The organism is Marinobacter alexandrii (genome assembly GCF_005871205.1).
In the GTDB taxonomy this organism is placed as follows: domain Bacteria; phylum Pseudomonadota; class Gammaproteobacteria; order Pseudomonadales; family Oleiphilaceae; genus Marinobacter; species Marinobacter alexandrii.
On record NZ_SWKM01000011.1, the window covers coordinates 1 to 57091 of the forward strand.

At 59.4% G+C, this 57091-nt stretch carries 54 protein-coding genes (1 of these 54 cut by a window edge); 33 read left to right on the top strand and 21 right to left on the bottom strand.

Features of this window, described 5'->3' with window-relative positions; translation table 11 throughout:
* The first annotated feature begins 135 nt into the window (after positions 1–135).
* Together FCS96_RS00230 and FCS96_RS00235 are read left to right on the top strand one after the other, a co-directional pair.
* Complete coding sequence (locus tag FCS96_RS00230; RefSeq protein WP_138438250.1) at positions 136–537, top strand: hypothetical protein; 402 nt, start codon at positions 136–138, stop codon at positions 535–537.
* 104 nt (positions 538–641) lie between these two features.
* A complete protein-coding gene (locus tag FCS96_RS00235) occupies positions 642–872 on the top strand; it encodes a DUF6429 family protein (protein ID WP_138438251.1) in 231 nt (76 codons plus the stop codon).
* A gap of 211 nt (positions 873–1083) precedes the next feature.
* On the opposite strand, the gene FCS96_RS00240 is transcribed toward FCS96_RS00235, so the two are convergent.
* Genes FCS96_RS00240 through FCS96_RS00250 form a run of 3 tightly spaced genes read right to left on the bottom strand, consistent with a single transcriptional unit; the run spans position 1084 to position 3137 of the window.
* The gene (locus tag FCS96_RS00240; RefSeq protein ID WP_138438252.1) at positions 1084–1701 is read right to left on the bottom strand and encodes a TPM domain-containing protein; all 618 of its coding nucleotides are present in this window, start codon (positions 1699–1701) and stop codon (positions 1084–1086) included.
* Between the two features lie 60 nt (positions 1702–1761).
* A complete protein-coding gene (locus FCS96_RS00245) occupies positions 1762–2520 on the bottom strand; it encodes a TPM domain-containing protein (protein ID WP_138438253.1) in 759 nt (252 codons plus the stop codon).
* The gene (locus tag FCS96_RS00250) at positions 2520–3137 is read right to left on the bottom strand and encodes a LemA family protein (RefSeq protein ID WP_138438254.1); all 618 of its coding nucleotides are present in this window, start codon (positions 3135–3137) and stop codon (positions 2520–2522) included. The genes FCS96_RS00245 and FCS96_RS00250 overlap by 1 nt, the downstream gene beginning before the upstream one ends.
* Positions 3138–3745: 608 nt before the next feature.
* Between FCS96_RS00250 and FCS96_RS00255 the strand changes: the two genes are divergently transcribed.
* From FCS96_RS00255 to FCS96_RS00275, 5 genes are all read left to right on the top strand, one after another.
* A complete protein-coding gene (locus FCS96_RS00255) occupies positions 3746–4003 on the top strand; it encodes a type II toxin-antitoxin system Phd/YefM family antitoxin (RefSeq protein WP_138438255.1) in 258 nt (85 codons plus the stop codon).
* On the top strand, positions 3991–4293 hold the full coding sequence (locus tag FCS96_RS00260) for a type II toxin-antitoxin system RelE/ParE family toxin (protein WP_138438256.1): 303 nt from the start codon (positions 3991–3993) through the stop codon (positions 4291–4293). Before FCS96_RS00255 ends, FCS96_RS00260 begins: the two co-directional genes overlap by 13 nt.
* On the top strand, positions 4280–4738 hold the full coding sequence (locus FCS96_RS00265) for a hypothetical protein (protein WP_138438257.1): 459 nt from the start codon (positions 4280–4282) through the stop codon (positions 4736–4738). The genes FCS96_RS00260 and FCS96_RS00265 overlap by 14 nt, the downstream gene beginning before the upstream one ends.
* Positions 4739–4827: 89 nt before the next feature.
* Complete coding sequence (locus tag FCS96_RS00270) at positions 4828–5010, top strand: hypothetical protein (RefSeq protein ID WP_138438258.1); 183 nt, start codon at positions 4828–4830, stop codon at positions 5008–5010.
* Between the two features lie 96 nt (positions 5011–5106).
* The gene (locus tag FCS96_RS00275; protein WP_138438259.1) at positions 5107–5916 is read left to right on the top strand and encodes an alpha/beta fold hydrolase; all 810 of its coding nucleotides are present in this window, start codon (positions 5107–5109) and stop codon (positions 5914–5916) included.
* 254 nt (positions 5917–6170) lie between these two features.
* On the opposite strand, the gene FCS96_RS00285 is transcribed toward FCS96_RS00275, so the two are convergent.
* Both FCS96_RS00285 and FCS96_RS00290 read right to left on the bottom strand, forming a co-directional pair.
* Complete coding sequence (locus FCS96_RS00285; protein WP_228263985.1) at positions 6171–7211, bottom strand: M14 family metallopeptidase; 1041 nt, start codon at positions 7209–7211, stop codon at positions 6171–6173.
* Complete coding sequence (locus FCS96_RS00290) at positions 7208–8692, bottom strand: glutamate--cysteine ligase family protein (RefSeq protein ID WP_138439571.1); 1485 nt, start codon at positions 8690–8692, stop codon at positions 7208–7210. The genes FCS96_RS00285 and FCS96_RS00290 overlap by 4 nt, the downstream gene beginning before the upstream one ends.
* Positions 8693–8857: 165 nt before the next feature.
* On the opposite strand from FCS96_RS00290, the gene FCS96_RS00295 reads away from it, so the two are divergent.
* Together FCS96_RS00295 and FCS96_RS00300 are read left to right on the top strand one after the other, a co-directional pair.
* On the top strand, positions 8858–9166 hold the full coding sequence (locus FCS96_RS00295; protein ID WP_138438261.1) for a hypothetical protein: 309 nt from the start codon (positions 8858–8860) through the stop codon (positions 9164–9166).
* A gap of 52 nt (positions 9167–9218) precedes the next feature.
* Positions 9219–10259 carry an NAD(P)H-dependent flavin oxidoreductase gene (locus FCS96_RS00300; RefSeq protein WP_138438262.1) on the top strand — a complete coding sequence of 347 codons (1041 nt, stop codon included), beginning with the start codon at positions 9219–9221 and terminating at the stop codon, positions 10257–10259.
* A 141-nt stretch (positions 10260–10400) separates the two neighbouring features.
* Here FCS96_RS00300 and FCS96_RS00305 read toward each other — a convergent pair whose 3' ends face one another.
* Together FCS96_RS00305 and FCS96_RS00310 are read right to left on the bottom strand one after the other, a co-directional pair.
* Complete coding sequence (locus FCS96_RS00305; protein WP_171040632.1) at positions 10401–12824, bottom strand: response regulator; 2424 nt, start codon at positions 12822–12824, stop codon at positions 10401–10403.
* Between the two features lie 262 nt (positions 12825–13086).
* Positions 13087–15198 (bottom strand): molybdopterin-dependent oxidoreductase, encoded by a 2112-nt coding sequence (locus tag FCS96_RS00310; protein ID WP_138438264.1) that lies wholly within the window; start codon positions 15196–15198, stop codon positions 13087–13089.
* Positions 15199–15326: 128 nt separating this feature from the next.
* Between FCS96_RS00310 and FCS96_RS00315 the strand changes: the two genes are divergently transcribed.
* Entirely contained in the window at positions 15327–15650 is a 324-nt protein-coding gene (locus tag FCS96_RS00315) for a DUF3175 domain-containing protein (RefSeq protein WP_138438265.1), read from the top strand.
* 5 nt (positions 15651–15655) lie between these two features.
* On the opposite strand, the gene FCS96_RS00320 is transcribed toward FCS96_RS00315, so the two are convergent.
* The 4 genes from FCS96_RS00320 to FCS96_RS00335 form a co-directional block, all read right to left on the bottom strand.
* On the bottom strand, positions 15656–18280 hold the full coding sequence (locus tag FCS96_RS00320; RefSeq protein ID WP_138438266.1) for an EAL domain-containing protein: 2625 nt from the start codon (positions 18278–18280) through the stop codon (positions 15656–15658).
* Between the two features lie 177 nt (positions 18281–18457).
* Positions 18458–19108 (bottom strand): DNA-3-methyladenine glycosylase family protein, encoded by a 651-nt coding sequence (locus FCS96_RS00325; protein ID WP_228263986.1) that lies wholly within the window; start codon positions 19106–19108, stop codon positions 18458–18460.
* Positions 19098–20192 (bottom strand): DUF2855 family protein, encoded by a 1095-nt coding sequence (locus FCS96_RS00330; protein WP_138438267.1) that lies wholly within the window; start codon positions 20190–20192, stop codon positions 19098–19100. Before FCS96_RS00330 ends, FCS96_RS00325 begins: the two co-directional genes overlap by 11 nt.
* Positions 20193–20270: 78 nt before the next feature.
* Positions 20271–20447, bottom strand: coding sequence for a DUF2897 family protein (locus FCS96_RS00335; protein ID WP_138438268.1), 177 nt, complete (start codon positions 20445–20447; stop codon positions 20271–20273).
* A 123-nt stretch (positions 20448–20570) separates the two neighbouring features.
* Here FCS96_RS00335 and FCS96_RS00340 point away from each other — a divergent pair, with 123 nt between their 5' ends.
* Together FCS96_RS00340 and FCS96_RS00345 are read left to right on the top strand one after the other, a co-directional pair.
* Positions 20571–20900 (top strand): hypothetical protein, encoded by a 330-nt coding sequence (locus FCS96_RS00340; protein WP_228263987.1) that lies wholly within the window; start codon positions 20571–20573, stop codon positions 20898–20900.
* Between the two features lie 70 nt (positions 20901–20970).
* Positions 20971–22071 (top strand): mandelate racemase/muconate lactonizing enzyme family protein, encoded by a 1101-nt coding sequence (locus tag FCS96_RS00345; RefSeq protein WP_138438269.1) that lies wholly within the window; start codon positions 20971–20973, stop codon positions 22069–22071.
* Positions 22072–22089: 18 nt separating this feature from the next.
* Here FCS96_RS00345 and FCS96_RS00350 read toward each other — a convergent pair whose 3' ends face one another.
* Both FCS96_RS00350 and FCS96_RS00355 read right to left on the bottom strand, forming a co-directional pair.
* Positions 22090–22782 carry a glutathione S-transferase family protein gene (locus tag FCS96_RS00350; protein WP_138438270.1) on the bottom strand — a complete coding sequence of 231 codons (693 nt, stop codon included), beginning with the start codon at positions 22780–22782 and terminating at the stop codon, positions 22090–22092.
* 15 nt (positions 22783–22797) lie between these two features.
* Positions 22798–23064 (bottom strand): hypothetical protein, encoded by a 267-nt coding sequence (locus tag FCS96_RS00355; RefSeq protein ID WP_138438271.1) that lies wholly within the window; start codon positions 23062–23064, stop codon positions 22798–22800.
* Between the two features lie 121 nt (positions 23065–23185).
* Here FCS96_RS00355 and FCS96_RS00360 point away from each other — a divergent pair, with 121 nt between their 5' ends.
* Positions 23186–24097, top strand: coding sequence for a LysR family transcriptional regulator (locus FCS96_RS00360; protein ID WP_138438272.1), 912 nt, complete (start codon positions 23186–23188; stop codon positions 24095–24097).
* 46 nt (positions 24098–24143) lie between these two features.
* Here the strand turns inward: FCS96_RS00360 and FCS96_RS00365 are convergent, their stop codons facing one another.
* Positions 24144–26135, bottom strand: coding sequence for a TRAP transporter permease (locus FCS96_RS00365; RefSeq protein ID WP_138438273.1), 1992 nt, complete (start codon positions 26133–26135; stop codon positions 24144–24146).
* An 89-nt stretch (positions 26136–26224) separates the two neighbouring features.
* Complete coding sequence (locus tag FCS96_RS00370; protein WP_138438274.1) at positions 26225–27382, bottom strand: TAXI family TRAP transporter solute-binding subunit; 1158 nt, start codon at positions 27380–27382, stop codon at positions 26225–26227.
* 319 nt (positions 27383–27701) lie between these two features.
* On the opposite strand from FCS96_RS00370, the gene FCS96_RS00375 reads away from it, so the two are divergent.
* The 8 genes from FCS96_RS00375 to FCS96_RS00410 all read left to right on the top strand — a co-directional run bounded on the left by FCS96_RS00375 (position 27702) and on the right by FCS96_RS00410 (position 37449).
* Positions 27702–28853: a TAXI family TRAP transporter solute-binding subunit gene (locus FCS96_RS00375; RefSeq protein WP_138438275.1), complete on the top strand. Its 1152-nt coding sequence runs from the start codon at positions 27702–27704 to the stop codon at positions 28851–28853.
* 76 nt (positions 28854–28929) lie between these two features.
* On the top strand, positions 28930–30873 hold the full coding sequence (locus FCS96_RS00380; protein WP_228263988.1) for a TRAP transporter permease: 1944 nt from the start codon (positions 28930–28932) through the stop codon (positions 30871–30873).
* A 38-nt stretch (positions 30874–30911) separates the two neighbouring features.
* On the top strand, positions 30912–31595 hold the full coding sequence (locus tag FCS96_RS00385) for a 3-oxoacid CoA-transferase subunit A (RefSeq protein ID WP_138439579.1): 684 nt from the start codon (positions 30912–30914) through the stop codon (positions 31593–31595).
* Positions 31582–32223, top strand: a complete 642-nt coding sequence (locus FCS96_RS00390; RefSeq protein ID WP_138438276.1) for a 3-oxoacid CoA-transferase subunit B — start codon at positions 31582–31584, stop codon at positions 32221–32223. The genes FCS96_RS00385 and FCS96_RS00390 overlap by 14 nt, the downstream gene beginning before the upstream one ends.
* 69 nt (positions 32224–32292) lie before the next feature.
* Positions 32293–33633 (top strand): hypothetical protein, encoded by a 1341-nt coding sequence (locus FCS96_RS00395; protein WP_138438277.1) that lies wholly within the window; start codon positions 32293–32295, stop codon positions 33631–33633.
* A 92-nt stretch (positions 33634–33725) separates the two neighbouring features.
* Positions 33726–35612 (top strand): monovalent cation:proton antiporter-2 (CPA2) family protein, encoded by a 1887-nt coding sequence (locus FCS96_RS00400; protein ID WP_138438278.1) that lies wholly within the window; start codon positions 33726–33728, stop codon positions 35610–35612.
* Between the two features lie 129 nt (positions 35613–35741).
* Positions 35742–36434 carry a hypothetical protein gene (locus FCS96_RS00405; RefSeq protein ID WP_138438279.1) on the top strand — a complete coding sequence of 231 codons (693 nt, stop codon included), beginning with the start codon at positions 35742–35744 and terminating at the stop codon, positions 36432–36434.
* Between the two features lie 67 nt (positions 36435–36501).
* Entirely contained in the window at positions 36502–37449 is a 948-nt protein-coding gene (locus FCS96_RS00410; protein ID WP_138438280.1) for a hypothetical protein, read from the top strand.
* Between the two features lie 7 nt (positions 37450–37456).
* Here the strand turns inward: FCS96_RS00410 and FCS96_RS00415 are convergent, their stop codons facing one another.
* On the bottom strand, positions 37457–38863 hold the full coding sequence (locus FCS96_RS00415; RefSeq protein ID WP_171040633.1) for a S8 family serine peptidase: 1407 nt from the start codon (positions 38861–38863) through the stop codon (positions 37457–37459).
* Between the two features lie 96 nt (positions 38864–38959).
* Between FCS96_RS00415 and FCS96_RS00420 the strand changes: the two genes are divergently transcribed.
* Positions 38960–39451 carry an RNA polymerase sigma factor gene (locus FCS96_RS00420; protein ID WP_138438282.1) on the top strand — a complete coding sequence of 164 codons (492 nt, stop codon included), beginning with the start codon at positions 38960–38962 and terminating at the stop codon, positions 39449–39451.
* Positions 39448–40179, top strand: coding sequence for an anti-sigma factor (locus FCS96_RS00425; RefSeq protein ID WP_138438283.1), 732 nt, complete (start codon positions 39448–39450; stop codon positions 40177–40179). Before FCS96_RS00420 ends, FCS96_RS00425 begins: the two co-directional genes overlap by 4 nt.
* A 14-nt stretch (positions 40180–40193) precedes the next feature.
* Here FCS96_RS00425 and corA read toward each other — a convergent pair whose 3' ends face one another.
* Positions 40194–41306 (bottom strand): magnesium/cobalt transporter CorA, encoded by a 1113-nt coding sequence (gene corA / locus FCS96_RS00430; protein ID WP_228263989.1) that lies wholly within the window; start codon positions 41304–41306, stop codon positions 40194–40196.
* A 58-nt stretch (positions 41307–41364) separates the two neighbouring features.
* On the opposite strand from corA, the gene FCS96_RS00435 reads away from it, so the two are divergent.
* From FCS96_RS00435 to ahpC, 7 genes are all read left to right on the top strand, one after another.
* Positions 41365–42546: a histone deacetylase family protein gene (locus FCS96_RS00435; protein ID WP_228263990.1), complete on the top strand. Its 1182-nt coding sequence runs from the start codon at positions 41365–41367 to the stop codon at positions 42544–42546.
* A gap of 36 nt (positions 42547–42582) precedes the next feature.
* Complete coding sequence (locus FCS96_RS00440; RefSeq protein ID WP_138438284.1) at positions 42583–42795, top strand: acetyltransferase; 213 nt, start codon at positions 42583–42585, stop codon at positions 42793–42795.
* A 173-nt stretch (positions 42796–42968) separates the two neighbouring features.
* Entirely contained in the window at positions 42969–43604 is a 636-nt protein-coding gene (betI, locus tag FCS96_RS00445) for a transcriptional regulator BetI (RefSeq protein ID WP_138438285.1), read from the top strand.
* Entirely contained in the window at positions 43597–45066 is a 1470-nt protein-coding gene (betB, locus tag FCS96_RS00450) for a betaine-aldehyde dehydrogenase (RefSeq protein WP_138438286.1), read from the top strand. The genes betI and betB overlap by 8 nt, the downstream gene beginning before the upstream one ends.
* A 27-nt stretch (positions 45067–45093) precedes the next feature.
* A complete protein-coding gene (gene betA / locus FCS96_RS00455) occupies positions 45094–46779 on the top strand; it encodes a choline dehydrogenase (protein WP_138438287.1) in 1686 nt (561 codons plus the stop codon).
* A 238-nt stretch (positions 46780–47017) separates the two neighbouring features.
* Complete coding sequence (locus FCS96_RS00460) at positions 47018–48235, top strand: BCCT family transporter (RefSeq protein WP_138438288.1); 1218 nt, start codon at positions 47018–47020, stop codon at positions 48233–48235.
* Between the two features lie 310 nt (positions 48236–48545).
* The gene (gene ahpC / locus FCS96_RS00465) at positions 48546–49109 is read left to right on the top strand and encodes an alkyl hydroperoxide reductase subunit C (protein ID WP_138438289.1); all 564 of its coding nucleotides are present in this window, start codon (positions 48546–48548) and stop codon (positions 49107–49109) included.
* A gap of 129 nt (positions 49110–49238) precedes the next feature.
* On the opposite strand, the gene FCS96_RS00470 is transcribed toward ahpC, so the two are convergent.
* Together FCS96_RS00470 and FCS96_RS00475 are read right to left on the bottom strand one after the other, a co-directional pair.
* Positions 49239–49715: a peroxiredoxin gene (locus FCS96_RS00470; RefSeq protein ID WP_138438290.1), complete on the bottom strand. Its 477-nt coding sequence runs from the start codon at positions 49713–49715 to the stop codon at positions 49239–49241.
* Positions 49716–49761: 46 nt separating this feature from the next.
* Positions 49762–50484 carry a DUF3581 family protein gene (locus tag FCS96_RS00475; protein WP_138438291.1) on the bottom strand — a complete coding sequence of 241 codons (723 nt, stop codon included), beginning with the start codon at positions 50482–50484 and terminating at the stop codon, positions 49762–49764.
* Between the two features lie 164 nt (positions 50485–50648).
* Here FCS96_RS00475 and FCS96_RS00480 point away from each other — a divergent pair, with 164 nt between their 5' ends.
* On the top strand, positions 50649–53345 hold the full coding sequence (locus FCS96_RS00480; protein ID WP_212747027.1) for a cation-transporting P-type ATPase: 2697 nt from the start codon (positions 50649–50651) through the stop codon (positions 53343–53345).
* 179 nt (positions 53346–53524) lie between these two features.
* A complete protein-coding gene (gene ahpF / locus FCS96_RS00485) occupies positions 53525–55111 on the top strand; it encodes an alkyl hydroperoxide reductase subunit F (protein WP_138438293.1) in 1587 nt (528 codons plus the stop codon).
* 84 nt (positions 55112–55195) lie between these two features.
* Here the strand turns inward: ahpF and FCS96_RS00490 are convergent, their stop codons facing one another.
* Positions 55196–55861, bottom strand: a complete 666-nt coding sequence (locus FCS96_RS00490) for a transglutaminase-like domain-containing protein (RefSeq protein ID WP_138438294.1) — start codon at positions 55859–55861, stop codon at positions 55196–55198.
* Positions 55862–55976: 115 nt separating this feature from the next.
* The gene (locus tag FCS96_RS00495; RefSeq protein WP_138438295.1) at positions 55977–56720 is read right to left on the bottom strand and encodes a TrmH family RNA methyltransferase; all 744 of its coding nucleotides are present in this window, start codon (positions 56718–56720) and stop codon (positions 55977–55979) included.
* Between the two features lie 158 nt (positions 56721–56878).
* On the opposite strand from FCS96_RS00495, the gene rlmE reads away from it, so the two are divergent.
* Positions 56879–57091 carry the start of a 23S rRNA (uridine(2552)-2'-O)-methyltransferase RlmE gene (rlmE, locus tag FCS96_RS00500; protein ID WP_138438296.1) on the top strand. 408 nt of this gene lie beyond the right edge of the window, so the window shows 213 of its 621 coding nt (coding positions 1–213); it begins with the start codon at positions 56879–56881; its stop codon lies off the right edge, out of view.

Genomic DNA, 57091 nt, shown 5'->3' on the forward strand with positions numbered 1-57091 from the left:
TTCGTTATCGCTGGCGTCAAAGACGGAGGCCGAGATGAGACACCATAACCAGTGCAGGCACGGCGACGCCCATTACATTGCGCCTTCGGCTTCATTTCATGGGCGCGCATGCTGCAAGCGTTATGAGTTCACTATATGATCGCGATTTTTAGACTTTTAGTTGTAGTCCAAGCTTTGTTAACCGCGGTCTTATGGCTGTTGCCGTATTTTGATTATCAATGGTTGAGCATTGAGGAGTTGCTTGTCCTGGAGGACTCAGGGACAGGTGCAGTGTTTACCAGTGGTAATTTTATTGCCTGGGGTATTTTTACTATCTGGATGGCTTTGTCACTCGGGCTCTATTTTTTTGTAAGGCTGGCCAGAGAGGCCTTTGTCGTTTTTTATCTGGTCAACTTCGGTCTTACACTGTTTATGGGAATACAGGTGTTAACGCCACTTGATCAGGTAGTGCTGGGACTTCTCCAAGTTGGAGATGGCATGCTCATAGCAATTGCATATTTCACGTCCGTCTCACAGAAGTTTCGGACCTCCTCATAACAAGGTGTTGCAGTTTGTTCCGGGCCTTCGGCCCTCCACCGGACGCCCCTGTCGGCACGCCGCAAAGCCAAGCGTTAAAAGGTAAAGCATCAGAGGCTTAAGCCATGGAGATAGATGAAGAAAAAGTCGATCAGGCCGTTTTGGCGTTGCTGCACCTGACATTGCACGATGAAGGCCGTGCCTGGAAGTCTTTTGACTGGGAAGCTATGAATAGGCTTTACGAAAAAGGTCTCATCGAAAACCCGGTGGGCAAGGCAAAGTCAGTGTTGTTCACAGAGAAAGGACTTGAAGAATCTGAGCGGTTGTTTCAGCAGCTTTTTGCCAAGCATTCGTGAGCACATGACCGCCAATCTTTTAACAAGTCGCTTAAGTGCGTTCTGGACTTACCCCGGTCCACTAGACACTCCTAGCCTATGATTGGACTTCCCCCGGTCCACTAGACACTCCTAGCCTATGATTGGAGCATAGGAGGAACTGTCATGAGCACCCTCGACACCGATCCGGTAGCGGTGTCGCGGCACTCCATAACGTTAGCTCCCATCGTCGTTAGGGCAGAATTACCAAATGATTGGGCAGCTCGTTGCGTTCGTGGGTAGCGGGTATGTGCTCTTTCAGGAGCTTTCCGCATCTGGCAATGCAGTCAAGAAAACCCTGCCGCGTCTGGCCCTGGTGCACTTTGGCGGTGAAGTCCGCCACGATGTCTTCCCACACTGTGTTGTCCAGAATGTCGGCAATGCCCTGATCCACCAGAATCTCCACATAGCGCTCCGCCTCCGAGACGAAGATCAGCATGCCAGTGTCGCCTTCGGTATGATGCAGGTTTTGCTCCAGAAACTGCCGGCGCGCCAGGTTGGAGGCCCTCCAGTAACGCACCTGCCGGGGAATCAGGCGAGTGTTAATGCCGGGCACCCGAAACAGCAGGCTGAGCATGATGAACGTACCCCACTGCACCAGCAACAGCATGTCGGCACCGAGCCAGCTGCCGAAGTAATTGGCAATGCCGGGCACCAGCAACGCCAGGATGCCGGCCCAGAGCAGGGGAATATAGCTGTAGTTATCTGACTGGGCCGTCAGTACTGTGACCAGTTCGGCGTCGGTTTCCCGTTCCACCTCGTTAATGGCTGCAGTAACGGCTTCCTGATCGCTCTTGCTTAATAATGTCATGATTCTTTCAGTCTCATCGTCAAGTGAGGGGGTTCAGCGCGCTTGGCTGTCAATGCGGAGCTACCAGCCACCAGAGGCACCGCCGCCGCCGAAGCCGCCTCCACCGCCGCCAAAGCCACCACCACCGAAGCCGCCGCCACGGCCGCCCATGGCACCACCCAGCAGAGCTGCTCCTAACAGGGCTGCGCCACCGCGCCCACCACGGCCACCGCGACTGCCGATAAAGAACACCACGGCCATCATGATGAAGAACAATAGCGCGACCATGCCGGCGTTGGGCTTCTCCTGGGCGACACCTGTTGTCTGGCCCTGGGGAGCTGCCATCGGTTCACCACCGAGAACCTGGATCATCGCGGCGGCGCCGTTGAAGATACCGGCCTGGAAATCCCCCTGACGGAACGCCGGGGTAATAATGCGATTGATGATCACCGAAGAGTCGGCATCAGTGAGCCGGCCTTCAAGGCCATAGCCCACCTCAATGCGGATTTTGCGTTCTTCCTTGGCCACAATCAGCAGGGCGCCGTTATCCTCGCCCTCCTGACCAATACCCCAGTGCCTGCCCAACTGGTAACCAAAATCCTCAATGGGAAAGCCCTGAAGGTTCGGCAGCGTAACCACCACAACCTGTTCAGTACTGGCTTGCTCGTGGGCCTGAAGCATCTTGCCAAGGCGCGCTTCGACCTCAGGAGAAAGTATCTCCGCCTGGTCGACCACCCGGCCGGTCAGTTCGGGAAACTCGGGCGTTGACTGTGCCCATACAGCAGCCGGCAGCAATACCAGTAACGCTAACAGCATGCTTTTGTGGAACTGTGCAATCATCAGAATTCCACCGCGGGCGCTTCATCCGCATTTTCCGTAGTGGCTTCAAAGTTGGCGCGGGGCTCCAGATCGCTGTACAGGATGCTGTGCCAGATCTTACCCGGGAAGGTGCGCAGTTCGGTGTTGTAGCGCTCCACCGCCTGAATGAAATCACGCCGCGCGACAGCAATACGGTTCTCCGTACCTTCAAGCTGTGACTGTAAGGCAAGGAAGTTCTGATTCGACTTCAGGTCCGGATAACGCTCAGACACCGCCATCAGCCTGCTCAGTGCGCTGCTAAGCTCACCCTGGGCCTGTTGGAACTGCTGCAGCTTCTGGGGATTGTTGAGAATGCTCTCGTCTACCTGAATGGAAGTGGCCTTGGAACGCGCCTCAATGACTGCTGTCAGGGTGTCTTGCTCCTGAGCCGCGAAGCCCTTGACGGTTTCCACCAGGTTGGGAATCAGATCCGCCCGGCGCTGGTACTGGTTTTCTACCTGGGACCAGGCAGAGGTGACTTTCTCATCGTAAGTGGGAATGTTGTTGATTCCACAGCCACTGAGCAACAGAACCAGTGCCATCAGCGGTGCCAACTGCCAGACAGTCCGCTGTTGAAACGGTTTATGAAGGATTCCCATAGTGCTTTTCCCGGTGGTAAATGCATGAAAAAGGGAAGATGCCGTGCGATCATGCCGAGGCATCGAACTACCTTCTAATTGGGGATAGGGCCAGTGTTTTCAAGGTGGTAAGCGTATTCCAGACCCGCACCTTTTGGGCACATGACGGTTCCTGAGCGCCAAGAATCCGAAGCCCCCCGGTACCGGACCACACCTCCGCAGCACAAGGGTGTTCCAGAGTTATACGAACGGGGGTATACGAACGCGTTCGTATAATTAGCTGTTAATGGCCAAGGCCTAGGAAGGATTCAGTCAGTAAAGCAGGGAGTTGCTTTCAAATGTTTACCATCGTTCAACTTGTCTCCCCGCAAAACACTGCAAAATCATTAGGTTTCGTGTTCTGGTTCCTTTCGCCATGGGCTAGGCTGGGTGCAAGCTGCATGGCAGAGGGCATTCGGGTTTGAGTACCAGGGATAAACCGCCGGGTAACCGGCCATTAACAAATGGCTGTTGTCGGACGCGCCTGCGCTGGCGCTCCGGCACGCCGCAATGCCAGAGCGTTAGCTGTGATTGCCCCACCCGAGAAGTGATACTATAGTGACACTGTTAATCTGATTCAGGGTGAGCCCATGAAAGTTGAGCTTGTTACCAACCTCAAGCGCCAAGCCACAAAGATTCTGGCAGATCTGCACTTGTCGAAAGAGCCGGTACTGATTACCGAGCATGGTCAGCCATCCGCATACCTTGTGGATGTGCAGGATTACGAGTTTATGCAGCGCCGACTTGAGCTGCTTGAGGGGCTCTCACGGGGAGAGCGTGCTGTACTTGAGGGAAGAATGTACAGCCAGAGTGAGGCCAGGGAGAAAATGAGTAAATGGCTGAAGTAATCTGGACGGAGCCCGCCCTTCAAGAGTTGGATGCCATCGCCGAGTACATTGCTCTGGATAATCCTGCTGCCGCTGGTCATCTGGTCCAGGAAGTTTTCGATAAGACCGAACGTTTGGAGGATTTTCCCCAATCCGGACGGATTCCTCCAGAACTTCCTAATTCGGTATACAGGGAGGTAGTGGTTTCACCGTGTCGCATTTTTTATCGCGAGGATGAGCAGCGGGTTCTCGTCCTCTATGTTATGCGAGAGGAGCGGCAGCTTCGGGCGTACATGCTTGGGAACAGCTAACCAGGTGCATCACTCGGATACCTTTGTCTTCGCTATGTCAAAGTCACCGGTGCGCTTCGGCGTTGCAATGGTCTTGATGAGATGGATCGCCATTCTGTTGTTGGCTTTTCCTGCCATTGGATTGGCGGAGACTGAGCCGGAGTTTTATTTGTGCTCGCCCTACGTGGAAAAATCGACAGTAGGGGAGCAGACAGATCTTGGTTGGCCGGTTTACGTCAATTTGACAGAGTTTGGTACCACGAATTTAGAGGCATTCACGGAAGCAAACACCGGCAAAATGATCCGCATTCTTGTCGGTAGTCGTGAGTTTTCGAAGGCGACAATATGGGTGCCAATTCCTAGCGGAAATTTACGCGGGACATTCAGCTCCCAGGAAGTTGCTACCGATTGGCAGCGAATTTTAACAGGCAAACTGCCAGCGGCCCCATGCGGTGCACGGAATTGAGAAATGCCTAACCAGTTGTTGCAGCTCGTTCTGTACCTCCCCCACTTCCAGTAGACACGTATCGATAACTCCGCCAAAGGAGAACATTGATGCCTGTAATCAAGACTGGCAAGAAAACCAAGAAGTACACCACCGAGTTCAAACTTAAAGCTGTTGAGTGGCGCCACCAGGCTCACCGGAATGTGAAATGCGTTAAAGCGAAAATCGACTCGTGGCGCCGCGTAACAATCGGTGTCAGAATTGAAGATGTGGCGCTCCATACCAGTGGCTGAGGCTAACCCACGAGGTGGGGGCAGCCCCATAGTGGGGCATCATATTGTCTAGGCAGTTAATGAGCCGTTCCTCTTCTCGCACCTGAGACGAATCGTATGGCCTCCGCTCATAATCAAGGCTTGTCGATTTTCTTCGATGACACTGGGGCAGGGTGCCCCGTGGTGTTGGGACACAGCTTCCTCTGTACAGGCAAGATGTGGCACGAGCAGGTACCGGCCTTTGCAGAGACATACCGTGTGCTCAACCTCGATTTCCGTGGCCACGGTGGGTCAAGCGAAGTAACGCAATCCTTTTCCCTGTATGACGCTGTCTCGGACGTGGTGGCAGTACTGGACGAGGTGGGCATTGAGCGAGCCGTCTGGTGCGGGTTGTCCGTGGGAGGCATGGTGGCATTGCGGGCGGCGCTGACCTGTCCCGAGCGGGTGAAAGGGCTTATCCTGATGGATACCGACGCTGGGGCTGAACACCTGTATCGAAAGCTGAGGAATAGCGCAATGGGCTTGGGAGCTCGATTCCTTGGAATAGGCCCGTTCCTGCCCTCTATCGCTCGGCTCATGTTTGGGGCCACGACCCGGCGGCAGAATCCGGCGCTCGTTCGCGAGTGGAAAGGGGAGTTTTCCCGCGTCCATCTTCCGTCCATCCTGCTGAGCCTGAAAGCGCTGATGCAGAGGGATTCGGTTCTTGACCGTCTTTCGCAGATTGGCGTGCCCGCCCTCGTGCTGGTCGGGGAGGAGGATCGCTCGCTTCCGCCCATCCTATCACGCCAGATCCACGACGCATTGCTCGACTCCGAGTTGGTCCAGATTCCCGCCGCGGGTCATCTGTCCGCTCTGGAGCAACCGGCTGCTGTAAACAAGGCGGTTCTCGATTTCCTCGATAGGAGGTTTACATATGAGCACGCCTAGTCTCGGCACGTCAGAGAGGAACATGCTTGAGCCGCTGGTCGACCCCCAGTGCGCAGAACGTGACGGCATGGGAGAGCGACCGCAAGACCATGCGCTATCGTCCGGTAGAGGAGTTACGAGCTCTGTTCCGGCCGCGACAAAATTCTGTTGGTAACGATCTACCTTGCTGATATGGCTGACTTTCAAGCTTTTAACGAGGTATGAGATAACTGAGTACCTGAAGCCCACTATGTCGCTCTGGGGCTCACTGGGTTTTAAAATATCGGCTCGCCGGTCGCTTTCACCGCATAGAACAGGCAATCACTCTTTGCAATCACCGGGTTGGTGGTGATCATGAAGGCTTTAAGGGCCTGGGCGGGGTAGATCTGCCCATCCTTTACTTGAAGAATCTGCTCCATGGTCTCGGCCCGGTTGTGGCCGATCGCGGTCAGTATGCTCAGGCCTTTGTTTCCCACCCATCCCAGCGGCTCATGCGGGGACACTATCCCAAAATTCCGGCGCTCGATGTCGGGCGGTAAGGTGAGGTCGGCCTGGCCGGTAGGCGTAAGGCGATATTCGATGGTCGCTTCCGGCGCCAGCTCCACCCGAATCGGATTGCGCAGTACGTTGACGTCCCACTCTGCTTTTTCCAGTGACAACACATCGGCTCTTGAGGTGTATTGCACGAGTCCCTCGTACGCCAATTGGTGCGCCTGTTCTTCCTGGGAGCCGCCACACTCGATGGTCACCGTGGGTACCTCCTGTTCTGAATATTCCATCAGCGCACCCAGACGAAGGTCCGTCATGACGAGCCGGTCAGTGAACAGGGAGGTCAGCGCCTGGTGGGCGGCGTCGCTGGTGATGGTCACGGCGAAGGCCGGGCCGGTGCCTGAGGTGTTGTGAACGTCCAGCAGGCATTCCGGTTTTACCTTCTGCAGCTCGGCCAGCAAGGCCTGGGCGATGGCCCCTTCCTCGCCCTCGAAAGGTTGCCGGAAGCACCGGTTGAGGTCGAGCCCGTAGGGCAGCTGGCGGTGTGAGAGTGCGGGTGGGATTTTCGCGGGATAGACGCCGCCGAGGAGAAACAGCATGTTGACCTCGGGCGTGTGCTGCTCCAGCAGCCATCGGTGCAGAGCAAACAGACCGGAAGGCTCGTTACCGTGCAACAGCGTGGCCATGGCCCGGGTCCGCGAGCGATCGCGACCGGCCACATGAACCACCGTGGGCTTGTGCAGCCGGTCCAGCCACTCAAGGGGTGAACGCCCCAGAGTCCGGGGTGACGGGTCATGCAGGTAGTCGAGTACGTTCGATGTGCTCACGGTGACCGCGCCCATTCATGGACCGGTGTATTGGTCTTCTGGTTGGTCATGTACAGCGACAGCATGCTGCGGAACGCCTCATCGGGGCTCAGGGACTGGAACAGATGCTCGGTGATGTGGCGCTGCCAACGGGCGCCGGTCATGGCGGTTTCAATGCGGCCTTCAATGATGCCCAGCAGGCGGTGAATTTCCGACTCGTCCACGTCGGTTCGTTTCAATGCCTCCCGGGCGCGGGGCAGCAGGTCCCGGGCCACGGCCAACAACGGCATATCCTGCAACTGCACCTGATCCTTGTGCGGCCAGATGATTTCGGCGCCGATGCCGTATTTGGCGGCGCGGTAGAAATTGTGTTCGGTGTAATGGAAGGGGAGGATTGAGGTCAGATGTGGGATGTCGTCCAGCACCGCCAGGGCAGCCCCGATCACGAACAGCCCGTTCGCACACATATCCACGGCCGTTGGGCCGGCAGGCATGGATCGGATCTCAATGCGGAGATGACCATCGCCGGTGGGATCGTAGATGGCCCGGTTCCAGGGCCAGGTGGTGCCCTGGTGCAGGCGCATCTCGGCCAGTTCCGGCACCTCGCCACGATCGAGCACGGCCATCGGGTCTTCATCCGACATGAGTGGGATGATGGGGGGATACAACGATGCGGAGGCCGCAAACAGTTCCCAGGCGCTGCGTGCCCAGCCGTTTCCGTAATACACCCTGGGCGGATGGCGCCAGGTTTTAAGGTGCGGAGATCGGCTATCGATGGATTGCTTGAACAGGGCAATGCGGGTTTCGTCCCAGAGGTGGTGGCCAAACAGGCTGGGCGAATTGCTGGCCAGGGCCAGGACAATGGGTGTGACCAGTTGGACGGCATTGAAATAATCGGCGAAACGGTGGGCGGAAACCTGCCAGTGCAGCTGGAACGAGGTATTGGCCCCTTCCATGGTGACGTCGTCCGCCTCCAGGTCTACGACATCGTTGCCTCCGATGTGGATGCTGAAGGGCTCGCCCCGTTGCTTGATCAGCGCGCTGGATAGAGCATGGTAGCGGGGTTCGTCTGTCATCGCCTCTGTACCCGTATCGGACTGGCGCAGGGTGGGCAGAATGCCAATTGGGACCAGTTCACCGTTCAGTGGTGCGGCGTGTTGGTTGATTCGTTGGATGGCAGATAGTAGTTCCTGCTCCGTTCGGGCAAACGGGCTTCCCTTGAAGACCTGGGGGCTGAGGTTGTATTCGAGATTGAATCGGTTGAGCTCAACCGTCAGTTGCGGGTCCTGAACGCTGGCGGCGATGTCGGTGTTGATGGATTGAACCCGCAGGTCGGGGTTGACGATGTAGAACTCGACCTCAGCGCCAATGGAACTCTCGCCCTCACCAAAGCCGGGCCGGTCCAGCAGACGAGCGAACGCAGTAAGGTCGGTGCGGACCTTGGCAGCAAAATGTTCAAACTCTTCATCCGTGAATTCCGATTTCGTGATCGTCAGTCCCACGGTAACGTTGTCTCTAGGGTTCATCTACTTTGATAGTAGTGGAAGATGGGCTTGGCATCAGCTCCTTTGACGGGTTCCGGGCTTCTTGTGGGCGGTTGACGCTCACCAGCCATGGCGTCACGCTTTGGTGATTGAATTTTCAGAGCGTCCGGCACGGGAGCTTTTATGGGAAGCTGGCGGGTAAAGAGTCTAGGCGATGCGATGCTGGCGTTCGAACAACAAGCCAGTATTGAGCAACGTTTTGCGTCAGGCTTTGCAGAGGCCGGCAGCCCGACTGACATGGCCGCATTCATCCGCCATGAATCAGAGGGTCGTTTGCACTGTGACGTTAAAGTTTACTTCTCGCCCAAGGCGGATACCTTTGCACAGGAGCTGAACGCCCAACCGTGCCCAAAACCTTCGCCCGATGGCTTGAGCCTGTTGGCTGGCTCCGAGGATTGCTGGCGGCTGCTTTTTCCTGAGTTGAGTTTCTGATATCACCCATGCCCGTTAGCGCTAGCGCGGGTTCTCTGATTGAGAGCTAATTATGACTATCCAGACACTGTTCGGAATTGATCTTCCTATCATTCAAGCGCCCATGGCGGGGGTACAGGGGTATGAGCTCGCCGTAACCGTGTCCAATGCAGGAGGCTTGGGTTCCTTGCCCTGTGCCATGCTCAGTCCTGAAGGCTTGCGCGAAGAACTTCTGGCCCTGACCAGTCAGACTTCCAGGCCCTACAACGTCAATTTCTTCTGCCATACGCCACCGGAACCGGACGCCGAAGCTGAGCGGCAGTGGCGCAAAACTCTCGCACCCTATTTCGAGGAGTTTGGTATCGACGCCAGCACCATTTCCTCGCAAGGGGGCAGGGCGCCATTCAGCGCCGAGATGGCCGATGTGCTGGCAGAATTTAAACCGCCGGTGGTGAGTTTCCACTTTGGCCTGCCGGCGCCTGAACTGATGGATCGCATTCGCGGCTGGGGCGGAAAGATCCTGTCGACTGCCACCACGATGGATGAGGCGCTCTGGCTGGAGGCGCAGGGTGTCGATGCCATCATCGCCCAGGGGCTCGAGGCCGGTGGCCATCGCGGATTCTTCTTGTCTAATGACCTTAATACTCAGATAGGCACCTTTGCCCTGATCCCCCAGTTGGTGGACGTGGTGAAGGTCCCGGTTATCGCCGCGGGCGGCATTGCTGACGCCCAAGGTGTTCAGGCGGCCATGGCGCTCGGCGCGGGCGGGGCCCAGATTGGAACCGCGTATCTGTTGTGCCCCGAAGCCCAGACCAAACCCGTGCACCGTGTTGCCCTGAAATCCAAAGCCAGCAGGGTTACCGCACTGACCAATCTGTTCAGCGGCGGTGCTGCAAGGGGGATCATCAACCGCGTGATGCGCGAACTGGGGCCAATGAATGGCACAGCGCCGGCGTTCCCCTTGGCGTCTGCTGCTATCGCCCCGCTGCGGGCAAAGGCCGAATCCGAGGGAAGCGGAGATTTCTCACCCCTGTGGTCGGGGCAGAATGCCAGTGGCTGTAAAGAAGTGTCCGCGGCAAATCTGACGCGAGAGCTGGCAGGTATGGACGAGTAAGCAGAGTTGGAACACTCAGTGACAGATAAGGTTGTCTGTTTTTTTCAGGACCTGCGCCAGGTCGTGGCCATTACTCTCCCGCTGCTTTTATCGAATGATCGCCGTAGCGATTATTCTGAGTATGGGTCCTGTCGTCTGTGCTCAAAGCTCAAAATTCATCGCCACTTCCGGCGCCTGGATAAAGTGCCCCTGGAAATTGCGAATGCCACGCTCCCAGAACCACGATAGCGCTTTGGCGTCTTCCACGTGGGTTGCCACAATCGGCAGGCTGGAGCCGAAGATGCCAGTCAGTTGACGCAGTAAGTCTTCCAGCTCCGGTGTCTGTTCGGCGCTGGTGCCGTACTTCGAGGCTAGCTTTACAAAATCCACCGACCCCAGCTCTTTCAACAGCTCAACGGATGCCGGGCCCGTTTCGATGTGCTCAATGATCAGACCGCATCCCATGTCCTGCACTACCCTCAGCACCTGCCTGGCCGAAGCGACGTCCTTAATCACGGTTGGGCTTGAGAGCGCCAGGTAGACCCGGCGTTTACCCTTGATGCGGGCGTTGCGTATGCCGGTGCTGATGAGCGGCACCAATTTTGCCACGTCCGCCATTGGGGACGACAGTTTGATGGCCACGGAGTGGCTGGCAGAGGCTTTACCCGCCAGTTTCGACAGCCCCTCCACTGCGTGTTCAACCACCCAGCGATCCAGGTCATAAAGGGTTCCGTGGTTGCCTTCAGCCAGTTGAGCCAGGAACTGGCCGGGCAGGTATACGGCGTCGTTTTCGTCAACCAAACGCACCAGGGCCTCGAACAGGGTGTCCCCGGAATCCATGTTCACGATTGGCTGGTAGTGCAGCCGGAACGAGCGGGCTTCGAGCAATTCCTGAATCCGATCATCCAGTTGGCTGCGATCAGACCGTTCCGTCGTTTGATGCCATACCACGCAACTGCCATCGGCCTGAATGGCCTCGGCACAGGCTTTTTCCACGTCGAGCAGGGCTTTGTCTTCGTTCATGGCTTCGTTCAGCGGCAGCACACCCATGCTGAGCGTGACCGGCTTCGGCGGCTCGCCCACAGTCCAGGTAGTGCTGTGCAGGCGCTGATGGAAGCTATCCAGATAGGCATCGGCATCCTCGGTTACCGGTGCATTCACCTGGAACAGAAAGCTCCCCCCTCCTAGGGCACAGCCTGAGTCATTGGCGCCCAGTTGGTTGGCGAAGTGGGTTGCCATATGCGATGTCAGGATGGCGAGAGCTCGGGCGCCGTGTTGGGCGCGCAGGTACTCTTCACGGTCAATGCCTACTTGCACCAGGTAGCGGGACCGGTTTTCGGGGGCGGCCTCCACGTATGCGAGCAGGGTTGCCAGCTCGGTCAGGAAGTAGTCGTGGTTCTGTAAGCTCCGGCTTTCTCTGCGCTGGCTAACCAGGTTGATGCGAGCCGTGAGCAGTTGAGCCTGCAGCAAGTGCTGATGCAGCGCGCTCAGGAACCGTTGCTTGTCCAGTGGTTTGGTGAAGATCGGATTGCCGGCCATACTCTGTCGCTCCAGCTGTTCCGCCACTTGTTGGGAGGCTGACACGAACAGGATGGGAATGGTCATGTACCGGGCATCCTGTCGGAGCACCTGGGCCAATTCCAAACCCTGTACGCCGGGCATTTCATGGTCCAGCACCAGGGCGTCTGGCTGGAATTGCTCGATACGCTCGAGTATTCGTATTGGCTGGGACAGCCCCTCCACCTCATAGCCTTCGACGGTCAGCATGGTCTTGTAGTAGGCCAGCAAATCAGCGTCGTCGTCGACCCAGAGCACGCGCGGTTTTGTGGTGAGGGTGTGCTCCAGCAATTGGCCGATGCGTTTTTCCAGCACCCCAAGGTCCAGGGGTTTGGTCAGATAGGTATCGGCGCCGGCGCGAAGAGCGCGCATGCGCGCAACCATGTCGCTTCTGGCCGACATCATGATCACCGGGGTGTTGGCACCTACCTGGCATTTCAGGCGTTCCAGCCAGGCAATGCCCTCCAGTGCGCCTTGGGGAAAACTGATGTCGAGCAGAATCAGATGGTGACTGTGGTCGTCAGTACGCCGGTTGTAGGCCTCCGGGGTCTCGAAGGTCTGGGCGGTAAAGCCGCGTTGTTCCAGCCAGTTTTTCAGGAAAGCGGCTTGACTGAGGTCGTCTTCGATCACAGCAATACGGTAGTGGTTCTTTGCAGTCGCGGGTGCCGCAGCAGGATCTGGTTGCGACGTGACCGTGTTGAGCGCCTCATCCATGGCCTGGCCCAGGTGGCCGAGGGAGGCTTCGATCTGACTGCGCTCCGCCGGAGTGGCGTCGGGTTTGTTCAGCAGTTGCAGTAATTGGCCTTCCAGCACCCGGGCGGTTTCGGTGATCTCCGGAAACTGAAAGGTGGCGCCGCTACCCGCGAGTTTGTGGGCGCACTGCTCCATGAAGGTTAGGGCCTTGGCATCCCAGCTTACGTGCTGAAGCCGGCTCCAGGACGATCGCAACTCATCCAGACGGCTGGGCAAACCGCGCACATATTGCTGCTTGAGCGCTTCGTATTTTGGTCCCAAGTAGCCGCCTGCCATTACCTGACCTCTTGCGCTGCGCATGAATGATTGACGTGCGTTAGGGGCGGTGAGTAGAAATGTGTAATCGTGCGCCACTTCGAACGTGAGATACAGGTTTCAAATTTACAGGTTTACGGTACAGATCACGAGGGTCCGACGAAAAAGGTTCCCTAGGGCAGTTTTCAAAAACTCCGTCAAAGACAGTGCTTTCCCCTACACTGGCGTGATGGACACCGGCCTGGAACAGGGTATTCTTTCCGGCCGCACGAGGCCTGTGTCATTAGGCTAGGGCAATTGCGCTAATTGCCACCTGGGTACCGTTGAAGGCGGCGTTGCCGGTCAGTGCATCAATGCGCTGGGCATCGGTAACGTCGTTGATGCTGACTCCCGGTTGTGCCTCCGCCACGGTCATGCCGGTGTCGCTGCGATTGTGACCCCAGCCCTGGGGAATGCTGACCACCCCCTCGAACATGTCATCGTTAATCTCTACCGGCAGTTGAATGCTTCCGGTGGGCGACGCCACCTGTGCCAACTGACCGTCCTTAAGGCCAAGCCGCTCAGCATCGGCGACGCTCATCTGCACCGTGCATGGGTTTTTGCCTTTCACCAAGCGATGGGAGTTCTGGGTCCAGGTGTTGTGGCTGCGCGGCAGGCGACGGCTGATCATGGCGAACGGGTAGTCCGGGTTCCGGGCCTGGTCCAGCAGTCCGGAGGCGTCCAGCCGTTTCAGGTCGTCCAGGTACAGCTGGGGCGCGATGTGGATAAGTCCGTCTTCAGTCTGTAGTCGTTGTTGCAGGCAGGGCTGCAGAGGTCCCAGGTCAACTCCGTGCGGGTTGGCTTTCAGCTTGGCCAGGCTCATGCCCTGTTCGCCATAAGCCCCCTGTTTCAGGCCGCCATCCAGCATCATCTCCGGGGTTACGCCGTCGTCCTCGCGACCGGTCAGGTGCAGGGCCAGATCCCGCAGAATTTCCCAGTCGTGCTTCTGGTCCGGTGTCTTCTCGAACATGGGCTCGGAGAACTTGGCGGTGTTGCGCACGGCAAAGGAATTGAAGAATACATCGAAATGAGGCACTTCCAGGCCGGTGGTGGCCGGCAGGATGATGTCCGCATGGCGGGTGGTCTCGTTCAGGTAGATGTCCACCGACACCATGAAGCCGAGGCTGTCGAATGCCTGTTCCAGGCGGGCGCCGCCGGGGCTGGACAGCACCGGGTTACCGGCGATGGTGATCATGCCCCGGATCTGGCCCTCGCCCGGGGTGAGAATTTCGTCGGCCAGGGTCGCGACCGGGAACTCGTTGTTGAAGTAGGGCAATTTTCGCACCCGCGACTCAAACCGACCGTAAGAGCTGGGTTTACCTTTCTTGTCGCGCACCAGATCAAACGCCGGCTGAGGGAACATGGCGCCGCCGCGGCGATCAAAATTTCCAGTGAGTAGGTTCAGCACATTGTTCAGCCATTGGCACAGGCCGCCAAAGGATTGGGTGGAGGCACCCATGCGGCTGTAGCAGACCGCGCTTTTGGCCGCAGCCAAGTCCCGTGCCAGGTTGCGGATGGTAGTGGCGTCGATGCCGCAGGCGTCGGCGACGGCCTCCGGGCTGTAGGGTTTCACCGCCTCTGCCAACTGGTCCAGGCCGGCAATGATGGGTTCCAGGTGGCCCAGATCCACGCGCTGTTCTTCAACCAGGGTGTGGGCCAAGGCGAGCATCAGCAGGGCGTCGGTTTCCGGCCGGATGAACAGGTGCTGATCGGCCTTTTTCGCGGTTTCGGTGCGGCGTGGATCGACCACCACCACGTTGCCACCCCGGTCCTGAATGGCCTTCAGGCGTTTGCCTACGCCCGGGGCCGTCATCAGGCTGCCGTTGGAGACAATCGGGTTGGCACCGATGATCAACATGAAATCGGTGTAGTCGATGTCCGGAATCGGTATCAGCATGCCGGCGCCGAGCATGTAATTGGAGGCGACGTGGTGTGGAAGCTGGTCGGCGGAGGCGGAGCTGTAACGGTTATTGGTGCCCAGAGCCTTGAAAAAGCGCGGCAGCATGATGGCGTTGCCAAAGTTGTGGGCGTTGGGATTGCCCAGATAGACCCCGACCGAATCCTGGCCGTGTTCGGCTTGAAGGCCGCGGAATCGGGTGGCGATCTCGTCGTAGGCCTGCTCCCAGCTGAGCGCCTGCCAGCCATTATTGGTGCGTTTGAGCGGCGTTTTCAGGCGGTCCCTGTCGTGGTAGAAATCCTGCAACGCCACGGCCTTGGGGCAGATATGGCCCTGGCTGAACGGATCCTCCTTGTCGCCCTTGATCGACAGGATGTTGCCGTCCTGATGCTTTATTTCGAGGCCGCACATGGCTTCGCAAATGTTGCAGGTTCGATAATGGGTCTTGAGGTCGCTCATAGATCAGGGCTCGGTCATGGTGTTGTTATTGGCTAACCTGAGTGTGGCACAAGCCCTGACAAAAGCAGACGGTCAGAAATGACACATACTTGGTCATTTCCGCCACAAGCCAAAAAGAGGAATCTGTCATGGCCACGCAACCTTCTTCCACTGGCGGACAATGGAAACGGTCCCACAAGGCGCGTAAACGCTGGTCGCAACGGGTCACAGACAGCAGTGATGCCCTGGATCTGGAAACCGGGGTGTTTGCACTTGAGGATCCAAGGGAGATTGCACTCTCGCTGAAGCGTTCTGCCGAGCGTAGCCAGCGGCGCAAAGCTGACCCATTCCGCTCCGCGATGTCGATGCTGACCTTTTACATTAACCGGGCCGGACGCCGGCTCCCTGCTGACAAGCGTGCCCGACTGGAGGCCGCGAAGGATGAGCTGCGGGCACTGTACCACCGGCGCTGACTTGGTTATTTGTCGGTGGTTTCCGGCTGAAAAATGCTCAATATAGCTTCTGGGCATGACGCGAGCCATGGTTGCAGATCCGCCAGGGGCATCGGGTGGCCCAGCCAGTAGCCCTGCAATTTGTCACAGCCAAGTCCCTTTAATAGTCGGGCAGTGGCTTCGTCTTCAACGCCTTCGGCAATTACGCTGTAGCCCAGACCGTGCACCATATTGATGGCAGTTTCGATAATCACCCGGGAGCTGTCACTGGCACAGACATCGGTCACCAGGGTACGGTCCAGTTTGATCTCGGTGGCCGGCAGTTCCTTCAGGTAGGACAGCGACGAGTATCCACTGCCAAAATCATCAATAGAGATGCCAATACCTGCATCCGCCAGGCTTTTCAGCGCCAGCAGCCCTTTCTCCGGGTCTTCCATGGCGGCGGTCTCGGTCAGTTCGAGAGTCAGGCGCTGGGCGTGTATCCGGTGCTGGCCCAGGACGGATTCGATGTGCCCCTTCAGGCTGCGTGACGACAGATCCCGGGCCGAAATATTGATCGAAAGGCCCAGCCCGGGGTGATCACTCTGCAGGCCGGCCAGGTCGCGAATCCCGCGCTCAACGGCCCAGCGGGTCAGCTGGTGAATAACCCCGGTTTCTTCCGCCAGTGGAATGAAGTCGGCCGGACTGACACTGCCCCGTTGCGGATGATGCCAGCGAATCAGGGCCTCCAGCCCAATCACCCGGCCGGTCACCAGGGAGAGTTTGGGCTGGTAGTAGAGAATGGTCTGGTCGCTCTGGATGGCCTCCCGGAGATCCGACATCAGGGTCAGCCGGCCTTCACTGTAGATATCCAGATCCGGGCTGTAGAAACCGGTCGCCAATAGGCCCCGGGGCGCGATTTCCATGCCCACGTGAGCATTCCGGATCAATAACGCAGCGTTGTCACCGTGTTCCGGATAACGGGCGGCACCAAATTTCGGGTGCAGTTCAATAGCCAGGTTATCGAGTGGCACCGGGAGGGATAGCAGCCCAAGCGCCTGGTTCAGGCCCTCCAGGTCGGAGGCAATCTTGTCGGCGTGCACCAGAATGCCAACGCAGTCACCAGACAGCTGATAAACGCACTCGTCTCGGCCCTGATCATCGCGAACTCGATGTACTTCCGGCAGTTGAATGGCCATGGCGGTCATTTGTTCGGCTAGGCGCTTCAGCAAACGTTCGCTGCGATTGAGTCCCAGGGTACGGTTGATCTCATCCAGCCGGGTAATCCGGGCCACGCCCACCATGTAATTGCCCTGGGGATCCTCAGCCAGTTGGTTGTTCACCATCCACTCGAACCGGTTGCGATTGGGTAGCCCAGTGACCGGATCGTGGGTCATGGCTTCGGTGAGTTCCTGGCGGGCGTCGTTCCGGGCTTTCTCCTGGCGCAGGCTGTCGGCCTGGGCGATGATCTTGTCCTCCCGTTCGCGGTACAGGCGATCCGCCAGTGCTAGGGTCAGGATAAATGCCTCCAGTCCGGAACCAATCTGCATGGCGTGTTCGGTCATGAAGTTGGTCGGGAAGAAACCCAGCGCCCGTCCGGCGGTTGCCAGCACGCCTACCGTCAGCGGGGTCCAGGCCACGGTAAAAAAGGCTCCGGCTCGAACACCAGCAGCCCAGGTAACGGGGCCAGCCACAAACAACAGAGAAAAGAACACCAACGCCGATATTGAAGACAGCCTGATAGCAACGTTGTAGTCCAGCATCATGGCGCCGATGAAATTAATCACCTCGAAACCGATCATCACCCGTATCGCAAGATCGAGCCTGGGGCTATGAGACGGGGTGCGGAGAAAGCTGCGGCAGAACAGCAACGAAAACAGCGCCAACACGGGCATCGAAGCCAGCATCGCTTTGGCGTGCAGCCCCGGAGCCTGTGGATAAAGTAGCTGGAAGCTGTAGCCCTTGATCGAGGCGAAGAACAGTAGATAGCCGGAAATGGCGATGGCGTAATACAGGTACAGCCGTTCCCTGAGGGTCAGGAACACCGCCAAGTTGATCAGTATGATGACGGTCAGGCAGCCGTAATAGAAGAAGTGCAGTTTCTGTTCATGGGTGGCGGCGCTGAAGAATTCCGCTTCACGCCAGATCCGCAGCGGCAGGATGGTGGGTCCGGCGGTTTTGACCCGTACAAAGATGGTCTTGGTCTGTGCTGGCGCCAATTTAACTCGCAGCAGCATGTTCGGATGGTCCACCTGGCGCGGATAGAACGGCCGGCCATCGCCAGTTTTGAACTCCTGGGTTTTGCGGCCAGGAGCTTGGTTCTGGTTTGAAACCACATGAAAAATCACGTCATCCAGTTGTGAGTACGCCAGCTCAACAATCAGGTTGACGGCCTCCGGGTCGAGGTTCCGGACCGAGAAACGTAACCAGTAGGCCGAGGGCGTATTACCAAACGTGGCGCTGCCAGAGGGCTCCAGATGCCACGCGGAATCCGGCAGATTTCGAACCTGGTTGAGGTCCGCATCGGCTTCCGGGTCTTCCCAGTATTCGAACTGGGCCAGGATCGGCGACGATTCAGTTACCGTGATCGGCTGGGTTTGTGCCTGTACCAGAGTCCAGGTGAAACAACACACCACCGTTAAACTGAGACGCAAGAAATTAGAGAAGATCACGATCGGCTGACAAACTGGTTGGGGCCCTGAAGGCCAGTGACTGAAAGAGAGAATTGATTAATTTTTAATCTTATCGTTGATCGCACTGCAGCCTGAAGTATTTTATGTAGAAAAATGTGTACAGAGTAGCAACACACTGGGCAGGCAGTGTGTTGCTGGTTGACGTGGCCGACGAGGTTAGCGGCCGGGCCCTGCATAATCACCACGGGCGGCCAGGTAATGCACCCAGAGCAGGCGGGCAGCAACGGCGCGCCAGGGTGACCAGGGGTCGGACAATCGTTTTTGTTGATCGCGTGTGGGTGGCGCTTCCAGGCCCTTGACCTCCTGCAGGGCCACAGCCAGCGCCAGGTCACCCTGAGGCCAGATATCCGGCCGGCGCAGCGCCATCAGGTAGTAGACATCGACACTCCAGGGCCCCAGCCCGGGCACTGCAAGCAGGGCCTTGCGCCCCTCAGGCTCGGACCACTGGTGCAGCCGATCCAGCGGCAATTCGCCCTCGGCCACACGGTGCGCCAGTTCGTAGCAATATCGGGCTTTTTGGCGGGTCAGGCCCTGGGTTTTCAGGCCATCTTCACCGGCCCTCAGCACGGACGCTGGTGTCACCCCGCGCAGCGCCTGCTCAAGGCGTTCGAACATGGTCTTCGCCGCTTTAAGCGAGACCTGCTGTTCCAGGATGATCTGCACCAGGGTGGCGAAGCCCGGCTCCCGCGGCCACAGGGGAGGAACGCCGAAGCGGGCCAGCAGCGGCGCCAGATCCGGGTCCATCGTCGCCAGGGCCTCGGCGCCGTGGCGCAGCCTGTCCTCAGTGAGCGGCGCGTCAGAGTTCAATAATCAGTCCCTCATCGGCCGGTACCCGACCCTCACACACCTCCGGATACACTTTCGCCAGGTCGTGCAGGCCCGATACCTTCCTCAGGGTCAGCCATTGCCGGCTCTGGACTGCCGTATTCCGAATAAACGCGGAGGTCTTGCGGGTGAATTCGTCGGGGCCCCAGTCTTTCATCCGCTTCTGGATGTGGCTGGGGGCAAAAAAGAACTCACTGCGGTCCCGGTTCACACCTGCGCCTGGCTGGGTTTCGCTCCAGTGAGTCAGGCCAACGTTGATGCAGTGCACCATGTTATCGCCCAGATGTTGATGCAACTGCCCCAGGATTTCGCCGCTGCCGGACATATCAACCACCACGGTGGGTTTGGTGGCGTCGATTTCCGTCAGGGTTGGGTAGCTGAGGCACTGATCGTACAGGCCCAGCTCGCGCACCAATTCCAGGTTATGCTCGGAAGTGAGGGCCGAAACCTGCGGTGCCGAATCATCACCCTGCAGGGCGTAGGCCAGACCGATGCTGGTTTTGCTGGAGGCGCTGAGCAGCACCACCTGGCTGGTGCCGTACCAGTCGTTGTCCTGCAGCTGATCCCAGAGACAGTACGATGTGATGTAAAGCGGCCACAGCAGCATACGTTCGTCATCGGTGGCGCGATCATAGCCCGGCTCTGAACTCACACGGGTGTAACTGTTGTAGGCAATGGGCAGCTTCGCGCGATGAGGGGCGCCGTCCAGCAGGCGTTGATTGGTCACGCCCGCCGGTGTGATGGTCAGGTAGCTGGCGGTTGGGAAGTAGCCAAACAGCCGGTCACCGATCGGGACCTCCTCGACGTTCGAGGCGACGACCTCGGCAAAGCCCCATACCGGGATAATGCCCCACTCGTCGTCAGGGTCTTCGGAGGGCGGGAAGAACTGCCAGTATCCGAGCTGGTCGCCAGCCGCAGCGTAAGTGATGTTGTTGGCGGTGAAAGAGAACCGTTCGATCCTGACCACGATCTCGCCCTCGCCGGGGCTTGGCATGGCTTCGGTCGCAGGGCTGGTGATCAGCCGGTGCTTGGAAAAGTGGTTCCTGAAAACCTGGAACTCAGCCATTTCGACTCTCCTGTCAGCTATCTTGTCTGTGGCTTGCGCCGAATCGTAGCAATGGCGAAACGGGTTAATCCGCCGCGCCTACTTCCAGTCGTCGTCGGCTTTTTCCTGAGCTTCAAGCTCGGCCTTGCGCTTGCGGATCTTGGCCATTTTTTCGTCGGAGATTTTCATGCTGTGGGCCGAATCACGCAGGATCATGAGGCCACCGACAATCAGGGCCAGGGCAACGATCAGAAAGATCCATCCAATGGTTGGCATGTTTGGTGTTCTCCTTCGGAGCTATCCTTGAGGACGATGCTTCATAGTGACTCAGGGCACCGGGGTTCGGCAATCTGTTCCGGGGACGCACTGGCGACACTCAAGCCCACCGAGCCGACAGACATGAAATGTTCTGCTGTGCGTAAGCGTCTGTCAGAAACCGAACGCAAAGAGCGGCCTTTTGGTAAACTGGTGAACATGACTCAGATTGAATGGCAAGCCCCTATAGACTCGGCTCCTGATGTGCGTGACGGCCTGACTCGTACCGAGCGGCTGATTCTTTACGTCATCCATGAAACCCAGCGTGAACTGAACGGGCGCAACGTGCCCACCGCTATGCTCTACGGCCGGGTGCTTGAGTACGTCGACATGAGTGTGGCCGAGCTGCACGTTTACCTCGACCGGCTGGGTGTAAAAGGTGATGGCTACTCCAATCCGGTGAATCCCCGATAAAAGCGGCAGCGTTGGCCTGATCGGACTATGCTCAGAAGATGCGGAAACGACCTGGAGCGAGAGGTCTGTCATGCGTATCGAGAGCATTGCGGTGTACACCGCGAATTTGCCCTACGCCGGTAAGGCCTACGCATTTGCCGGGGGGCGGTCCCATCAGGATTTTCTGAGTACGGTGGTGGTGTTAACCACCGATACAGGATTGATGGGGTACGGGGAGGTTTGTCCCTGTGGCCCGAACTACATGCCAGCCTTCGCCGAGGGCCTGCCTTCTTGTCTGTCGGTGCTTGCGTCCGCCCTTCTGGGTGAAGACCCATTGCACATCACCCGCATTAACGAATCCATGGAGCAGGCGCTCAACGGGCAGGCGGTCGCCAAGGCCGCTATCGATATCGCCTGTTGGGACTTGCTCGGTAAGGCAGCCGGCATGCCGGTGTATGCCCTGCTCGGCGGGCTGCTGACCCGGTCGATGCCACTGCATCGGATTGTGCCGCTGGCGGAATCCTCGGAGATGGAGGAGACTCTGAGCCGTTATCGCGCCGAGGGGTTCCGCCATATCCAGATCAAACTCGGTCACAGCGTCGAGGAAGATATTGAGCTGATGCAGACCCTTGGCCGGAAGAAACAGCCGGACGAGATCTGGGTTGGCGACATCAATGGTGGCTGGCGACGGGACCAGGCCCTGCGGTTTTCCCGGGCAGTGGAGGGGTTGGACCTGTATCTGGAGCAACCGTGCCGCAGTTACGAGGAATGCCTGTCGATCCGGCGCCGGGCACGGCATCCACTCAAGCTGGATGAGAGTCTCAATTCCCTGGCCGACGTACGGCGCGCCATTCGGGACGACGCCATGGATGCCATGGCGCTAAAGGTCAGCAAGTTTGGTGGCCTGACTCCGTCCCGCGTTATTCGTGACGTCTGTGTCGACGCTGGCATAGCCCTGACTATTGAGGACGCCTGGGGCAGTGGTATTGCCACCGCGGCCTACGCCCATCTGGCCGCCAGTACGCCGTCGCGGACCTTGCTCAACACCACCGACCTGCACAACTACAATACCGTGCAGCTGGCGGAAGGGGCGCCTGAGGTCTCGTCCGGTCGGATGACCCTGAGTGACCGGCCAGGGTTGGGAGTAACTCCGGATTTCAAAGCCCTGGCACTGCACGACGTGTACGAATAACGGAGTCCGGGCTATGTCCTACGCACTGTCCGGGCCGCGCAGGTCCTCCACAATCTTGCCCGCCAGTTCGCAGTCCGCTTCATGCCTCGGTTCTATCCAGGGTTCAGCCAGTGCCTGCTGGGCCCAGGCCTGCATGCCGGGTTGCGCCAGCATGTGCTGGATGTACTCGGCCATGGCGGGGCTGCGGTCCAGGCTATAGGTCTCAAAGCGGAACACGACGGGAGCGAAGAAGGCGTCCACCGCGGTGAAGCGGTCTCCGGCCAGGAATGGTCCGCCAAATCGGCTCAGGCCTTCCAGCCAGATCGCGGCGATGCGTTCGATATCCCGGGCCAGTTCAGGGGGCAGGGTGTTCAGGCGCACCTTGACCCCGATGTTCATGGAGCAAAGCTCCCGCAGGGCCGGGAAGCCGGAGTGCATCTCGGCACAGACGCTTCGGGCCCAGGCCCGGGCCGCTGGGTCGGCGGGCCAGACCTCAGAATGGCACTCGGCCAGATGGTCAATAATGGCAAGGGAATCCCAGACATGCAGGCTTCCGTCCTGCAGCGCTGGTACCTTGCCACTGCCACCCTCGGCTCGGAAGGCGTTCCATGCCGCCGGGTCGCCGAACGGAATCAGCTTTTCCTCGAACGGCAGTCCCAGCTCGGTCATCAACAACCAGGCCCGCAGGGACCAGGAGGAATAGTTCTTGTTGGCGATGTAGAGGGTGGTCATAAGCGGTCTCCGTGGTCAGTGTTTCCAGAAAGGTTTGTAGGCTTCCTCGCCGAGAGTGCCTGCCGGCACACCGATGTCCTTTTCGATCAGTGCAACATCCATTTCCATCAGTTGCCGGCGCAGTGCCGCCCGTTGCCGGGCCCGCTGCCACCATTGACGCAGTATAGCGAGTAAGGTTTTCTTCATTTCGATCTGCCGGTCCTGGCACGCGCGCAACGCATCGCAGGCGGCGTCCAGTTGGCTGTCGGTAAGGCTGGTGTTGAAGCTGTTGTGAGTGTTCATCTCCTGCTTCCTCTCGTTGATCGCGTTGCGTTATGCTGAACGCGTACCCTATGGAAAACACTCTATGTGGTATTGATCCTAGTGGTCTATCAGTATTCTTTTGACGGAGCGTTCGTAAAATATGAATGCCATGAACCTGAAACTGGATCGCCTGAAGTCCTTCGTTCTAGTGGCGGAAGAGAGCAATCTCACCCGTGCAGCCCAGCGGCGTCACAGCACGCCCTCGGCCGTTAGTGAGCACTTGAAACAGCTTGAGTCAGCGCTCAGCGTCAGGTTGTTCAATCGCAACAGCCAGGGCATGGTCCTGACCCGCGAAGGCGAGCTGTTACTGGGGCCGGCGCGCAAGGCCTTGGGGGGTGTTGAGGAAATGGCAGATCTGGCCCGTCAGCTTGGCCAGCACCAGTCGGTGTCCATCACCGTTGGTATCAACGCGCCGCCGGAGCATTTGCGGGTTGATCGACTGATTCAGCTGTGTGCCCGGACCCTGCCGGCGGTGTCACTGGAGCTGCGCACCATTTCATCAAATGTCATTGTTGAGAGGGTTGCCAGCGGCGAGCTGGATTGCGGTTTCGTCTACGGCGAATGGCACAACCATCAGTTGGATTTCCAGTACCTGATGGATGTGCCGGTGTCGGTAATTGGGCCGGCAGACTCGCCGTTGCAGGCATTGCCCAGCGATCCGGCCGAGGTCATGGAGTTACCCTGGATATGGCCCACCAACTCTTGCGCGTTCTACGGCATGTTGCAGCAGCTGATGGGGTCCGAGTGGCAGCGTTCGAGGCGCGTGGCAACCTCCGAGGATGAGTACACCGCGCTGGCCATGGTGTCGGCGGGCCTGGGTTATGGCTTGGTGGAGCACTCACTGGCCACTGAATGGGCCAGTCGCAACAAGGTGGTTGAGTTCAATGAGGCGGCACTCAGTACCACCCTGAGCTTTTGCAGCCATCGCCACCCGGAACGCAACGGCTCAATGGTGCGGGAATTGGTGGCACTGGTGGTCGACCAGTTGTTTGCCGATGAGCTGGGCAGCTAGCGCTGGCGATCGTCTGCCATCGCTCGCTGCCCCAAGTCATCAGCCGTTATTGATAAGCCGGCGCCCGGGATTTCCGCGCCGCCAGCCAGGCCACCGCAACCGCCGGAACAATCAGCAGGGCGCTGATCAGGGACAGCTCCAGGTTGCTCAGTGGCACCGGGCCGCCGCCGGGAATGGCCAGCAGCAGGCCGCCGGTCAACAGCGCCAGCCTTACCGGCCACTGCAGGTGTTTGCTGAGAGTCAGATTACCCACGCCCAACAGATAGCCCTGAATCGAGCCTGCAATCAGCAGCACACCCGCCATGGCCTGAGTAATCACCACCAGAATCTCATCCCAACTGCCCTGGAATATCAGCGCAGGGTTCAGCACGAACAGGAACGGGATGAAGTAGATGACACTGCCCAGGCGCATTGCCTGAACCCCGGTTTCCATCGGGCGCGAGCCGGCGACCGTGGCCGCCGCAAAGGCGCCCAGGGCCACCGGTGGGGTGATGAAACTGAGCATGCCCCAGTACAGGATGAACAGATGCACCGCCAGCGGATCCATGCCGCCGCCGTTGATCAGTGCCGGCGCCAGTGCCACCGCCAGGAAAATATAAGCGGCGGTCACGGTCATGCCGATGCCGAGGATAAAGCTGGTCAGCGCGCCCATCATCAACAGCACCAGGGTATTGCCGCCGGCCAGGAAGATCAGGTCGTTGGCGATGGTGCCGGACAGGCCGGTTACCGATAGGGCGCCAACCAATAGGCCTACCCCGGCCAGAATGGCGATGAGTTCGGCAAACAGCTTGCCGGAGCTGGAGAAGAAGTCTTTCACCTGCTGCCAGCCCCAGCGCTGGTAGGGCAGGATCTGGTTGATCACCAGCAGAAGCGCGGTGGCGTAGAAGGGCGCGGTGGCTTCCTGGCGCAGGAAAAACAGCAGCCAGATCAGCAACGCGAACACGAAGATGAAATACCAGCCTTCCTTCAAGGTTTGTCGGATGGATGGCAATTCTTCCGCAGGCAGGCCTTTCAATTCGTGGCGGGCCGCGTAGGCATCAATCTGGATAAATAGGCCGAGGAAATAGAGCACCGAGGGTACCGCCGCCGCCAGGGCGATGGTGCCGTAGGGAATGTTCAGGAACGCCGCCATGATAAAAGCTGTCGCGCCCATTACTGGTGGCATCAGCACGCCACCGGTGGATGCGCAGGCCTCCACGCCGGCGGCGTAGGATTTACTGAAACCCACCTTGCGCATGGCGGGAATGGACAGCACCCCGGTGGTCAGCACGTTGGTAATAACGCTGCCGCTCATCGAGCCCATCAGCCCGCTGGAGAACACCGCCACCTTGGCGGGGCCGCCGCGAACGTGGCCGAGCAGGGCAAAGGCCAGGTTAATAAAGAACTTGCCACCGCCGGTCTGTTGCAGCGCCACCCCGAACAGCAGAAAGCCAATCACCAGATTGGCGAAGGCCTGCAGCGGAATGCCCATGACACTCTCACGGCTCATGGCGTGATAAATGGCGGTCTGCTCGGGCGAGGAGGGGAAGCCCTGAATCGGGCCCGGCACCAGGTCGGCAAAGATCGGATAGATACTGGCGATCGCCACGATGGTGGCAATGGGCAAGCCGCCGGCGCGGCGCACCGCTTCAATAATCACAACCCAGAGCAGGAAGCTCATCACCATGGCGTAGTCGGGCGCGGCGTATTCCCAGCCCCGATCGAGAATCTGTTCGGCGTTAAACACGAAGAACCCGCAAATACCCGTGGTCGCGAGAAACAGCAGCACGTCGTACCACGGCACCCGAGTGCGGGACGAATGCCGGTTCATCGGCCAGAGCACGTATACCAGAGGCAGCATCAATGTCACCACGGTGTAGAAAAACTGGCTTTCAACCTGGGTGACAAAATTGATGAGCTGAAGATTGAACAGGTAGTCCAGGGTTAGCAGCGTCAGGATGACTGTGGCCAGCCGGGGAATCCAGAGCCAGAAGCCCGTGAGCTGGCGGATGCCGGATATGTTCTCCGGTGATGACGGTTGTTCAGTTTCAGGATGCATGACGGGTAACTCCGAACACGTAATAGGCAACGGGGCGGGCAATCAAGGTGTTGGCCGGAGCAAACGGGCGGTTTGCCCCGGCCTGGGGATCAGCGGAAAACCGGATTCATACCCGCCGCTTCCAGCGCCTTGGCGCGGGCGGCCATCCAGCCTTTGCCAAAGGCGTCCTCATCGGAGGGCGGGTTGTTGGCCATGTAGCTGTCCCAGGTTTCCTTCAGGATCCGCTGGCGCTCCACCAGCATGTCCTGGTGCGCCTGCATCTCGTCGGTCCAGTGGCCGATCTCTTTGTAGTAGTCCACCACCGCATCGTGGAACGGAATAACCCACTGCATGTTCTGGTTGTCCAGACGGTAACCGGCGTTGCCGGGGGCGGCATCCTTGTACTTGTCATAGTCCTCGATGAAGACGCGGATCAGGCTTTTTGCCAGTGCGTCGTCGGTGGAGGCGTTCGCCACCAGGATCGGGTAGGGGTAGCTGGCGCCAACCCAGGGTTTGTCTTTGCCGTAATCGCCGGCGGCCGAGGTCACCGTGTGCGGCTGGAAGTAGGGTGCTACCTTCTGCAGTCGTGCCCAGCCTTCTTTATCGGCCGGATCCAGCTCGGGCCAGACAATGCCCCGGGGGCTGGCGGCCAACTGCTGGGGAGGTGGTGCGACGCTAACGGTGAAGCCGGTGTCGGTCTGGTCGGCGATGATGCCCTCGAAGGCACGGCCGTAGCCGGGAAATTCAACTTTTTCGACGTCGTCCCAGGTCAGCCCGCCAAAGGCCAGGTAGGCCTCGGTGCCCAGGTTCAGGGCGTCGTCCCCGCGAATCCAGGACACCCGCTTGCCGCGCAGATCTTCAGGTGATTCCACACCAATATCTCCCGCAACCGCAATGCCCAGGCCGAAGCTGGCGATCGAGGTGGTGATCACGCGAATTGGCTGTGGTCCCCAGTTCTCGTCAGCAAACATCAGCACGCCTTCCGAGCCGTAGTAGCTGGCGATGCCGCAGGCGCACAGGGGCACCCGGCCGGTTCTCAAAGGCGTCATCCGGGACACGTCGTTTTCGCCCGGCAGGATACGCACCGAGGTGCCGTATTCGTTTTGCAGCAGGTTGCCAATGGATACCATCTGGCTGTAGCCGGCAGAGCCGGTGCCATAGGCCGTCATGGCTAGGGTGCTGGGGAGTTCCACGTTGTCTGCGCTGAAAGCCAGCGCTGGCAGGGTGCTAAGGGTGAGGCCCATCAATCCCCGGGTTAGGCGTGACATAGAAAATCCTCTTATCGTCGTTGTTGTGGTGTTTAGAGGTTTTGCACAGCGAAACATCATTTTGTTATAGATGATTCAACATAGTCGCTGGAATTATGGTTTGTCAATACACCTATTTCATATCCGTTCTATATAAGAAGGGCGCTTAACCTGGCTCTTGCCCAGCTTTTCAAAGCGAAATAAGGACTTGGTTTCTGTGTCGCTTAGTGAAATGAAATTCTGATATAGAGACAAAAATGATTGACGGGGACGTAAAGGAAGGTCTAGTTTCTTTTAATCGAAATGAGTGTTTCACAACAAAAAGCCAAGGATCTCTCTAATGCGCCACATCCTGCACCGTTCCCGCACTGTCCTCGCCGCTGCCACTGCAGTGGCTTCTTTGTTGAGCCTGTCCGCCGGTTCCGTTCACGCTGAGGGTGGCTTGCCCGACACCATGACCTGGTCCTCCTACGACGTGGGTTCCGCGGGTTATGCCGAAGCGTCCGCGATTGCCGATGCCTTTGGCAAACAATACGGCACCCGGGTCCGTATCCAGCCCTCCGGTTCAGCCATCGGCCGGTTGCAGCCGTTGATCAGCGAGCGTGCGGACTTCAGTTTCCTGGCGACCGAAACCTTCTTTGCAGCCGAGGGCATTCATGACTTCTCGGCTCGCCGTTGGGGCCCACAGAACCTGCGAGCCGTTGCCGGGCGCCCGTCGTCGTTCGGTATTTTCACCGCCGCTGATGCCAACATCGAAACCTTGAAAGATCTGAAAGGCCAGCGCTTTGCCTATGTGGCGGGCAACCCCTCCATCAACGTGAAGTGCGATGCATTCCTGGCTTTCGCCGGGCTGACCCGGGATGACGTCGACGCCATTATGTTCCCGACTTACGCCAGCACCATGAGTTCTCTGGCGCGCAACGAAGCTGATGCCTCCTGTACCACCACGACCCCCAGCCACGTCTACGAGCTGGCGGAATCACCGCGTGGCATCCGCTGGCTGGAAGTGCCTCCGGGTGACAAGGAAGGCTGGGAGCGCCTGCGCTCTGTGGCACCGTTCTTCCAGCCCTACACCGAAACCGTGGGTGCTGGTATCAGTGAAGACAATCCGGTGGATATCCTGGCCTACCGTTACCCGGTGCTGACCGTGCGTGCGGGCACAGATGAGCAGTTGGTGTACAGCTTCATCAAGGCGCTCGATGAAACCTACGGCATGTACAAGGACGCCACAGCGGTGATGCCTCGCTGGCGCCTGTCAGAGGCGGGCACTCCGGCGATCGACGTGCCGTTCCACCCGGGTGCGATCCAGTACCTGCAGGAGAAGGGCATCTGGACCGAGGAACATCAGGCCTGGAACGACGCACGCACCGAACGTCTGAATGCCCTGATGGCCGCCTGGTCGGACGCCACCGCGGCGGCCGAAGGCAAGTCGGATGAGGTCTTTGCCGAAATCTGGGAACAACACCGCCAGAAGGCGCTGAGTTCGCTGTAACTCGTTACTGATTCGGGGCAGGCCGGGGCTGATGCAGCCCGGGCTTGCCCCGCCTTTGTTCAGGATATCGTCCCTTATGAATGCCTCCCCCGAAGCCGCTGTTGAGCAGCCGGCAACTCCGGAATCCCGCCCTGGTCGTCTCCGTGGCATCACCTACTGGTCGGTGATGACCCTCGGTGGCCTTGGTTTGCTGATGGCGATCAACCAGACCTTCAACCTGGAATTGCTGGGTTTTCAGCCGCTGGGCAATGCCTATCTGTATTATCTCATCGGTATCTTCCTGGCTGCCGCCTTTCTGTGTTTCCCAAGCTGGTCCGGTGCCGCCAACCGGGTGTCCTGGTACGACTGGCCCCTGGCGGCCGCTGCGCTGGTGACCTGTGGCTACCTCGGGTATCACGGCCTGACCATGATCCAGCAGGGCTGGGAGTTCATGGCGCCCACGGAAGCGACTGTGGCCGCATCGGTGCTGCTGGTACTGGTGCTGGAGGGTGTGCGCCGCTGTGGTGGCTGGCCGCTGCTGGGCGTTGCCCTGCTGTTTGGTACCTACCCGCTGTACGCCGATTCGATGCCGGGTTTCCTGTGGGGCAATGAGTACGGCCTGGGCGAGGCGATACGCGCCCACGTTATCGGCGTCGAGAGCATCATCGGGATACCGATGCAGGTGGTGGCCCAACTGGTGATCGGGTTTGTGGTCTTCGGAGCTGCCTTAACCGTGACCGGCGGTGGTGAGTTCTTCATGCAGTTCGCAACGGCTCTGATGGGCCGCAGCCGGGGTGGTCCGGCTAAGGTGTCGGTGTTGTCGAGCGGCATCCTGGGCAGCCTGTCGGGCAGTGTGATCTCGAACATCCTGACCACCGGGCCGATCACCATCCCGACCATGAAAAAGACCGGCTATCCCGCCCATTACGCGGGTGCGATTGAAGCCTGTGCTTCCACCGGTGGCACCTTGATGCCACCGATCATGGGCGCGGTCGCCTTCATCATGGCGTCGTTCCTGGGCGTACCCTATTCCGAGATCATGATCGCCGCGTTCCTGCCAGCGTTGTTGTTCTACCTGGCACTGCTGTTCCAGGTCGATAACTACGCCGCCAAACGCGGGCTCAAGGGCATGCCGGAATCGGAAATTCCGAGTCTGAAAGCCACCCTGAAAGATGGCTGGCCGTACCTGTTCAGCCTGGTGATGTTGATCTACATGCTGCTGTTCATGCGACTGGAGGCCTACGCGCCTTACTACGCCACTGTCGTGTTGCTCGGTATTTCTGTGTTCAAGCGCCGCCATCGGATGAATGGCAAGCGGGCACTGGCGTTCATTCAGGATCTGACTACCAGCGTTGCCAATCTGGTGGCGATCCTGGCGGGCATCGGCCTGGTGGTCGGGGGGCTGTCGTACACCGGGGTGGCCGGCGCGTTTTCCCGTGAACTCTTGCTCTACGCTGACGGCAGCATTCCGCTGATGCTGGCGGCGGGTGCGGTCACCAGTTTTGTGCTGGGCATGGGGATGACTGTCAGCGCCTGCTACATCTTCCTGTCCATACTGTTGGCACCGGCACTGGTGAACGCTGGCCTGAATCCGCTCGCCAGCCACCTGTTCATTCTGTACTGGGGCATGATGTCCTACATCACGCCACCGGTTGCCCTGGCCGCCATTACCGCGTCCGGTGTCGCCGGTTCCAACGCCAGCAAGACCGGCATGTATGCCATGCGCCTGGGCGGTATCCTGTTCATCCTGCCGTTCCTGTTTGTGCTCAATCCTTCCCTGATTCTGCAGGGCGAGCTGGCTGACATTCTGACCTCCACCGTCACCGCCATTACCGCGATCTGGCTGATGGCCTCCGCCATGGAAGGCTACCTGTACCGGGTAGGGCTATTGGGTTACCCACTCCGGGCACTGATGATGGTGGCCGGCGGCATGCTGATCTATCCGGACCTTGTCACCGACCTGATCGGTTTTGGTCTGCTCGGCCTCACTTACCTGTGGCATTGGCGCTTCCGACAGCCGGTGGCGGCCGGTGTCCGTTAACCGCATACCAAACAAGGGTCAATGAAGGGTGAATGATTGTGATGAATAAAACCTGTGAGTCCCTGCGCGCCGCGGTGGCTGACATTGCCGACGGCAGTGTGGTGATGATCGGCGGTTTCGGGAACTCTGGCATTCCGCTGCAGCTGATTGAGGCGCTCCGCCAGCACGGCGCCCGTGACCTGACCATCATTTCCAACAACGCCGGGGTCGCCGAGATTGGCATCGCCTCCCTGTTAAAGGCCGGGCAGGTGCGAAAGATCGTGTGTTCGTTCCCCCGTTCGTCCGGCTCAATCTGGTTTGAGCGCTTGTATGAGGCCGGGGACATCGAGCTGGAACTGGTGCCCCAGGGCACGCTGGGGGAGCGCATTCGCGCGGCTGGCGCCGGTTTGGGCGGGGTGTATACGCCCACCGGGTATGGCACCCGACTGGCTGAGGGCAAGGAAACCAAGGTGATCAACGGCAAAGGCTTTGTGCTTGAGACCGCGCTACCGGCGGACGTCGCACTGATCAAGGCACACCGGGCAGATGTCTGGGGCAACCTGATCTACAACACCGCCGGCCGCAATTTCAATCCGATCATGGCCACCGCTGCGACCACCACCATTGCCGAAGTGAGCGACGTGGTGTCGGCCGGTGAGTTGGACCCGGAGTGCATCGTCACCCCCGGCATTTTTGTCGATCGCGTAGTCACCCAGGAGGCATCCCGGCATGATGCGGCTTAATTCCGATGAAATGGCGCGACGTGTCGCCCAGGATATACCCGACGGGGCCTACGTAAACCTTGGCATCGGCATGCCGACGTCGGTCGCCAATCACGTGTCCGATGATCGGCTGGTGATTTATCACAGTGAGAACGGCATTCTCGGGGTAGGTCCTGCGCCAGCGCCCGATCAGGTCGACCCCGATCTGATCAATGCCGGTAAACAGTATGTGACCCTGCTGCAGGGCGGCTGCTACTTCGATAATGCCGAGTCCTTTGCCATGATGCGCGGGGGCCACCTCGACATCGCCGTGCTTGGGGCGTTCCAGGTCTCTGAGCGCGGTGACCTGGCGAACTGGGCGACCAATGACGATACCTTCCCGCCTGCGGTGGGTGGCGCCATGGACCTTGCGGTCGGTGCCAAGCAACTGTTCGTGTTGATGCGACACACCACCAAGGCCAACGAGCCCAAGATACTCAATCAGTGTCATTACCCCCTGACCGGTGCCGGCGTGGTGAAACGCATCTACACCGATCTGGCGGTGATTGATGTCACCGAGGAGGGGCTGCGGGTGCGAGAGCTCTATGGCGATAACACCCTGGCCGATGTTCAGGCCCTGACCGAAGCGCGCTTGCTGCCGCCGCTCTGAAAACGAAGGTCGAGCAGACGCTTTTGCTCACTAATCCCTAAACCCAAACCCCAAGGATGAGGGCTGGCTATGAATCGCGTTTCTCTTCTGGGCACCCGCTCGGGGCTTGCTTATGGTGTGCTCGGTGCCGGCATTCTGTCGTTCCTGCCGGGCGTGGGTGAAGTTGGCGCGGTGTTGGTGTTTGCGGCGATCCTGCTGGGCTGGCGTGACTTGCGCCTGGTGTCGCGGATGCTGTTTGGTTTGGTGTTGCTGACGCTGGGTCTGGCGGCTGTTGCCGAACCCTCGGCGCTGCCAGCGGCGGCGGCCAGCATGACCCGGCTGACGGCGTTAATTCTGACCGTGATGTTGCTGTCTTCCATGCTGGGCACGTCCGCGGACCTGGGGGCCATTTCCCGGCAAGTGTTCGCTGGCTCGCCAATGGCGCGTTACTACAGCGTCGCTTTTGGCACCGGTTTCCTGTCCATGCCCCTGAATTTTGGTTCGGTCGGTGTGATGGCTACGATGATTCGCGGCGAAATGGATGACCGGGGCGACAGCGCCACCACCCGGAACGCGTCCCGTGGCGTGTTGCGGGGCTTTGGCGCCTCGCCAATCTTCTCGCCCCTGTCGATTTCCATCGTTCTGACCATCACGTTTGTCCCGGCCTTGAAAAGCTGGGAGCTGATCGCGGTCAGTCTACCGCTGGCGGTGGCGTATCTATTAGTTGGCGGGATGTTTCGCGAGCCGGAACAGTCGGAGCCAAGCACTAACGTGCCAACCGAACCCGTGTCCGGACTGCCGCGGTATGCGCCCTGGTTACGGTTTGCCAGCATCATTGGCGCCATCTGCGTTGCCACCTTCAGCCTCAGCGGGCTCTTTGGGCTGAGTTATTCCCGCTCGGTCACCCTGAGCTGTTTTGGCGCCGTGTTGGTGGGCCTGGGTTATCGCAAGCTCAAAGGGGCCGAGGTACAACTACCGTCAATGGCCCCGGTGAGCAATGAACTGGTGATTGTTGGCGGTTCGGCGTTCCTGGGCACGTTGATCAGTACCTTTGCCGCCCAGTGGCTTGGCACTGGCTTTAGCTTGCCCGACTGGGCCTACCCGGTGGCGGCGTTTAGCGTGCCCTGGGTGTTTTTCCTGGGCGGAATGATTGGCTTCAATCCCATTGTTACCGGCACTCTGACCGGCGGCATTCTGGGTCCGATCTGGCCAGTGGGCGCCGTGCTCGGTCTGGGTACCGCGATGGTGGCTGGCTGGGGCCTGACCACCGCCGGCACACCATACTCTGCCAACTCACTGCTGCTGGAGCGCCTGACCGGGTACAGCGCCCAGGAGGCAGCACTGCGCTGGAATATGTTGATGTCGGTGTGCTGTCTTCTGGTCTCCGGGACCCTCGCGGGGACCATCACACTGCTATTGTCGGGTACTTGAGCAGAAGCTCCGTTCCTGTTTCAGGCCGGTTCGGGCTGAGCCGATAGCCGTTACGCTATACTCCCACCCCAACAGCACAGGGAGCCCACGTAATGACCGTGTATTTTGTCCAGGCGTTTATCTATCTCGTGGCCGCGGTGATTGCCGTGCCGCTGGCCAAGCGACTGGGTCTGGGCTCGGTGCTGGGTTATCTGGTTGCCGGTGTGGTGATTGGGCCGGTGACGGGCCTGGTGGGTCAGGAAGCCACCACCATCCAGCATTTCGCCGAGTTTGGCGTGGTCATGATGCTGTTCCTGGTGGGTATGGAGCTGGATCCCAAGGCGCTCTGGGCCATGCGGGTGCGCCTGGTGGGCCTGGGTGGGCTGCAGGTGGTGCTGAGTACCGCCGCCGGATCGGCTGTGGCCTGGTGGTTGGGATTGGTTTGGCAGACGGCCCTGACTGTGGGCCTGATTTTCGCCCTGTCCTCCACCGCCATCGTCCTGCAGACCCTGAATGAAAAAGGCCTGGCCCGAACCGAGGGCGGGCGCAGCGCGTTTTCGGTGTTGTTGTTCCAGGACATCGCCGTGATTCCCATGCTCGCGCTGATTCCCTTGCTGGCGTTGCCGGATCTGATGGCCGAGTCCGGCACCGGGGCCGGTCATGACACTGGTCTGAGTCTGGTCGCGGACCTGCCGGGTTGGGCCCACGCCCTGACCGTGGTGGCCGCCGTGGCTGCGGTGATTGTCGGGGGCTATTATCTGAGCCGGCCGCTGTTCCGGTACGTGGTCCAGTCCGGCCTGCGCGAGGTGTTCACCGCCACCGCTTTGATGCTGGTGATCGGCATTGCCGCATTGATGAGCCTGGTGAATCTGTCGCCAGCCCTGGGCGCGTTCCTGGCCGGGGTGGTGCTGGCCAACAGTGAATTCCGCCATGAACTGGAAGCCAACATCGAGCCGTTCAAGGGCCTGCTGCTGGGCCTGTTCTTCATCACCGTCGGTGCCGGCATCAATTTCGAGGTGCTGATCGCGGAGTGGGGCACCATCCTGACTCTGGGGATTGCGGTCATCGTGGTCAAGGCACTGATCCTGCTGGGCTTGGCGGTGCTGTTTCGCATCCATGGCAGCAACGGCTGGCTGTTTACCCTGGGCCTGGCGCAGGCCGGCGAATTTGGTTTCGTGTTGCTCACCTACAGTGTCCAGAACTCGGTCATTCCAATCGAACTCTCCCAGGTGCTGTCGCTGGTGGTGGCGCTGTCGATGTTCCTCACCCCGCTGCTGTTTATTGCCTACGATCGCCTGGTGCTGCCCCGGTATCGGCGTGCCAAGAACGACGAGCGCGAGGCTGACACCATTGATGACCGGGCCCCGGTGATAGTCGCTGGGGTTGGCCGGTTCGGGCAGATCGTGTGCCGGCTGCTGCGCGCCAACAACATTCCCATTGTGGTGCTGGATCATGAGATCGAGCAGATCGAGAACGTCCGCCGGATCAACATCAAGAGTTTCTTTGGTGACGCCAGTCGACCGGAACTGCTGGAAACCGCGGGTATCGACGATGCCCGGTTATTAGTCGTAGCGATCGACGACCGGGATCGCTCGGTGCGCATCGTCGAGCATGTGAAACAGTTCTATCCCGGAGTCTGGGTGCTGGCGCGGGCGTTCGACCGGGGCCACAGCTATCAGTTGCGCAAGGCCGGTGCCGATGACGTGGTCAGTGAGACCTACCATTCGGCACTGGAGTTGGGTGGCCACGCATTGACTGCCATGGGCGTGCACCCACTAAGAGCCAAGCAGATGACCTGGGCCTTTGTGGATAACGAGGAGGCCCACGAAGACGAGCTGTTCGAGGCCTGGCAGGAGATTGAGGAGGGCATCAGTTTCAGTCCCCGCTACGGCGAACTGTTCATGAAACTCGAGGAAGCCCTGAGCAGTGCCATGCAAAAGGATTGGGAAGAGCCCACTCGGGAAGACGTGCCGACCTGGACGCCGCCGGATCAGTCCTGATTGCGGTGATTAGCAACAGTATTAACTTTCCCTAATGGAACCTCCTGAAAAAATTGCCCGTGGATTGGAATAGATCCCGTCCTGATTCGTTATCGGGGTGAATCCAACGGAAACACTGGAGGACAAACCATGATGAAACGGACACTGACTTTTGCAATCGGTTCGGTAATGGCCGTGTCGGCTTTTGCTGCAGATACCCAAGGCTCGGCCAGCGTTAACGCCAACGCCGAGATGCGCAGCAGCTCGCAGGCCTCTGGTCGTACCGACGGTCAAAACGCAGGCGCCAGCGGTGCCACCCGCAACAGCGTGCAAACTTCCGGCGGAGCCTCGGTTAGCGCCAACGGCCGCGAAGCCGATGCCAGCATGGCGTCTTCCCGGGAGGCCAATTCCGGCGCAGCGATGAGCACGGAATCGGCCAAGTCGACCGGTGCCGAGGCAGCAGCAAAGGCTCGCGCCACCGGTGACAGCGCCCGCAATGCGGCGGTTCGCACCGGCGAGCAGGCCCGGGAGACTGGCCGCCAAACGGCCGAGGCCGGGGTATCCACTGGCCAGCGTGCTAAGGGCGAAGCTACTGCCCAGGCCCAGACCACAGGTGACAAGGCTGGGCAAATGCAGGAGCAAGCCCGCGGCAGTGCTCAGGGCAGCGTCGATGCTGCAAGCGAGCAGCAAGTCGACGGTTCGGTTTCTGGCAGCGTTGAGTCCAACGTTCGCAACAGTGTCAGTGACTCGGTGAAAAACTCTGTCTCTGAAAGTGTGAAATCGAACGTTCAGAGCAGCGTGAATCAATCCGTGAAGAACTCCACCCAACAAGGCCTGTTGTAAGGCCAAAGGCATGGGTAACCAATAACCGGGCCGGTCACGGCCCGGTTTTTTCGTGAAGGAGTGGACTATGCAACGAATAGCCCGATCACTGCCCCTGGTGGTGCTGGCCGCTGGCCTGCCGGTCGCCAGCCAGGCGGCCTCTGTAGGTGGTCACTTGGCCACCGGCTATGAGTATGACAGTAACCTGAACGTTGACGAGCTTGAACAGTCGTCCGGCGAAAGTGGCCAGGCCTGGGTTTTGGGAGCGGGCGTGAACGCTGAGGGTCAGCCGGTGGAAAACCTGACCCTGACCGGCAGCTACGACGTCACTGACCGGGATTACCGGGACAGCGAAGCCTTCGATCGTACTCTGCATCTGGCGTCACTGGATCTCAGCTACGATTTTGGTACTGTCACCCTTGGCGCCAGCCACCATTATTCATACGCCACCCTGGCGTCGGATCCGTTTCTGGATTATCACCGGAGCAGTGTCTACCTCGGAAAATTGGTGGGCGAAGACGTCTATCTTCGGGCCAGTGTGCTGTCCAAACGCAAGGATTTTGAGGATGACCCGGCTCGGGACGCCCGCACCCGCGGCCTCAGTCTCGACAGCTTTTTCTTTTTCAACCAGACCCGAACCGTGTTCATTCTGGGTGCCGAAGGTGACGACGAAAACGCCGACGCGGATGCCTACGATTTCCGGATGCTGGCGGTTAAAACCCGGCTCAAGCACCGGTTTCCCGTGGCCGGCCATGACCACGAAGTGCAGATCGGCTGGCGTTACGAAGCCCGGGATTATGACGAGCCGGTATCGTCGGTGGAGAACCCGATGACCTCGCCATTGTTGGGCCCAAGTGACCCCACCTCCGAGCCGAGGGACGATCGCATCGCCACCGTTGACGCCAGCTATGGCATTGGCCTGACCGAGTGGCTGACGACGGAAGCCAGACTGGAGTACACGGATTACCGTTCGAGTCTGGACTCGGCGCAGTACGATGAAACCGTGGCCTCACTGAATCTGCGGGCAGAGTTCTAGGTCCGTGTCAGTAACTGTCCCGCACCAGGCCGTAGCCGTACACCGGGTCGCGGCCGCTGTCGCCGAGGTCAATGCCGTGCTGCTTGAGTCCCGTCAGCGCCTGCTCGAACGAGGTGTCAGCCAGTGCGCACGCCAGTTGGCCACTGATCACCGGCGCCGCCAGCGAGGTACCGCTCTGGGTACCGTACTGACCGTCAGTGACGGCAACCGCCACATCGACACCTGCCGCGGCAAAGTCCACCTGCTGGCCCTGGTTGGCCCACCGATAGATCTTCCGATCCTGATCCACAGCGGTCACTCCAATCACGCCGGGATAGCCGGCCGGATAAAGCATGGGCGACGCTGGGCCTCCGTTGCCAACGGCGGCGACCACCGGTGTCCCCCGAACGAGCAGCCGTCGGATCACGGTGGCCAGCACGCGATTGTCAGGGCCCGCCATGCTGATATTGATCAGCGCCACTTCGCTGGCCTGCAACCAGTCCAGAGCTTCCACCAGGTGCAACAAAGTGGCGCCGGCTATTGAGGCCTGCCGGTCAAAAAAAACCGAGGCGCTGACCAGGGTGGCAGCCGGGAGCCGGGTGGCGGCGGTGGTGCCGGTTCGCCCGCTCAGCCGACTGGCGACCGCGGTGCCGTGATCGGTGGGCGGACGGGAAGCCTCGGACAGTTCAAGGTCCGCCAGGAAATCCCGCTGGCGAACGGTGGTTTCGGCGAAGGCTGGATGCTCGGTATTGATGGCGGTATCTACCATGCCGATGGTGACCGGCGCTCCGCAGAGCGGCGCTACTGGCACGGTGGCGTTGGCGGATGGCTGCGGATCTTGAGTGTCGGTGGTTGAGCCGCGGGCTACCCCGGACGTCGCTTCGGGCTGGTAGATGTGGTTTCGGTCCAGTCGTTCCACCAGGGCTTGTGGCAGCAGACGTTGCAGCTGCTCCCGGGAATCCAGGTTCTGGCTGGCCTGAAACCGCAGCACCGTCAGTCCCAGTTCGTCCAGGGAGGTCTGCTCCATCACGGTGATACCGGGCTGTTTGAAGTGGTGCAGCTCATCCGCTTCGACGGTGACCAGCCACTGGCGTTCGACGGCGCGCCAGCCGTCTTCTACTTCGACATCGGCAAAGACTTCCCGCCCGGACGCGGAGCGGATCGACAGCCGGGCCGGCAAATTGGCGACGGAGGCCAGAGAAGAGAGGCCGCCGGAAGAGTCGGTCTCACCCGCACTATCGGGTACCCGCTTGGCCGTTTCTTCAAGTTGGCGTTCGATCTGGCGGCTGACGGTTCGCTCCACCTGGCGATCGAGCTGGTCCAGGGCGTTCAGGGAGCCGGGGTTAAGCGCCGATAGGGGCGCGGAGAGTCCCAGTCCGAACAGGTAGACAAGGGTGCGTTGGAAACGGTGGAAACGAAGTCGGTTGGCTTTCATACCCTGCTGACGTTTATAGGCGAAAAAAATTCCCGGTGCGACGGAATAAAGGCGGTTCCTATCCGTTAACCCGGTAACACAGCGAGACATGGCGCCATGAAAGAGGAATTGAGAAAACTGGTCCCGGGGCTTCGACGCTTTGCCTATTCGCTGACCGGCACTATGCCGGAAGCGGACGATCTGTTGCAGGGTACCCTTGAGCGGGTATTGCGGCAATCGCCACCGCTAGGGGTTGCCATTGAGCCCTGGGCGTTTCGTATCTGTCGCAACCTGTGGATCGACGAGTGCCGGTCACGGCAGGTTCGAGACCGGGCTGCACAGCAACCCGAGCTGACGGACGGCCAGGTGGTGGACGGCGAGCGGGCCACGACCAGCCAGATCCAACTGCATCAGGTTGATGCTGCCATGGCCAGACTGCCAGATGAGCAGCGGGAGATCATTTCGCTGGTGGCGATCCAGGGCATGTCCTATCAGGACGTTGCCGATACCTTGGAAATTCCCAAGGGTACGGTCATGAGTCGTTTGGCCCGAGCCCGAGCGGCACTCAGCAAAACCTTGAACATGGCACCCGAGGGGACACCGTCATGAACCTGACCGACGAAGTACTATCCGCCTTTCTCGACGGCGAACTACCGGAAGCCGACATGCAGACCATCCGCAACCTGTTGGTGGACGACCCCTTGCTCGGGGAGCGTCTGGCCGATCTGGCTGCAGTGGACCGCGCCGTTGCCGAGCATTACGGAGTCATCGACGAACAGGCCCTGCCAGAGGCCGTCAGCGAGCTGCTGAAACCCGAATCTGCCACGGCTGCAACCGTAGTCGCTTTTCCCTACTGGCGCCGGGCCCGCCAGGGCCTGCAGCGGCGGGCCGGTACCGCGGTGGCTGCGGCCCTGGCACTGGGATTCGGCTTGGCACAGTTCTGGGACGGTGCTCCGGTGGACAGTAACGCCGACTGGCAGCAGGTGGCCGAGGCCCTGGAAACCACCCCCAGTGGGAAAACCCGTATGCTGGAGACCGATACCGAGTTGACACCGCGGCTGACCTTCACCAATCACGCCGGTGAATTCTGCCGGCAGTTCTTGCTGCAGAAACAGAGCAAAGCTTTTGAGCAAATTGCCTGTCGCAGTAGCGCTGAGACAGCAGGCTGGGTGGAGATGGCAACGGTGACGGTGCCCAAGGTGGAATCCGGCAATCGCTACCAGACCGCCAGTGGCGGCTCGGTTCTGGACGGTGTGCTGGACCAGATGATCGCAGGTGAGGTGATTGATCCGGCCCGCGAGCGGCAACTCTTAACTGGAGGCTGGCGGACGGAATAACTGGAGAGTGTTGATTACATCCATTGCCGGCGTTTGAAGAACCAAACCAGCGCCAGCGTGATGCCAATCATCAAGCCCCAGACCATCGGATAGCCGTAATGCCAGCCCAGTTCCGGCATTGCCCAAGGGCTGTCGGGGTTGTGGAAATTCATACCATAGACCCCGACGATGAACGTCAGCGGAATGAAGATCGTCGCTATGATGGTGAGGACTCGCATGACGTCATTGGTGCGCTGACTGATGCTGGACAAGTAGATGTCCAGCATGCTGGTGGCCATATCGCGAAAGCTTTCTAACAGTTCGATGATCTGCACGCTGTGGTCGTGACAGTCGCGAAAGTAAACCAGGGTGTCGGTGTTGATAAGCTCGTCTTCGCCTCGCATCAGGGTGTTGATCACCTCCCGTTGGGGCCAGAGCACGCGCCGGAGTAAGAGCAGTTCACGCTTGAGCCGGTGAATGCAGGCGAGGGTTCGCCGGTCGGGTCGCTCCAGGAGCTCTTCTTCCAACCGCTCGAGCTCGTCTCCAAATTGTTCCAGAACTGGGAAGCCAGCATCGACTACCAGATCCAACATTGCGTAAAACAGGTAGTCGATGCCCCGAGTGGCAAAGCGCCGGTTACTCGTCTGTCGCATTCGCTTTCGGACTGGCTCGAACGGGTCCGCGGCGAGTGGGCACAGGCAGATCAGGTAGTTTACTCCAATGAACAGACTGATCTGGACCAACTCCAGGTTTTCGCCGTCGTAGATGGGCAAGTTGGCAATGACGAACACCTGATCGTCGTAAAGCTCGACCTTGGGGCGCTGGCCGGCGTTGATCACGTCTTCCAGTGCCAGGTCATGCAGATTAAATATCGAGCCCAGGTTGCGCAGAAGTTCCGGTTTGACCTCGCCATTCACCTGAATCCAGGTTCTGGAATCCCGTTCCAGGAAGGGGCGGCACTGTTCCGGAGAATCCAGTTGGTGTTCCTCAACGCTGGTGCTGGTGTAGTCAATCAGGGTCATGGACACAGGCAGGGCGGAGCCCGGTCGCGAGACAAGAGTGCCAGGCGCGGTTCCAGGGCTGTGGTAATGCTTGCTGAAAAGAGCCATCTTGGTATGCCATTGATCGGAGACGGTTTCACCTAGCATAGTCCAGCCCGGCTAGCTTGCCTGAGGCGAGCCGATCCAGATGTCGGGGCCGGGTTCTTTGACTATGCTTCCGGTAGGGGTCGGCAAGACCGAAAACGGTCGCCGGCAACACACCATTCCGGAGCTCACTGTGGAAGATCCAAGCAAAGTCACCGTATTTTACGACGACCGAGTTCTCAATCATTGTCCCGATGTAAATGCCGCGTTCCTGCCTGGCCGGCTGGACAAGCGAGTGCGTTCCATCCTGTCGGGATTGAATGTGCAGTGGAAGTACCCGGAACACCCGGGGCGCATTCAGGCCATCCTTGACCTGCTGCACCGGGAACCGATCGAGGGCGTGGCGTTTGCCGGTGGCCAGGTGGCTACCCGGGAGCAGCTCGGCCGGGTGCACACCACCTCTTACCTGGATGACGTTTTCTCCCTGCGTAACAAGCACGCCTGGCTCGATGTCGATACCACCGCGGTGTCACCGGGCAGCGTGGAGGCTGCGGAAGTTGCCGCCGGTACCGCCATCGCCGCGGTTGAGGCGGTGGTCTCGGGCCGTACTCGAAGCGCCTTTGCCTTGGTTCGCCCGCCCGGCCATCACGCCGAACCGGTGCGCGCCCGCGGCTTCTGTCTGTTCAACAATGTTGCCGTGGCGGCCGCTCACGCCCACGCCGAACTTGGCTGTGAACGCATTCTGATTCTGGACTGGGACGCCCACCACGGCAACGGCACCCAGGATATCTTCTGGGCCGATCCCGACGTTATGTTCTTTGATATTCACCGCGCGGCCCCTTTCTACCCCGGCAGTGGCGGCCTGCATGAAGTGGGTGCGGGCCTGGGTGAGGGCACCACGGTGAATGTTCCGATGCCCGGCGGCGCTGGCGATGTCGCTTACCTGAAGGCTCTGAACGAAATCCTGGTGCCGGCCGCCGAGTACTTCAAACCGGACCTGATCCTGGTGTCGGCGGGGTTCGATGCACACTGGTACGATCTGGCCCTGAACGTCTCCTACGAGGGCTTCGCGGCTATGACCGGGATTGTGCAGTCCCTGGCCGATCGGCTGTGCGACGGTCGTCTGGCCTTTGTTCTGGAGGGTGGCTACAACACCGAGTCGCTGTCTTATGGGGTGCGATCAGTGCTCGACGTGCTAGCGGGTGGCGCCGTGCCGCAACCGAGGGTGTGTGGCATGGAAGAAGTGGATCAGGCCGCGGCTTTTCACCTCAGTGCGTTTGCCGAGGAACCACCCGAGGACTGACGCACTTCTCTGTTAAAACCCGACGAGGAGGACACTATGTTCATGGCAGAAAAATCCACCGGTCACTTGATTGAGATCGCCGACACCCACGCTCTGTTCGATCCCCATGTCAGTCGCGTAAAAGGTTGCATGCATTACGGAGAAGAAGCCCAGGACCCCGAGTTCTTTGACAAGTCGGCCCTGGTGTTTGCCTCCGGTGAAATGCTGCCCCGGTGCTGGACCGATCCGTATTATCGTCGAAAGGGCTGAAGATTGATCCGCGGCCGGTACCACTGCACCGGTCGCCTGACTCTCAGTTTTTGAACCCGCCCCCGTTTGAAACCCGCGTGTGTTTCCGGTAGCCTTTATTTTAATTGAACGTTCAATTAATAAAAATTGAGCGGATGGATAACCATTGACTGGATGGAAGCAGCGGAGCCGCCATGCCGAAAGTCGGAATGAAGGACACCCGAAAGCAACAGCTGATCGAAGCGACCATGCACTCGATTGCTGAACTGGGCCTGCAGAACACCACCATCGTCAGCATCAGCAAACGGGCTGGTATGTCTTCGGGCATCATCAGTCATTACTTCGGTGGTAAGCAGGCACTGATTGAGGCGGCGTTGCGGTATTTGCTGGATCAGCTCGGCAAAGAGCTCCGGGAGCGAATGGCGAAAACCGACGGGTCTCCAGACCAGCGTCTGGCCTGCATCATTGAGTCGAATTTCTCAGATTTCCAGCGTTCAGCGCTGGCGGCCAAGACCTGGCTCAGTTTCTGGGCGAGATCCATGCACGAGCCCGGTCTTAAACGGCTGCAACAGATTAACAACGCCCGGCTGTACAGCAACCTGCGCTTTTCCTTTGCCCAGGTGCTGAGCCCGGAAGCAGCGACGGCGGCGGCCCGGCAGACGGCCGCCATGATTGATGGTTTCTGGCTCCGCAGTGCGATGAGCCTGGAGCCGGAAGAGAGTTTTCAGGCTGGCGAAAAGCTGTGTAAGCGTTTTGTTCAGGACGCCTTGTCGCAAGCCAACACAATGAATTCAACACCTGCACCTGGAGGTTACAAGTCCTATGGCTAACTCGGTCCCCCGTTTTCAGAATTTCGTGCACGGACGTTTTCTTGCCAATAGCAGCGGTGAGACATTTCCGGTGGTCAATCCGGCCACTGGTGAGGTTATCTATGAGGTAGAGGTAGCCGATGAGGCCGTGCAGCAGGCGGCCATTGAGAGTGCCCGGGCCGGTTTTGCCGAGTGGTCGGCGATGACCGCCATGGAACGCAGCCGCATTCTGCTGAAGGCAGTGGCGCTGTTGCGCGAGCGCAACGATGAGTTGGCAGCCTGCGAAGTGCGGGACACTGGCAAGCCCTGGCAGGAAGCAGAAGCCGTGGACGTGATTACCGGCACCGACGCCATCGAATTCTTTGCCGGCCTGGCGCCGTCCATTGAAGGTAACCAGCAGGATTTGGGGGGTGATTTCTACTACACCCGTCGCGAACCGCTGGGTATTTGCGCCGGTATTGGCGCCTGGAACTACCCGATCCAGATCGCCTGCTGGAAATCGGCACCAGCGCTGGCCTGCGGTAACGCGATGATTTTTAAACCGTCGGAAGAGACGCCCATGGGCGCGATCAAGCTGGCGGAAATTTTCACCGAAGCCGGTGTACCGGCGGGCGTGTTCAACGTGGTGCAGGGTGCAGCCGAGGTGGGTGCCTGGCTGACCCACGATCCGGCCATCGCGAAAGTGTCGTTCACCGGTGAAGTCGGCACTGGCAAGAAGGTCATGGAAGCGGCGTCCTCCACCTTGAAGGACGTCACCATGGAACTGGGCGGCAAGTCGCCGCTGATCATCTTTGACGACGCCGATCTGGAGAATGCCATCTCTGCAGCCATGGTGGGAAACTTCTACACCCAGGGCGAGATCTGCACCAACGGCACCCGGGTGTTTGTCCATGAGAACATCTATGAGCGGTTCATGGACCGTCTGCTGGAGCGCACCCGCAAGAACATCAAACCGGGCGACCCGATGAATCCGGACACCAACTTTGGCGCCCTGATCTCCGAGAAGCACCGCGACCTGGTGCTGGACTACATCGCCAAGGGCCTGTCTGAGGGTGCAACTCTGACCCACGGCGGCCGTGCTTTTGCACCGGAGGATTCCAAGGGTGGCTACTTTGTTGAGCCCACCATCTTCACCGACTGCACCGATGACATGACCATCGTGCGGGAGGAAATCTTCGGGCCGGTGATGTCGGTGCTGACCTTCTCCGACGAGGACGAGGTGATTGCCCGCGCCAATGGCACCGACACCGGTCTGGCTGCTGGCGTGTTCACCAACGATATCCGCCGTGCTCACCGGGTGATTCACCAGATTCAGGCCGGTATCTGCTGGATCAACAGCTACGGTGAGTCCCCGGCGGAAATGCCTGTGGGCGGCTACAAACTCTCCGGTATTGGCCGCGAAAACGGCAAGGTCACCCTCGATCACTACACCCAGATCAAGTCGGTGTACGTGGGCATGAAGGATCTGGACGCGCCGTTTTAAGCCAGTGACTCAACCGGGAGTAATTGCATGACAGAAAACCGATACGACTACATCATTGTGGGGGCCGGATCGGCTGGTTGCGTACTGGCGAACCGACTCACCGAGGACGCCCGACACAAGGTGCTGCTGCTGGAAACCGGCGGCAGCGACAAGAGCATCTTTATCCAGATGCCGACCGCGTTGTCGATTCCGATGAACACCAAGAAGTTCGCCTGGCAGTTCGAGACCGAGCCGGAGCCGTTTCTGGACAACCGCCGCATGCACTGCCCCCGGGGTAAGGTGCTGGGTGGCTCGTCCTCGATCAATGGCATGGTCTATGTCCGCGGCCATGCCCGCGACTTCGACGAGTGGGAGTCTGAAGGCGCCGAGGGCTGGAACTACCGGCAGGTGCTGCCCTATTTCAAGAAAGCCGAAACCTGGGCCTTTGGTGCCGATGACTACCGCGGCGGCACTGGTCCGCTCGGGGTCAACAACGGCAACAACATGCAGAACCCGCTGTACCAGGCGTTCGTGGATGCCGGTGTCGACGCCGGTTATTTCCCGACCAAGGATTACAACGGCGCCCAGCAGGAAGGTTTCGGGGCCATGCACATGACCGTGAAAAACGGCCGTCGCTGGTCCACCGCCAACGCCTATCTGCGTCCGGCCATGGACCGCCCGAACCTGACAGTGGTCACCCACGCCCTGGTGCACCGGGTGCTGCTCGATGGCAAAACCGCCACCGGCGTGCGCTACGAGCAAGGCGGCAAGGTGCATGAGGCGAAAGCAGTGGAGGAAGTGATTCTGTCTGCCGGCTCCATCGGCTCATCTCACCTGCTGCAGCTGTCCGGTATCGGCCAGCGCGAGGTGCTGGAATCGGCCGGTATTGAGGTCAAGCACGAGCTGCCGGGCGTGGGCGAGAACCTGCAGGACCATCTGGAGTTCTATTTCCAGTTCCGCTGCAACAAGCCGGTGTCGCTCAATGGCAAGCTGGACTGGTGGAACAAACTGAAAATCGGTTTGCGCTGGATCCTGAAGAAAGACGGCCTGGGCGCCACCAACCACTTCGAGTCCTGCGGCTTTATTCGCTCCAAGGCCGGCGTGGAATGGCCGGACCTGCAGTACCACTTCCTGCCAGCAGCCATGCGCTACGACGGTAAGGAAGCGTTTTCCGGGGATGGCTTCCAGCTCCACATCGGCCACAACAAGCCGAAGAGCCGTGGCTTTGTGCACGTGCAGTCGTCGGATCCGAAGCAGGCCCCGCGAATCCGGTTCAATTACTTGGAACACGAGGCCGATCGGGAAGGCTTCCGGGATTGCGTGCGCCTGACCCGTGAGATTATCAACCAGCCGGCCATGGACGAATACCGCGGCCCGGAGATTCAGCCCGGAGCGGAAGTACAGAGCGACGAAGAGATCGATGCCTTTGTCCGTCAGGCGGTGGAAAGCGCCTATCACCCCTCTTGCACCTGCAAGATGGGCACGGACGAGCGTGCAGTGGTCGATCCGGACACCCGGGTACGCGGCATCAAGAACCTGCGGGTGGTGGATTCGTCCATCTTCCCAATCATACCCAACGGCAACCTGAACGGACCCACCATCATGGTGGCCGAGCGGGCAGCCGATCTGATTCGGGGCAGGGAGCCCCTGCAACCGTCTGACGCGCCTGTCGTTATGGATGACCAGTGGCAGGGCCGCCAGCGCCCGGGAGCCGCAAAGCGGGCTTCAAGCTAGCGCGGCCCGCGCGCTCCCACCCGGAGGTGCAACGCCTCCGGGGTTTTGCAAGCCATCAGGATTTCCCTATCAGCGCGACGACTGTGCCAGTCGTTTTCTGGGCGCCAGATAGGCAAGTCCTGGCCCGTTATAAAGTAACGCGGGGGTTTGTGTCCGATTCGAATGAGCAACAGCTTCAAAGTAGAGGAGGAACACCCATGCTGTTCACAATAAACAACAACCGAAACCGGAGGCCGTTATGACACTCTGGTTATCAACCGGTCTTATCTTCACCTTCGCGGCCATCGCGCTGATTCTGTACAAATGGTGGGACATGCAGTGCATCGGCGTGACGCCGGTTCGCACGCTCACCTTCATTGCGATCCTGTTCACCTCCGGTCTGGACGTGGGCCTGATCATGTTTCCGCTGACCGAATTCGGCGGCTATGGTGATCTTTCTGAGAGTCCGGAATACGGTTTTGCCAATCCGCTGGCTATAGAGTTTGGCTTCTGGGCCTTCCTGATTTGGGGCTTCTATTTCCTGACCTGCTTCTATTTCGCGATCATTGAGCCGCGGGTTAAGTTCTTCGAGATTCCGCTGGTGAAAGTGGTCAATAACGTGGTGATCATCGGCACCTGTGCCTTCACCGCCTACCTGCTGCTGGTGAACCTGCCCTGGTACCTGCCGCAGATCGGCGATGGTGAATCCGTGGTGCCCACCTTCTACGCCATTGTCTTCGCCTCCATCGGGCTGGCGGTCTATTCCAGCTCGAAGATCAAGTACGTGCGCATTCTGAGTCTGAGCTCCAGCGTGCTGTTTATTGCCCTGATCGCCGGCATGTGGGTACGGGCCTTTGCCCTGGACGAAGGGTCACTGGGGGATTTCCTGGGCACCGTTGGTCTGTTGGGTGAATATTTCACCAACATTCACCAGTTCGTGCTGCCGATTAACGATTACCACGAGTTCTACCTGTTCTGGTGGTTCGCCTGGAGCATCATGATTGGTCAGTTCACCGCGCGCTTTGTCAGTGGTATCAAAACCTGGCAGCTGCTGATTGCCATGCTGGTAGTGCCGTCCATCGCCATCGGGGTGTGGTTTTCAGTGCTGTTCCATTATCACGACGAAGGTCTGCAGGTGGCGGCGATTACCAATCTCGCTATGATCACCGTGGGTGTGCTGATGGTGGTGAACTCGCTGGATTCGCTGATTCGGCTTTACACCGACAACCTGAATTTGACGGCCGAGCGCCTGGGTCGGTTCAACTACGTGCTGTTCAATCTGGTGGCGATGATTGGCCTGACCATGCTGTTCCAGCTCGACTTCCTGCGGATTCAGTGGGTTGGCGCACTGGTGATCGCGCTGTACTTCGGCTGTTTCGCTTACATTGTGGTGAAAAAACGCAGCGAAGTGGCGGCCATCAAGAGCTCGCCGGAAGAGAATATTCTGGATTACCGGAAGGTTGAGCTCGCCAACTGATCCGTAGAGGTGAGGTTCTTAGGACAGGCTGGCCCTTGGGACCAGCCTGTTTTTTTTGACTGCAGTGTGGCTTATCGTTATTCCGTCACATGTTGAAGTTAACATTTCCGTCTCCATAAACAGGGTGGCAGTTTCCCGAACTCCCGGTTTGGCCGCCAGTTGTCTGGAGGCTCTGCGGTTCCTCCGCTGAAAATAGGCTATGCCTATCTTTGGGTTGGGAATTATCAATTTTATCCGGGTGCCCGGGTTTCGTAGTCTGGGCGCCGTTATCCAATCGATCCTTGAATCCACTAATGAGGAGTGTTCTTTAATGGGCATTATCAACAGCGAAATTAAGCCGTTTAACGCAACCGCCTTTAAACAGGGCGAGTTCGTCGACATCAGCGAAGCCGACGTGAAAGGCAAGTGGGCGATCTTCTTCTTCTACCCGGCCGACTTCACCTTCGTTTGCCCGACCGAGCTGGGCGACGTTGCCGACAAGTACGAAGAACTGCAGAAGCTGGGCGTTGAAGTGTTCTCCGTGTCCACCGACACCCACTTCACCCACAAAGCGTGGCACAGCAGCTCCGACACCATCGGCAAGATCAACTACTTCATGGTTGGCGACCAGAACGGTTCCATCACCAACAACTTCGGCGTAATGCGTGAAGGTCAGGGCCTGGCCGACCGTGCCACTTTCCTGATCGATCCGGATGGCGTTATCCAGGCGATGGAAATCACTGCAGAAGGTATTGGCCGTGACGCTGACGACTTGATGCGTAAAGTGAAGGCCGCCCAGTACGTGCGCAACCACCCGGGTGAAGTTTGCCCTGCGAAGTGGAAAGAAGGCGAAGAGACCCTGACTCCGTCACTGGACCTGGTCGGCAAGATCTAAGTTTCCCGACTCAGGTGAAACCATAGATCAGGGCCTGCGTTGCAGGCCCGAGATTGAAAAACCCCGGTTTGTCCGGGGTTTTTTGCGTCTGGGTGGGAGTAAAAACGGAGGAAAAAGCCGGAGGGGCGGTTACAGCGCGGCCAGAATGGCTTCCGAGCTGGTGGTCTCCAGGCCCTTTTCATCGATGTTCAGCATTTCGACCACGCCATCGTTCACGATCATGGCGTAGCGCTGGCTGCGAATGCCCATCTGGCTGGCAGTCCGATCCTGGGTCAGCCCGAGCGCACCGGCGAACTCGCCCAGGCCATCGGCGAGCATGACGATTTGCTCGGCGTTATGGGCCTTGCCCCAGGCATCCATCACAAAGGTGTCGTTGACCGAGGTGCAGACGATGCTGTCGACGCCCTTGGCTTTCAGGTTGTCGGCATTGACCACAAAGCCGGGCAGGTGCGCGGCGGAGCAGGTCGGGGTAAAGGCGCCGGGCACCGCAAACAGCACCACTTTCTTGCCGGCAAACAGGTCGCCGGTCTGTACCTTCTCCGGGCCGTTGCTGCCCATCACCTGCAGTTCAATGCTGGGTAACCGCTCGCCTACCTGAATCGCCATGTACCTGCTCCGTTGGGGGTGTTATTAAATGGTTCGCTGGTCCGGATTAGAGGTTGCTGCCGTAGTCCACACCCCGGGCCTTGAGCCGGTAAAACTCCTCCAGTACGCCGGCCATGGCGTCCGGGCAGTACGGGCGCAGGCCTCCCAGAACCAGACGTTTGGCGACCTGGCCGACCGGGTTCTGCTCGGAAAGCAACCGGTACTCCAGGGTGACATTGCCACGCTTGCCATTCGCAGCCAGTTGGGCGTCGTGCAATTCCAGTTCCGGGTCGGTGGCATCCAGGCGATCCAGCGCCAGGCTCATGCTTTCGTACATCACCATGGGGCGGTCGGGATTGAACATGACCCCGTTCGATTCCATCAGTGGCTGCAATGTATGCGGGAAATTCTTGCCGGAGGCTGAGACGTAGCAGCGGGTGAAATTCTCGATGGTGGTTTCATCGCGGGTGCTCGGGCCGCTGTGAGTGACCTCCAGATAGACCTTGCCATTGGCGTCGCACAGCTCAATGCGACCTTCCTCCGGTTCACGGAATTCCAAGGGCACGCCGTCACCTAGCAGGCTTTTGAATTGGAAGGTCATGTTGGCAGAGAGACCGAAATGCGAAACCACCACCGCAAACAGCAGGTCACCGGGCACGCAGAACCGGCGGGCGTCGGGATCATGAATCGGATTGAAATCACCGGCAATTTCTTTGGCAAAACGGCTGGCCTGGAGCGCGGTGATGTGGATACGTCCTTGCTGTATCGAATGAAAATGGTCTAGAAACATGTGCTGCCTATTCTGTTCGCGGAGTGGGATGTGTCAAAGGAGCCCGCTGTAGGCCCATGGTGCCCGCTGTCTACCTGTAATGATAGTTGAGTCCCATCAATACCAATATGCGCTATTCGTCCTAAAGTGAAGGCTGGGCAGTAAGCATAAGCAAGGAGGTGGGAGTGTGTCCTTCCGGTCCGTGGCACGAATTACCACAGCAACAGGCCCTGGCCGAGTTCGATACCAGCCAGGCAGGTTTGACCGCCGCCGAGGCCGACCGGCGCCTGCAGCGTTATGGGGTGAACAGCCTGCCGGAACCGCACCGACCCGGTCGGATCGCCCGGTTTCTGCGTCAATTCAATAATGTGCTGATCTATGTGCTGCTGGGTGCCGCGGTGATTACCACCACCCTCGGACACCTGCTGGATACCGGTGTCATTCTCGCTGTGGTACTGGCTAATGCATTGATCGGTGAGCTTCAGGAGGGGAAGGCGGAGAAGGCCATCCAGGCGATCCGAAGTATGCTGGCCCTGCGCGCCACTGTGGTTCGCGATGGTCATCGCCAAACCATTGCTGGCGATTGCCTGGTGCCCGGGGACATTGTACTGCTGGAGGCGGGCGATAAAGTCCCGGCCGATCTGCGGTTGCTGAAAGCCCACAATCTGTTTGTGCAGGAAGCGTTGCTCACCGGCGAGTCGATGCCCGTGGAGAAACAGACCGAGCCGGTTCCGGCCGGCCAGGCCCTCGGCGACCGCAGCTGCATGGCGTTCAGTGGCACGGCTGTTACCGCGGGCCAGGCCTCGGGCCTGGTGGTGGCTACCGGGTTGCACACAGAACTTGGCCGGATCCAGGGCTTGCTGGCGGATGTTGAGCAGCTGACGACGCCGCTGGTGGCGCAAATGCGCCAGTTCGCCCGCTGGCTGACCCTGTTCATCCTGGTAATGGCGGCGGCCCTGTTGGCCTATGGCCATTGGCGCCTGGCCTATGATTTCGGCGCCCTGCTGATGGCAGTGGTTGGTCTGTCGGTGGCAGCTATTCCCGAGGGACTGCCGGCCGTGCTGACCATCACCCTGGCGGTCGGTGTGCAGGCTATGGCCAGCCGCAATGCCATTGTCCGCCGCCTGCCGGCGATCGAAACCCTCGGTGCCGTCTCGGTGATCTGTTCCGATAAGACCGGTACTCTGACCCGCAATGAAATGAGTGTCGTAACGGTAATTACCGCGGAAAGGTCGTTCACCATCGACGGCGATGGCTATGGCCCGGATGGTGCGGTGTTGGACGGGGATCAGGTCGTCGAGTCTGGCACTTGTGAGGTCCTGACCGAAATGGCGCAGGTTGCAGGTCTATGCAACGACGCGGAACTCAAGCGCGAAGATGGCCACTGGCGGGTGGAAGGGGACCCCATGGAGGGTGCGCTGTTGTCGTTTTCGGCCCGCGCTGGGCTAGACACAGGCAACTTGCAGGAGAATTGGCCGAGAACGGATGCCATTCCGTTTGATACCAGTTATCGCCACATGGCAACGCTACACCACGATCACCAGAGCAGGGCGTTCATCTTTGTGAAGGGCGCGCCTGAGGTAGTTCTGGAACTGTGTGCAGTTCAGCGCTCTGAAGCCCATAACCAGGCGCCATTGAATCAGCCCTGGTGGCAGGAACAGGTTGCCGCGATTGCCGCCTCCGGGCAGCGGGTACTGGCGTTTGCCGCGCGTCCGGTGGCGGCCAGTCAGGTGGTGCTGGAGCGGGATGACCTGACTGAGGGGCTGGTTTTCCTTGGGCTGGTCGGGCTCATTGACCCACCACGGAGCGAGGCTATTGAGGCGGTGGCTCAGTGTCAGAGTGCCGGTATCCGGGTCAAGATGATTACCGGAGACCACGCCGACACCGCCCGGGCGATTGCTGGCGAGGTTGGGCTGGAAAACCCGGAGCGGGTGCTGACCGGGGCTGATCTGGACCAGCTCACGGACCAGCAGCTGGCCTCAGCGGTAATCGATACCGATGTCTTTGCCCGTACCAGCCCGGAGCACAAGCTACGCCTGGTGATCGCGTTGCAGGCCCAGCAACAGACCGTGGCGATGACCGGTGATGGCGTTAACGATGCACCCGCCCTGAAACGGGCGGACATTGGGGTGTCCATGGGACTCAAGGGCAGTGAGGCGGCCAAGGAGGCCTCCGAGCTGGTGCTGGCAGACGACAACTTCGCCTCTATAGCGGTTGCCGTGCGGGAAGGGCGCACCATCCACGACAATATTCGCAAGGTCATCAGCTGGACTCTGCCGACGAACGCTGGTGAGGCCTCAGTGATTATTTGGGCCTTGCTGGCGGGTCTGACGCTGCCCGTCACCCCCATCCAGATCCTCTGGGTAAACATGGTCACGGCAGTGACCCTGGGTGTTGCCCTGGCGTTTGAGGCCAGTGAAGCCGATACCATGCAGCGACCACCGCGCGAGCGCTCTGAGCCATTACTGACTCGAAGCCTGGTTTGGCACATTGTCCTGGTGGCCGTCCTGATTCTGTTGGGTGTTTTTGGCATCTTCCGTTTCGCCATTGTCCAGGGACACTCGGTTGAGATAGCTCAGACCATGGCGATGAACACGCTGGTGGCAATGCAGGCTTTTTATCTGCTGTTCATTCGTAACAAGGACACCGTCACGCTCACCTGGGAAAAGTTGCGGGCGACTCGCCTGGTGTGGCTGGCCATTGCCGCGGTGCTGGTCGGCCAGCTTGGCCTCACCTATCTGCCACTGCTTCAGCGAGTCTTCTCCACCGCCCCGGTGCCGGGCCCGGAGATGCTGTTCAGTCTGTTAATAGGCGCAGCGTTGTTCCTCGTGATCGAGCTGGAAAAGCAGCTCCGTTTGCGGCTGGCCAAGGGGCGTGAGTGATTTCTGGCGGGGATAATCTTAATGATGCTTTGGCTTCACATAGTATGGCCCTATCAAACAGTTTGGGCCAATCAATTTGAGCGTGCGCCGGGCAAGGCTTATTGTTGCCCCACGTTGATTTTAACCTGTATTGAATTCAGTGACTTGGTGTCACGCTGACTTAAGAGAGGAAAGACTACATGTTGGATGCCGGTATCAAGGAGCAACTGAAAGCCTACATGGACAAGCTGCAGCAGCCGATCGAGCTGGTTGCGGCCTATGACGACGGCGAGAAGTCCCAGGAACTGAAGCAGTTGCTGGAAGAGCTTGAGCCCATGTCGGACAAAATCAGTCTGCGGACCGAGGAAGCCACTGACGTGCGTCGGCCGTCGTTTGCCATCAACCGCATTGGCACCGACATCGGTGTTCGCTTTGCCGGTATTCCCATGGGCCACGAGTTCACCTCGCTGGTACTGGCGCTGCTGCAGGTAGGCGGTCACCCGTCAAAGGCCGCTCAGGAAGTGATTGAGCAGGTGCAGGAACTGGACGGTTCGTTCGAGTTCGAAACCTACTTCTCACTGTCGTGCCAGAACTGCCCCGACGTGGTGCAGGCCCTGAACCTGATGAGTGTGCTGAACCCGAACATCAAGCACACCGCCATCGACGGCGCGCTGTTTCAGGACGAAGTGGAGCAGCGGGAAGTCATGGCCGTGCCCAGCGTTTATCTTAACGGCGAATCCTGGGGCCAGGGCCGGATGACCATGGAGGAGATTGTGGCCCGTCTGGACACCAAGTCCGACGAGAAAGAGGCCGAGAAGATCAACCAGAAAGACACCTTTGAAGTGCTGGTGGTTGGTGGCGGCCCTGCTGGCGCCTCGGCGGCGATCTACGCCTCCCGGAAGGGTATCGCCACCGGTATCGCTGCGGAGCGCTTTGGCGGCCAGGTAGCGGATACCATGGGTATCGAAAACCTGATCTCGGTGCCTTACACCGAAGGCCCCAAGCTGGTTGGTGCCATGGAGCAGCACGTCAAGGAATACGACGTCGACATCATGAACATGCAGCGCGCCGAGAAGCTGATTCCGGCAGCCAAACCGGGCATGCCACACGAAATCCGTCTGGCCAACGGCGGTTCTCTGAAGGCACGCACGCTGGTGTTGTCCACCGGTGCGCGCTGGCGCCAGATTGGCGTTCCGGGCGAAGAAGAGTACCGGAACAAGGGCGTGGCCTACTGCCCGCACTGCGACGGCCCGCTGTTCAAGGGCAAGCGCGTGGCCGTGATCGGTGGCGGTAACTCTGGTGTCGAGGCGGCCATCGATCTGGCTGGCATCGTCGGGCATGTCACCCTGATCGAGTTTGGCGCCGAGATGCGCGCCGATGACGTGCTGCAGAAGAAGTTGCGCAGTCTCAAGAACGTGGAAATCATCACTTCGGGCCAGACCACCGAAATCACCGGTGAGAATGGCAAGGTTAGCGGTTTGAACTACAAGGACCGGACCAGCGGTGAAGAGCACCATGTCGCTTTGGAAGGCGTGTTTGTCCAGATCGGCCTGGTACCGAACACAGAGTGGCTAAAGGGCGATATCGAGCTTAGCCAACACGGCGAAATCGTGGTCAACGACCGCAACGAGACGTCCATTCCGGGTGTCTTCGCGGCTGGCGACGCCACCACCGTGCCCTTCAAGCAGATCGTCATCTCCATGGGCGAAGGCTCGAAAGCAGCGCTCAGTGCCTTCGACTTCCTGATCCGTAATTCGGTGGAAGACGATGAGGAACAAGCTGCGTAAATCGGGCAAATAAAGCCTGGTGAGAGAGGCAAAGGCACCGGAGCGATCCGGTGCCTTTTTTAGTGGCTCCGACCCAGTAGCCGATTATTGCTCGATATCGGCTTGCAGGCTGCCCTGGCTGATATTTGCCGCACCCTCTTGGCCGAACAGGTGCGGATAGGCGTTCTCGATTCCGGTCACGATAAAGCCGTGTGGCACGTCGTCGAACACACCGTGGTCATTGACGTATTCCATGTGGGCCTGACCGGCGTCGGTGTACTCCTGGAAAACCGAATCGTTGATGCCATCGAACTCCAGCGGCGCCACCTTCATCAACTCGCACAGCTGCCGGTTAAATGCCGGCGTCGCTTTCACCCAGCGACCGTTCAGGTACAGCTCGATAAAGCCGTGCATGCGGAAGATATCCGACTGCAGCCACTCGATCAGCTTCGGGCTGGACAGGTGATTACGGACATCGGCCAGTCCCAGTCGGCTCGGAATGCCCAGGGAGCGGGCCGCCGCGCCCAGCAAGACCGCCTTGGGAATGCAGTAGGATTCGCCGCTGCTCAGGGCATGGCTGGCACTGAAGGTGTTCGGATCAGTCCGGAATACATAGGGGTTGTAGCTGATGTGGTCCCGAACCGCTAAGTAGAGCGCCTTGACCTGTTCCACCGGGTCATTGGACACGCCTTGTAACTGCTCGGCGATCCAGGTCTTGAGCTCCGGATTTTCGTAATCAAAGAACGCGGTGGGCTGTAGATACTGGTCCATGGGCGGGCATCCGGGGTTAGGGCATCAGGCCATCATCTTCGCCAATTAGCTTGCTACAGGCAATGACGAAATCCACCACAATGGTTGCCAGATTAGCTCAGTTCGCGGGTGGGTTTCAGGAGGCTCGCCGGTTCAGCTCGTAGGCGCAGATGTTCACCGAGGTGGCCAGATTCAGCGATTCAATCGCCCCCTGCCCGGCGATGGTGTAAGGCGCGGCGCCAAGCTTTTCCAGTGCGTCCCGGGGTACACCCCGGGCTTCGTTGCCGAACAGGTAACAGTCGTGTTTGGGGAACTCGGCTGAAGTCAGCGCGGCGCCATTCAGGTCGAGGCAGGCAATGCGCTGGTAGCGGTCGGCGAGCTGCTCCATGCTTACGTCGGTTTCAAGTGGAAGGTGAAACAGTGCGCCCATGCTGGCCCGTACTACCTTGGGATTGTAAGGGTCGACACTGCCGGGGCTGAGCAGGCAGCGAAAGCCGCCGAACCAGGCCAGGGTGCGCAAAACAGTCCCGAGATTCCCAGGGTCCTGAACCTCGTGCAGGTACACCGCCCGCTCGCCGGCAACGGCCGGTGTCGCAGCCCCTTGATTTGCCTCTGGCATGGCCACCACTGCAAGGATGCCCTGGGGCGTGCGGGTGTCGGCCAGTTGCGCCATCTGGCGGTCACTGACCAGGTGCGTGGTAAACGGGCTCTGCCAGTGTTCGTACGCCGCGGTGACGTACAGCTCCGCGCTCACCAGCGCCGGCTGCTGGGCGACGGCTTTCTGCAGTTCCAGCACCAGGTGTTCGCCCTCGACCAGGTAATGCCGGAATTCCTGGCGGTACTTTTTCTGGTGCAGTTTTCGAATGTCGTTCAGTTTCACAATGGTTGCCCGTGGCTGCGCCCGAGCCGCGCAGGCGGTCGAGGTGGGAGCTGGAATGAGCCGATTGTACGTGCGCCGGCAGCGGATGTCAGGATTTTGCCGGGATGGCGCCCGGCACGTACAATAACAGACCGTTTCCCCCGCTATTGATGAGTCCTATGGCCCGATCCAAAAGCAGTAACCGCTGGCTTGAAGAGCATGTAAACGACCCCTTCGTGAAACAGGCGCAGGTGGACGGCTATCGCTCCCGGGCCAGCTACAAGCTCCTGGAAATCAACAAGAAGGACCGTTTGATCCACCCCAACATGGTGGTCATGGACCTGGGTTCGGCACCGGGTGGCTGGTCGCAGGTGGCGGCCAACCTGGTGGGT

Bases quoted from the DNA above. Each gene is read 5' to 3' on its own strand.
- FCS96_RS00405 (WP_138438279.1), top strand. From the start codon at position 35,742: ATGATGAAACGGACACTGACTTTTGCAATCGGTTCGGTAATGGCCGTG.
- FCS96_RS00245 (WP_138438253.1), bottom strand. From the start codon at position 2,520: ATGATTGCACAGTTCCACAAAAGCATGCTGTTAGCGTTACTGGTATTG.
- FCS96_RS00355 (WP_138438271.1), bottom strand. From the start codon at position 23,064: ATGAACACTCACAACAGCTTCAACACCAGCCTTACCGACAGCCAACTG.
- FCS96_RS00235 (WP_138438251.1), top strand. From the start codon at position 642: ATGGAGATAGATGAAGAAAAAGTCGATCAGGCCGTTTTGGCGTTGCTG.
- FCS96_RS00300 (WP_138438262.1), top strand. From the start codon at position 9,219: ATGACTATCCAGACACTGTTCGGAATTGATCTTCCTATCATTCAAGCG.
- FCS96_RS00345 (WP_138438269.1), top strand. From the start codon at position 20,971: ATGCGTATCGAGAGCATTGCGGTGTACACCGCGAATTTGCCCTACGCC.
- FCS96_RS00330 (WP_138438267.1), bottom strand. From the start codon at position 20,192: ATGGCTGAGTTCCAGGTTTTCAGGAACCACTTTTCCAAGCACCGGCTG.
- FCS96_RS00415 (WP_171040633.1), bottom strand. From the start codon at position 38,863: ATGAAAGCCAACCGACTTCGTTTCCACCGTTTCCAACGCACCCTTGTC.
- FCS96_RS00340 (WP_228263987.1), top strand. From the start codon at position 20,571: ATGAAATGTTCTGCTGTGCGTAAGCGTCTGTCAGAAACCGAACGCAAA.
- FCS96_RS00365 (WP_138438273.1), bottom strand. From the start codon at position 26,135: ATGCATCCTGAAACTGAACAACCGTCATCACCGGAGAACATATCCGGC.
- FCS96_RS00490 (WP_138438294.1), bottom strand. From the start codon at position 55,861: ATGGACCAGTATCTACAGCCCACCGCGTTCTTTGATTACGAAAATCCG.
- FCS96_RS00295 (WP_138438261.1), top strand. From the start codon at position 8,858: ATGGGAAGCTGGCGGGTAAAGAGTCTAGGCGATGCGATGCTGGCGTTC.
- FCS96_RS00360 (WP_138438272.1), top strand. From the start codon at position 23,186: ATGAATGCCATGAACCTGAAACTGGATCGCCTGAAGTCCTTCGTTCTA.
- FCS96_RS00410 (WP_138438280.1), top strand. From the start codon at position 36,502: ATGCAACGAATAGCCCGATCACTGCCCCTGGTGGTGCTGGCCGCTGGC.
- FCS96_RS00250 (WP_138438254.1), bottom strand. From the start codon at position 3,137: ATGGGAATCCTTCATAAACCGTTTCAACAGCGGACTGTCTGGCAGTTG.
- FCS96_RS00310 (WP_138438264.1), bottom strand. From the start codon at position 15,198: ATGAGCGACCTCAAGACCCATTATCGAACCTGCAACATTTGCGAAGCC.
- FCS96_RS00425 (WP_138438283.1), top strand. From the start codon at position 39,448: ATGAACCTGACCGACGAAGTACTATCCGCCTTTCTCGACGGCGAACTA.
- FCS96_RS00270 (WP_138438258.1), top strand. From the start codon at position 4,828: ATGCCTGTAATCAAGACTGGCAAGAAAACCAAGAAGTACACCACCGAG.
- FCS96_RS00470 (WP_138438290.1), bottom strand. From the start codon at position 49,715: ATGGCGATTCAGGTAGGCGAGCGGTTACCCAGCATTGAACTGCAGGTG.
- FCS96_RS00420 (WP_138438282.1), top strand. From the start codon at position 38,960: ATGAAAGAGGAATTGAGAAAACTGGTCCCGGGGCTTCGACGCTTTGCC.
- betI (WP_138438285.1), top strand. From the start codon at position 42,969: ATGCCGAAAGTCGGAATGAAGGACACCCGAAAGCAACAGCTGATCGAA.
- FCS96_RS00275 (WP_138438259.1), top strand. From the start codon at position 5,107: ATGGCCTCCGCTCATAATCAAGGCTTGTCGATTTTCTTCGATGACACT.
- FCS96_RS00240 (WP_138438252.1), bottom strand. From the start codon at position 1,701: ATGACATTATTAAGCAAGAGCGATCAGGAAGCCGTTACTGCAGCCATT.
- FCS96_RS00370 (WP_138438274.1), bottom strand. From the start codon at position 27,382: ATGTCACGCCTAACCCGGGGATTGATGGGCCTCACCCTTAGCACCCTG.
- FCS96_RS00440 (WP_138438284.1), top strand. From the start codon at position 42,583: ATGTTCATGGCAGAAAAATCCACCGGTCACTTGATTGAGATCGCCGAC.
- FCS96_RS00395 (WP_138438277.1), top strand. From the start codon at position 32,293: ATGAATCGCGTTTCTCTTCTGGGCACCCGCTCGGGGCTTGCTTATGGT.
- FCS96_RS00460 (WP_138438288.1), top strand. From the start codon at position 47,018: ATGACACTCTGGTTATCAACCGGTCTTATCTTCACCTTCGCGGCCATC.
- FCS96_RS00350 (WP_138438270.1), bottom strand. From the start codon at position 22,782: ATGACCACCCTCTACATCGCCAACAAGAACTATTCCTCCTGGTCCCTG.
- FCS96_RS00255 (WP_138438255.1), top strand. From the start codon at position 3,746: ATGAAAGTTGAGCTTGTTACCAACCTCAAGCGCCAAGCCACAAAGATT.
- FCS96_RS00400 (WP_138438278.1), top strand. From the start codon at position 33,726: ATGACCGTGTATTTTGTCCAGGCGTTTATCTATCTCGTGGCCGCGGTG.
- FCS96_RS00230 (WP_138438250.1), top strand. From the start codon at position 136: ATGATCGCGATTTTTAGACTTTTAGTTGTAGTCCAAGCTTTGTTAACC.
- FCS96_RS00475 (WP_138438291.1), bottom strand. From the start codon at position 50,484: ATGTTTCTAGACCATTTTCATTCGATACAGCAAGGACGTATCCACATC.
- FCS96_RS00335 (WP_138438268.1), bottom strand. From the start codon at position 20,447: ATGCCAACCATTGGATGGATCTTTCTGATCGTTGCCCTGGCCCTGATT.
- FCS96_RS00305 (WP_171040632.1), bottom strand. From the start codon at position 12,824: ATGGCAGGCGGCTACTTGGGACCAAAATACGAAGCGCTCAAGCAGCAA.
- corA (WP_228263989.1), bottom strand. From the start codon at position 41,306: ATGCTAGGTGAAACCGTCTCCGATCAATGGCATACCAAGATGGCTCTT.
- FCS96_RS00390 (WP_138438276.1), top strand. From the start codon at position 31,582: ATGATGCGGCTTAATTCCGATGAAATGGCGCGACGTGTCGCCCAGGAT.
- FCS96_RS00375 (WP_138438275.1), top strand. From the start codon at position 27,702: ATGCGCCACATCCTGCACCGTTCCCGCACTGTCCTCGCCGCTGCCACT.
- FCS96_RS00315 (WP_138438265.1), top strand. From the start codon at position 15,327: ATGGCCACGCAACCTTCTTCCACTGGCGGACAATGGAAACGGTCCCAC.
- betB (WP_138438286.1), top strand. From the start codon at position 43,597: ATGGCTAACTCGGTCCCCCGTTTTCAGAATTTCGTGCACGGACGTTTT.
- ahpF (WP_138438293.1), top strand. From the start codon at position 53,525: ATGTTGGATGCCGGTATCAAGGAGCAACTGAAAGCCTACATGGACAAG.
- FCS96_RS00380 (WP_228263988.1), top strand. From the start codon at position 28,930: ATGAATGCCTCCCCCGAAGCCGCTGTTGAGCAGCCGGCAACTCCGGAA.
- betA (WP_138438287.1), top strand. From the start codon at position 45,094: ATGACAGAAAACCGATACGACTACATCATTGTGGGGGCCGGATCGGCT.
- ahpC (WP_138438289.1), top strand. From the start codon at position 48,546: ATGGGCATTATCAACAGCGAAATTAAGCCGTTTAACGCAACCGCCTTT.
- FCS96_RS00260 (WP_138438256.1), top strand. From the start codon at position 3,991: ATGGCTGAAGTAATCTGGACGGAGCCCGCCCTTCAAGAGTTGGATGCC.